This is a genomic window from Gordonia sp. 34D, assembly GCF_056682775.1.
This window is the reverse complement of record NZ_CM155293.1, coordinates 2,930,017-2,987,379: the sequence shown is the minus strand read 5'-3', so window position 1 is coordinate 2,987,379 and position 57,363 is coordinate 2,930,017. Positions and strand designations below refer to the sequence as shown.

54 protein-coding genes (2 of these 54 cut by a window edge) are annotated in these 57,363 nt (G+C 63.6%); 32 read left to right on the top strand and 22 right to left on the bottom strand.

What is annotated here, in order from left to right; translation table 11 throughout:
- Window positions 1–163, top strand: the end of a protein-coding gene (locus tag AC1L34_RS13890) for a DUF222 domain-containing protein (protein WP_480034843.1). The gene continues 1,031 nt to the left of window position 1, outside the view; only the last 163 of its 1,194 coding nucleotides appear in the window; its start codon lies off the left edge, out of view; its stop codon occupies window positions 161–163.
- Window positions 60–602, top strand: coding sequence for an HNH endonuclease signature motif containing protein (locus AC1L34_RS13885; protein WP_480035349.1), 543 nt, complete (start codon window positions 60–62; stop codon window positions 600–602). Before AC1L34_RS13890 ends, AC1L34_RS13885 begins: the two co-directional genes overlap by 104 nt.
- A gap of 164 nt (window positions 603–766) precedes the next feature.
- Here AC1L34_RS13885 and AC1L34_RS13880 read toward each other — a convergent pair whose 3' ends face one another.
- The gene (locus tag AC1L34_RS13880) at window positions 767–1,516 is read right to left on the bottom strand and encodes a metallophosphoesterase family protein (RefSeq protein WP_424296711.1); all 750 of its coding nucleotides are present in this window, start codon (window positions 1,514–1,516) and stop codon (window positions 767–769) included.
- Window positions 1,517–1,647: 131 nt separating this feature from the next.
- Window positions 1,648–2,865, bottom strand: coding sequence for a helix-turn-helix domain-containing protein (locus AC1L34_RS13875; protein ID WP_424322765.1), 1,218 nt, complete (start codon window positions 2,863–2,865; stop codon window positions 1,648–1,650).
- A gap of 165 nt (window positions 2,866–3,030) precedes the next feature.
- Here AC1L34_RS13875 and AC1L34_RS13870 point away from each other — a divergent pair, with 165 nt between their 5' ends.
- Complete coding sequence (locus AC1L34_RS13870) at window positions 3,031–4,869, top strand: NAD(P)/FAD-dependent oxidoreductase (protein WP_424296715.1); 1,839 nt, start codon at window positions 3,031–3,033, stop codon at window positions 4,867–4,869.
- Window positions 4,870–4,895: 26 nt separating this feature from the next.
- Here AC1L34_RS13870 and AC1L34_RS13865 read toward each other — a convergent pair whose 3' ends face one another.
- Window positions 4,896–5,492: a CHAP domain-containing protein gene (locus AC1L34_RS13865; RefSeq protein ID WP_424322412.1), complete on the bottom strand. Its 597-nt coding sequence runs from the start codon at window positions 5,490–5,492 to the stop codon at window positions 4,896–4,898.
- Window positions 5,493–5,566: 74 nt separating this feature from the next.
- Between AC1L34_RS13865 and AC1L34_RS13860 the strand changes: the two genes are divergently transcribed.
- A complete protein-coding gene (locus tag AC1L34_RS13860; RefSeq protein WP_424293865.1) occupies window positions 5,567–5,989 on the top strand; it encodes a nitroreductase family deazaflavin-dependent oxidoreductase in 423 nt (140 codons plus the stop codon).
- Between the two features lie 12 nt (window positions 5,990–6,001).
- On the opposite strand, the gene ligD is transcribed toward AC1L34_RS13860, so the two are convergent.
- Window positions 6,002–8,017: a non-homologous end-joining DNA ligase gene (gene ligD, locus AC1L34_RS13855; RefSeq protein WP_424322413.1), complete on the bottom strand. Its 2,016-nt coding sequence runs from the start codon at window positions 8,015–8,017 to the stop codon at window positions 6,002–6,004.
- A 39-nt stretch (window positions 8,018–8,056) separates the two neighbouring features.
- On the opposite strand from ligD, the gene ku reads away from it, so the two are divergent.
- From ku to AC1L34_RS13835, 4 genes are all read left to right on the top strand, one after another.
- Entirely contained in the window at window positions 8,057–8,989 is a 933-nt protein-coding gene (ku, locus tag AC1L34_RS13850; RefSeq protein ID WP_424293863.1) for a non-homologous end joining protein Ku, read from the top strand.
- A 111-nt stretch (window positions 8,990–9,100) separates the two neighbouring features.
- Complete coding sequence (locus AC1L34_RS13845) at window positions 9,101–10,576, top strand: flavin-containing monooxygenase (protein ID WP_424293862.1); 1,476 nt, start codon at window positions 9,101–9,103, stop codon at window positions 10,574–10,576.
- The gene (locus AC1L34_RS13840; protein WP_424293861.1) at window positions 10,573–11,070 is read left to right on the top strand and encodes a DUF4334 domain-containing protein; all 498 of its coding nucleotides are present in this window, start codon (window positions 10,573–10,575) and stop codon (window positions 11,068–11,070) included. Before AC1L34_RS13845 ends, AC1L34_RS13840 begins: the two co-directional genes overlap by 4 nt.
- 34 nt (window positions 11,071–11,104) lie before the next feature.
- Window positions 11,105–12,412, top strand: a complete 1,308-nt coding sequence (locus tag AC1L34_RS13835; RefSeq protein WP_424293860.1) for an alpha-hydroxy-acid oxidizing protein — start codon at window positions 11,105–11,107, stop codon at window positions 12,410–12,412.
- Here the strand turns inward: AC1L34_RS13835 and AC1L34_RS13830 are convergent.
- Window positions 12,409–13,272, bottom strand: coding sequence for an oxygenase MpaB family protein (locus tag AC1L34_RS13830; protein WP_424293859.1), 864 nt, complete (start codon window positions 13,270–13,272; stop codon window positions 12,409–12,411). The genes AC1L34_RS13835 and AC1L34_RS13830 overlap by 4 nt on opposite strands.
- 78 nt (window positions 13,273–13,350) lie before the next feature.
- Between AC1L34_RS13830 and AC1L34_RS13825 the strand changes: the two genes are divergently transcribed.
- The 4 genes from AC1L34_RS13825 to AC1L34_RS13810 all read left to right on the top strand — a co-directional run bounded on the left by AC1L34_RS13825 (window position 13,351) and on the right by AC1L34_RS13810 (window position 16,932).
- Window positions 13,351–14,016 carry a TetR/AcrR family transcriptional regulator gene (locus tag AC1L34_RS13825; protein ID WP_424293858.1) on the top strand — a complete coding sequence of 222 codons (666 nt, stop codon included), beginning with the start codon at window positions 13,351–13,353 and terminating at the stop codon, window positions 14,014–14,016.
- A gap of 4 nt (window positions 14,017–14,020) precedes the next feature.
- Window positions 14,021–14,620, top strand: coding sequence for a TetR/AcrR family transcriptional regulator (locus AC1L34_RS13820; protein ID WP_424293857.1), 600 nt, complete (start codon window positions 14,021–14,023; stop codon window positions 14,618–14,620).
- A gap of 93 nt (window positions 14,621–14,713) precedes the next feature.
- A complete protein-coding gene (locus tag AC1L34_RS13815; RefSeq protein ID WP_424293856.1) occupies window positions 14,714–15,916 on the top strand; it encodes an acyl-CoA dehydrogenase family protein in 1,203 nt (400 codons plus the stop codon).
- Window positions 15,916–16,932, top strand: coding sequence for a phosphotransferase family protein (locus AC1L34_RS13810; protein WP_424293855.1), 1,017 nt, complete (start codon window positions 15,916–15,918; stop codon window positions 16,930–16,932). The genes AC1L34_RS13815 and AC1L34_RS13810 overlap by 1 nt, the downstream gene beginning before the upstream one ends.
- A 4-nt stretch (window positions 16,933–16,936) precedes the next feature.
- Here the strand turns inward: AC1L34_RS13810 and AC1L34_RS13805 are convergent, their stop codons facing one another.
- Complete coding sequence (locus AC1L34_RS13805) at window positions 16,937–17,602, bottom strand: histidine phosphatase family protein (RefSeq protein ID WP_424293854.1); 666 nt, start codon at window positions 17,600–17,602, stop codon at window positions 16,937–16,939.
- A 259-nt stretch (window positions 17,603–17,861) separates the two neighbouring features.
- Between AC1L34_RS13805 and AC1L34_RS13800 the strand changes: the two genes are divergently transcribed.
- Entirely contained in the window at window positions 17,862–19,130 is a 1,269-nt protein-coding gene (locus tag AC1L34_RS13800; RefSeq protein ID WP_424293853.1) for an ROK family protein, read from the top strand.
- Between the two features lie 47 nt (window positions 19,131–19,177).
- Here AC1L34_RS13800 and AC1L34_RS13795 read toward each other — a convergent pair whose 3' ends face one another.
- The 3 genes from AC1L34_RS13795 to AC1L34_RS13785 are packed head-to-tail and all read right to left on the bottom strand — an operon-like array spanning window position 19,178 to window position 21,994.
- Window positions 19,178–19,900 (bottom strand): molybdate ABC transporter substrate-binding protein, encoded by a 723-nt coding sequence (locus AC1L34_RS13795; protein ID WP_424293852.1) that lies wholly within the window; start codon window positions 19,898–19,900, stop codon window positions 19,178–19,180.
- A complete protein-coding gene (locus AC1L34_RS13790) occupies window positions 19,897–20,796 on the bottom strand; it encodes an adenylate/guanylate cyclase domain-containing protein (protein WP_424293851.1) in 900 nt (299 codons plus the stop codon). Before AC1L34_RS13790 ends, AC1L34_RS13795 begins: the two co-directional genes overlap by 4 nt.
- Window positions 20,789–21,994 (bottom strand): TetR/AcrR family transcriptional regulator, encoded by a 1,206-nt coding sequence (locus AC1L34_RS13785; protein WP_424293850.1) that lies wholly within the window; start codon window positions 21,992–21,994, stop codon window positions 20,789–20,791. The genes AC1L34_RS13790 and AC1L34_RS13785 overlap by 8 nt, the downstream gene beginning before the upstream one ends.
- 124 nt (window positions 21,995–22,118) lie before the next feature.
- Here AC1L34_RS13785 and AC1L34_RS13780 point away from each other — a divergent pair, with 124 nt between their 5' ends.
- Both AC1L34_RS13780 and AC1L34_RS13775 read left to right on the top strand, forming a co-directional pair.
- Window positions 22,119–23,330, top strand: coding sequence for an acetyl-CoA C-acetyltransferase (locus AC1L34_RS13780; RefSeq protein WP_424293849.1), 1,212 nt, complete (start codon window positions 22,119–22,121; stop codon window positions 23,328–23,330).
- Window positions 23,331–23,364: 34 nt separating this feature from the next.
- Window positions 23,365–25,563 carry a 3-hydroxyacyl-CoA dehydrogenase NAD-binding domain-containing protein gene (locus tag AC1L34_RS13775; RefSeq protein WP_424322414.1) on the top strand — a complete coding sequence of 733 codons (2,199 nt, stop codon included), beginning with the start codon at window positions 23,365–23,367 and terminating at the stop codon, window positions 25,561–25,563.
- A gap of 120 nt (window positions 25,564–25,683) precedes the next feature.
- Here AC1L34_RS13775 and AC1L34_RS13770 read toward each other — a convergent pair whose 3' ends face one another.
- Window positions 25,684–26,478, bottom strand: coding sequence for an SGNH/GDSL hydrolase family protein (locus tag AC1L34_RS13770; RefSeq protein WP_424293847.1), 795 nt, complete (start codon window positions 26,476–26,478; stop codon window positions 25,684–25,686).
- Between the two features lie 138 nt (window positions 26,479–26,616).
- Between AC1L34_RS13770 and AC1L34_RS13765 the strand changes: the two genes are divergently transcribed.
- From AC1L34_RS13765 to AC1L34_RS13745, 5 genes are read left to right on the top strand one after another with little or no spacing between them, the layout of a single operon-like run.
- The gene (locus AC1L34_RS13765; RefSeq protein WP_424295822.1) at window positions 26,617–27,858 is read left to right on the top strand and encodes an alkane 1-monooxygenase; all 1,242 of its coding nucleotides are present in this window, start codon (window positions 26,617–26,619) and stop codon (window positions 27,856–27,858) included.
- A gap of 1 nt (window position 27,859) precedes the next feature.
- A complete protein-coding gene (locus AC1L34_RS13760; RefSeq protein WP_424295824.1) occupies window positions 27,860–28,027 on the top strand; it encodes a rubredoxin in 168 nt (55 codons plus the stop codon).
- A 1-nt stretch (window position 28,028) separates the two neighbouring features.
- On the top strand, window positions 28,029–28,223 hold the full coding sequence (locus tag AC1L34_RS13755) for a rubredoxin (protein WP_424295825.1): 195 nt from the start codon (window positions 28,029–28,031) through the stop codon (window positions 28,221–28,223).
- Entirely contained in the window at window positions 28,220–29,410 is a 1,191-nt protein-coding gene (locus AC1L34_RS13750) for an NAD(P)/FAD-dependent oxidoreductase (RefSeq protein WP_424295827.1), read from the top strand. Before AC1L34_RS13755 ends, AC1L34_RS13750 begins: the two co-directional genes overlap by 4 nt.
- The gene (locus AC1L34_RS13745) at window positions 29,407–30,030 is read left to right on the top strand and encodes a TetR/AcrR family transcriptional regulator (protein WP_424295829.1); all 624 of its coding nucleotides are present in this window, start codon (window positions 29,407–29,409) and stop codon (window positions 30,028–30,030) included. The genes AC1L34_RS13750 and AC1L34_RS13745 overlap by 4 nt, the downstream gene beginning before the upstream one ends.
- Before the next feature lie 107 nt (window positions 30,031–30,137).
- Here the strand turns inward: AC1L34_RS13745 and AC1L34_RS13740 are convergent, their stop codons facing one another.
- A complete protein-coding gene (locus tag AC1L34_RS13740; RefSeq protein WP_424322699.1) occupies window positions 30,138–30,995 on the bottom strand; it encodes an alpha/beta fold hydrolase in 858 nt (285 codons plus the stop codon).
- Window positions 30,996–31,046: 51 nt separating this feature from the next.
- On the opposite strand from AC1L34_RS13740, the gene AC1L34_RS13735 reads away from it, so the two are divergent.
- Window positions 31,047–31,355, top strand: a complete 309-nt coding sequence (locus AC1L34_RS13735) for a hypothetical protein (protein WP_424293935.1) — start codon at window positions 31,047–31,049, stop codon at window positions 31,353–31,355.
- Window positions 31,356–31,506: 151 nt separating this feature from the next.
- Window positions 31,507–32,610, top strand: coding sequence for a L,D-transpeptidase (locus AC1L34_RS13730; protein WP_424293937.1), 1,104 nt, complete (start codon window positions 31,507–31,509; stop codon window positions 32,608–32,610).
- Window positions 32,611–32,660: 50 nt separating this feature from the next.
- Here the strand turns inward: AC1L34_RS13730 and AC1L34_RS13725 are convergent, their stop codons facing one another.
- The 4 genes from AC1L34_RS13725 to AC1L34_RS13710 all read right to left on the bottom strand — a co-directional run bounded on the left by AC1L34_RS13725 (window position 32,661) and on the right by AC1L34_RS13710 (window position 37,925).
- Window positions 32,661–33,629, bottom strand: a complete 969-nt coding sequence (locus AC1L34_RS13725; RefSeq protein WP_424293934.1) for a R2-like ligand-binding oxidase — start codon at window positions 33,627–33,629, stop codon at window positions 32,661–32,663.
- A gap of 104 nt (window positions 33,630–33,733) precedes the next feature.
- Window positions 33,734–35,062, bottom strand: a complete 1,329-nt coding sequence (locus tag AC1L34_RS13720; RefSeq protein ID WP_424293933.1) for an FAD-binding oxidoreductase — start codon at window positions 35,060–35,062, stop codon at window positions 33,734–33,736.
- Between the two features lie 135 nt (window positions 35,063–35,197).
- The gene (locus AC1L34_RS13715) at window positions 35,198–37,180 is read right to left on the bottom strand and encodes a M13 family metallopeptidase (RefSeq protein ID WP_424322700.1); all 1,983 of its coding nucleotides are present in this window, start codon (window positions 37,178–37,180) and stop codon (window positions 35,198–35,200) included.
- 19 nt (window positions 37,181–37,199) lie between these two features.
- Window positions 37,200–37,925, bottom strand: coding sequence for a pirin family protein (locus tag AC1L34_RS13710; RefSeq protein ID WP_424293931.1), 726 nt, complete (start codon window positions 37,923–37,925; stop codon window positions 37,200–37,202).
- 257 nt (window positions 37,926–38,182) lie between these two features.
- Between AC1L34_RS13710 and AC1L34_RS13705 the strand changes: the two genes are divergently transcribed.
- Window positions 38,183–39,679, top strand: a complete 1,497-nt coding sequence (locus AC1L34_RS13705) for an NTF2-like N-terminal transpeptidase domain-containing protein (protein WP_480034842.1) — start codon at window positions 38,183–38,185, stop codon at window positions 39,677–39,679.
- 7 nt (window positions 39,680–39,686) lie between these two features.
- Here AC1L34_RS13705 and AC1L34_RS13700 read toward each other — a convergent pair whose 3' ends face one another.
- From AC1L34_RS13700 to trmB, 5 genes are all read right to left on the bottom strand, one after another.
- On the bottom strand, window positions 39,687–40,082 hold the full coding sequence (locus tag AC1L34_RS13700; RefSeq protein WP_424293929.1) for a DUF3054 domain-containing protein: 396 nt from the start codon (window positions 40,080–40,082) through the stop codon (window positions 39,687–39,689).
- Between the two features lie 29 nt (window positions 40,083–40,111).
- The gene (locus tag AC1L34_RS13695; RefSeq protein ID WP_424293928.1) at window positions 40,112–41,272 is read right to left on the bottom strand and encodes a lysylphosphatidylglycerol synthase transmembrane domain-containing protein; all 1,161 of its coding nucleotides are present in this window, start codon (window positions 41,270–41,272) and stop codon (window positions 40,112–40,114) included.
- 33 nt (window positions 41,273–41,305) lie between these two features.
- Entirely contained in the window at window positions 41,306–44,350 is a 3,045-nt protein-coding gene (locus AC1L34_RS13690; protein ID WP_424322701.1) for an MMPL family transporter, read from the bottom strand.
- A gap of 93 nt (window positions 44,351–44,443) precedes the next feature.
- Window positions 44,444–45,097: an NYN domain-containing protein gene (locus AC1L34_RS13685; protein ID WP_424293778.1), complete on the bottom strand. Its 654-nt coding sequence runs from the start codon at window positions 45,095–45,097 to the stop codon at window positions 44,444–44,446.
- Window positions 45,094–45,861, bottom strand: a complete 768-nt coding sequence (trmB, locus tag AC1L34_RS13680; RefSeq protein WP_424293779.1) for a tRNA (guanosine(46)-N7)-methyltransferase TrmB — start codon at window positions 45,859–45,861, stop codon at window positions 45,094–45,096. Before trmB ends, AC1L34_RS13685 begins: the two co-directional genes overlap by 4 nt.
- A gap of 193 nt (window positions 45,862–46,054) precedes the next feature.
- Here trmB and AC1L34_RS13675 point away from each other — a divergent pair, with 193 nt between their 5' ends.
- The 8 genes from AC1L34_RS13675 (at window position 46,055) to AC1L34_RS13640 (ending at window position 54,728) form a co-directional block, all read left to right on the top strand.
- Window positions 46,055–46,462 carry a hydrogenase gene (locus AC1L34_RS13675; RefSeq protein WP_424322702.1) on the top strand — a complete coding sequence of 136 codons (408 nt, stop codon included), beginning with the start codon at window positions 46,055–46,057 and terminating at the stop codon, window positions 46,460–46,462.
- Window positions 46,463–46,571: 109 nt separating this feature from the next.
- Window positions 46,572–47,246: a hypothetical protein gene (locus tag AC1L34_RS13670; RefSeq protein ID WP_424293781.1), complete on the top strand. Its 675-nt coding sequence runs from the start codon at window positions 46,572–46,574 to the stop codon at window positions 47,244–47,246.
- The gene (locus tag AC1L34_RS13665) at window positions 47,243–48,346 is read left to right on the top strand and encodes a GTPase domain-containing protein (RefSeq protein ID WP_424293782.1); all 1,104 of its coding nucleotides are present in this window, start codon (window positions 47,243–47,245) and stop codon (window positions 48,344–48,346) included. Before AC1L34_RS13670 ends, AC1L34_RS13665 begins: the two co-directional genes overlap by 4 nt.
- A 9-nt stretch (window positions 48,347–48,355) precedes the next feature.
- Window positions 48,356–48,754: a DUF6802 family protein gene (locus tag AC1L34_RS13660; RefSeq protein ID WP_424293783.1), complete on the top strand. Its 399-nt coding sequence runs from the start codon at window positions 48,356–48,358 to the stop codon at window positions 48,752–48,754.
- Between the two features lie 117 nt (window positions 48,755–48,871).
- Entirely contained in the window at window positions 48,872–50,704 is a 1,833-nt protein-coding gene (locus tag AC1L34_RS13655) for a phosphoenolpyruvate carboxykinase (GTP) (RefSeq protein ID WP_424293784.1), read from the top strand.
- A gap of 119 nt (window positions 50,705–50,823) precedes the next feature.
- A complete protein-coding gene (locus AC1L34_RS13650) occupies window positions 50,824–51,621 on the top strand; it encodes an ABC transporter ATP-binding protein (RefSeq protein ID WP_424293785.1) in 798 nt (265 codons plus the stop codon).
- Window positions 51,622–51,625: 4 nt separating this feature from the next.
- Window positions 51,626–54,226, top strand: a complete 2,601-nt coding sequence (locus AC1L34_RS13645) for an ABC transporter permease (protein ID WP_424321786.1) — start codon at window positions 51,626–51,628, stop codon at window positions 54,224–54,226.
- A 46-nt stretch (window positions 54,227–54,272) separates the two neighbouring features.
- Window positions 54,273–54,728: a hypothetical protein gene (locus tag AC1L34_RS13640; RefSeq protein WP_424293787.1), complete on the top strand. Its 456-nt coding sequence runs from the start codon at window positions 54,273–54,275 to the stop codon at window positions 54,726–54,728.
- A gap of 452 nt (window positions 54,729–55,180) precedes the next feature.
- Here the strand turns inward: AC1L34_RS13640 and AC1L34_RS13635 are convergent, their stop codons facing one another.
- Window positions 55,181–55,939: a class I SAM-dependent methyltransferase gene (locus AC1L34_RS13635; protein ID WP_424293788.1), complete on the bottom strand. Its 759-nt coding sequence runs from the start codon at window positions 55,937–55,939 to the stop codon at window positions 55,181–55,183.
- A gap of 28 nt (window positions 55,940–55,967) precedes the next feature.
- On the opposite strand from AC1L34_RS13635, the gene AC1L34_RS13630 reads away from it, so the two are divergent.
- On the top strand, window positions 55,968–57,089 hold the full coding sequence (locus AC1L34_RS13630) for a glycosyltransferase family 4 protein (RefSeq protein WP_424321787.1): 1,122 nt from the start codon (window positions 55,968–55,970) through the stop codon (window positions 57,087–57,089).
- A gap of 3 nt (window positions 57,090–57,092) precedes the next feature.
- Here the strand turns inward: AC1L34_RS13630 and AC1L34_RS13625 are convergent, their stop codons facing one another.
- On the bottom strand, window positions 57,093–57,363 hold the final stretch of the coding sequence (locus AC1L34_RS13625) for a ScbR family autoregulator-binding transcription factor (protein ID WP_424293790.1). It continues 359 nt past the right edge of the window; only the last 271 of its 630 coding nucleotides appear in the window; its start codon lies beyond the right edge, outside the window; it ends in the stop codon at window positions 57,093–57,095.

The following is a 57,363-nucleotide window of genomic DNA, read 5'->3' as shown; positions in this document are numbered from 1 at the left end:
TGTGGTGGCTCGGGATTTGGATCTGGGTGACCTGCTCGATCAGCAGGCCCAGCCGGGCAATGCTTACCGCCCCGTCGGCCACGCTCGATACGGTGGTGCGTGGCCTGTTCGGGATGTGCACCTGGCCCGGTTGCGCCGAACCGGCATTTGTTGCCGACCTTGATCATGTGTGTGAGTACAACCATCGGGATCCGGCCGCCGGTGGGCCGACGTGCTTGTGCAATCTGAACCCGAAGTGCCGTTTTCATCACGGGCTCAAGACCTGCGCCGAAGGCTGGATCGATGACCAGATCGTCGACGCCAACGGCGTCATCTGGACCGAAGTGAGCACCCCGGAAGGCTTCACCGTGCGTCAGCAAGCACTCAACACGTGGCTGCTGCCCGAAGTCGGGTTGATTCCCTGCCAGCACGCCCCGATCGGCGCCAGCATTGTTGGGGCGACACGCCCAGAATCCGGACACGCCGAGAACGGCCCTCGACGCGCGCAGTCCCGCACCGAAGCCAAGCACGCCTACCGCATGGCCCGCCGGGCAGCGAACCGCCGCATCCGCGAGCAGGAGGCAGCCCGGACGTCGGCACAGGAAGGCACTCCGCCGTTCTGACCATGCCCCGACGACACGCCGAACAAGCAGACACGCCGCGAATAGCCCTCGGCGCGCAAAGTCCCGCACCAAGCCAACAACGACTGCCGCACGGCTCGCCGAGTAACGAACCATCGAACCCGGCCGGAAGTGGCGGCTTAAGTCCTAACGCTGAGGTGGGCAGCCTAGTGCGGGACGCTCCTGAAGTGGGTGGTCAGGCGATGATCGTCGTCGATGAGGTGGAAGGCGACGTTTGGGCGCTGAACCGGGTTGACGATCTCGGTGCCTTCGAATGGGAGGCTCAAAGTTGACGCAACACCGCCAACGACCGCGTGCGGGCGGCCAGCAAACATGGTGACCGCAGGTGTGTGGGCATGACCGGTGACGCAACCGACGATGTTCGGGTGCTCACCGATGAACTCGGCGAGCAGCTCGGGATCGAGTTGCCTGCGGTCGTCAATGAACGGGATGCCGACGGCGACGGCGGGATGGTGGAACGAAATGAGAACGTCGGTGTCGAGTCCAGCTTCAGCAATTTGGGTGCGTGCCCAGTCGAGAGTCGGCCGCGACAGGTAACCATCGGAGCGGCCGGGGATCGAAGAGTCGAGCGCCAGCACCAGCAGTCCGGATAAGCGCAGTGCCGAGTTCACCGGCTCGCTGCACTCGGCCCCCTGGATTACCGAAGTGTAGGCGGATCGACTGTCGTGGTTGCCAAGCGTCACGAGGGTGGGGATCTCGGTGGACAGGGTCTCAACCGCTTCGCGGTACTCCTCGGGAAGGCCTTCGTCGGCCAAATCGCCGGTGACCAGGAGGGCATCGATATTGCGCGGCCCACCGCAGCGACCATTGAGGTAATCCATCACCGCTTCCACCCGTTTGCGGTGTTCGGTGCTGCCATCGAAATGGAGATCGCTGATCTGCGCGACGACGAACATGCGACTCCTTTTAAGATATAGGCCGTTTCCTGTTACAGGCTATCGCCGACGACTCATCTCAGCACCAAACGCCCCTCGTATCTGAGGTCAGATCGTGACGGTCGCGGCGCTGTGGCGGCGGGCACGCAATGTTACGACACTACGGTGACACTCGAACTGAAACGATACGGTCCTGTCGCGATCAGGCTGCCGAATTGTTTCCGCAGCCGCGACACTTCCGCCCGCACGGTGACCGAGCGCGCGGGGTCGCCAAAGAGGTGTGCCGACAATTGCGCCGCCGTGAGGCCATCCGGGTGGGCGGCTAGCAACTCGATGATCTGCAAATGCCGGGGTGATGGAGTTACGACCCACGAACCGCGCATCGAATCAACCTGGACGGTCGACGGCCCGTCTTGCTCACGAGAGATGCGGACCGTGACGCCGGTCGAGGAGGTACCAGCCTCGATTGGGCGGAGTAGCCACCCGCCGGGCAGCGGTTCCACATCGCAGAGTCCAATTCCGGAAATGTCTTGCTGTCCTGCACGAAGAGATCGTGGCAATGCGATCCGCGGCCGAGGGGCAAGGCGGTCGATGGCCGCAACCCAGCCGTGCGGGTCGACAGCAACGGCGGGGGCGCCGACCCGGGCCAAGATGGGTGCGGCGACGCTACGGAGAACATCAAGGTGCATGCGGTGCGCGTCGCGAAGTTGGGATTGGGCGAGCCGCGCGACAGAGTCGACGAGCGCCAGGGTAGTTGGGTGGATTGACGAGGCTGGCCCACTCACGTCAACCACACCCAGCACGTCTCCGGATTGGGGATCGCGGATCGGCGCGCCGGTACAAGTCCAAGAGTGGTGTGTGCGAACGAAGTGTTCGGCGGAAAAGATTTGAACGGCCTGTCGGGTCGCGAGCGCCGTTCCGATCGCATTGGTTCCGACGGCTTTCTCCGACCACGAAGCGCCCTCGCTGAAGCCGAGTCTGTCAGCGCGACGAAGTGCTGACGGACCGCCGGACCGCCACAGGACGTGACCGGTTGCGTCGGCAATGACCAAGAGGTTTTCTCCTCCGGAGAGGAGGATGTCGAGGCCGCCGGTGACCGATTCGAGGATGCTTTCGAGCCCCGATTCAACGCGACGCTGCTCGACGGTCGATATCTCGAGAGGAACGACGGGGCGACCATGCTCGGGGTCGACGCCAGCATCGGTCGCCCGCTCCCATGACTCACCGATGACCGAGCGCGGACGCGCAGGCAGTTGCCCGCCTGACCTTGCGGCGTCGTACATGGCATGCAGCACCGCCGCGAACTCGCGGGGATCGTCGCCGCTCGACAGCGCCGGCTCCGGGGAAGTCGGTAGCCCTGCTTGACTCATCCACGTCACCTCCAATCGTGCGCTGCATCACATCCAGTCTTAGCCTCGCGTGGATATCGCTACGGGTCAAGCGGACTGCAACCCTCTGCAACCCTTGTCGTCACAGTCAATGGCGAGTGTGCTGTGAGTCACATGAATAAGACGCGGCAGTGAAAGGACACTCCCATGACGCAGACAATTGATCGTCCGGCCTCGGTGTGCGAACAGACCCCGAACGATCGGGTCGACGCCTGGCTCGAAAGGTTCAACACGGCGTTGGCCTCTGGCGACCCGAGCGCGGTCGCGGACCTGTTTGTCGCCGACTCGTACTGGCGCGACCTCGTCGCCTTCACGTGGAACCTCAAGACCGTCGAAGGGCGAGCGGAAATCATCGACATGCTCGCTGCTCGGCAGCGGGAGACGGCTGCGAATGGGTTTGCCCGCACCGGGGACGCCACCGAGGATGACGGTGTGGCCGCCGCGTTCATAGCGTTCGCGACGGCCGTCGGTCGCGGTGACGGACTGGTCCGCGTTCGCACCGACGACGATGGTGTTGACCGAGCGTGGACGCTGCTCACCACGCTGCAGGAGCTTTCCGACCACGAGGAGCCGCAGGGATTCTCGAGGCCACTCGGCGCGGTTCACGGCAGCGACCCCGACCGACGGTCGTGGGCGGAAAAGCGTGAAGCGGAAGAGGCGGAACTTGGTCGGACTGTCCAGCCCTATGTGCTGGTGATCGGCGGCGGGCAAGGTGGCATCGCCCTCGGTGCACGACTTCGGCAGCTCGGTGTTCCGTCGATCGTCGTCGACAAGCACGACCGCCCCGGTGACCAGTGGCGCGGTCGGTACAAGACCCTCTGCCTGCACGATCCCGTCTGGTACGACCATCTGCCGTACCTGCCGTTCCCGTCGAACTGGCCGGTTTTTGCTCCGAAAGACAAGGTCGGTGACTGGCTGGAGTTCTATACCAAGGTGATGGAGGTGCCCTATTGGAGTCGCACCGAATGCCAGTCCGCCACCTACGACGAAGCGGCTGGACGGTGGACGGTCGAGGTAGTCCGAGACGGCGAGCCCATGACGCTGTACCCAACACAGCTGGTGCTGGCCACCGGCATGTCGGGCAAGGCCAATGTTCCCGAGTTCACCGGGCAAGACGTGTTCGCCGGTGAACAGCACCACTCCAGTCAGCATCCGGGTCCGGACGGCTTTGTCGGTAAGAAGGTCGTGGTCATCGGTGCCAACAACTCCGCGCACGACATTTGCAAGGCGCTCGTCGAATCGGGCATCGACACCACCATGGTGCAGCGGTCCTCGACGCACATTGTGCGGTCGCAGTCGCTGATGGAGATCGGTCTGGGCGCGCTGTACAGCGAGCAGGCGGTGGCCGACGGGATGACCACGAAGAAGGCCGATATGACCTTCGCGTCGTTGCCGTACAAGATCATGCACCAGTTCCAGATTCCCCTGTACGACGAGATCCGTGCTCGCGACAAGGAGTACTACCAGCGCCTTGAGGACGCCGGATTTGACCTCGACTTTGGTGACGACGAGTCGGGCCTGTTCATGAAGTACCTGCGCCGAGGCTCGGGCTATTACATTGACGTCGGCGCATGTGAGCTGGTCGCGAACGGAACCATCAAGTTGGCGAAGGGGGGAGTGGACCATCTGACGGAGACGTCGGTGGTGCTCGACGACGGCACCGAACTGCCAGCTGACGTCGTCGTGTACGCCACGGGCTATGGCTCAATGAACGGCTGGGCAGCGGACCTGATGGGTCAAGAAGTGGCTGACCGGGTCGGCAAAGTATGGGGCTTGGGTTCGGACACCACCAAAGATCCGGGTCCGTGGGAGGGCGAGCAGCGCAATATGTGGAAGCCAACCCAACAGCCGGGGCTTTGGTTCCACGGTGGCAACCTCCACCAGTCGCGTCACTACTCGCTATACCTGGCGCTGCAGCTTAAGGCGCGTTGTGAAGGTATCGAGACGCCGGTTTACGGGCTGCAAGAAGTCCATCACCTGAGCTGACCTGGCAGGTGCATGTCGCTCGTCGGCTACGGCAGTACGCCGTAGCCGACGAGGCCGACGTACCCGCCAACTTTGAATTGATTGACGCGGACGTGTCCACCCCATTCGTTGCCGCCGACGGTTGTTACTACGTTGTCGTCGTAGGCGAGGACGATGTTGGTGTGCTGCCGGAAGAAACTGTCCGATGAGTACAGCATGACATCGCCGAGTTTCGGCTGGTAGCCGGAATCGGCGGCGCGGAAGCGGCCGTGATCCTGGTAGTACTCGGTCAGCGTGTAGACACCGGGGATGCGCCAGCTCCCGGAGTTCGGGTTCTCGAGCGGGGCACCCGCCTCGTTCATCACCCAGGTGACGAAGTTGGCGCACCAGGCTTCGTCGACACCCTCGGAGAATTTGAGACCGTCGGGCTGCGCCTCGAACTCGGCACGGGTGATCTCGACAATCCGTTTCTGCGTCGGGTTCAGTGTCGCGGTGTCGAGGTCCGGGTAGGCGCGGTCGCGGTTCTTCCACCAGGTGGTCACGAAGCCAACGGCACCGAGTTGGACGGCAACCACGGATGCTCCACCGAGGAGGACCAGGACGGTGGCCAGCGAGATGAGCACGGTGCGGCGCCTGCGAATCATGGTGCACAGGCTACCGATGGTGGCTGTGAGCGTAGTTCAGGCAGCTGACGACTTCGCGTTCTACCATCGACCGCATGAGCGAAACTCCAGAACTGAGTCCCACCGACTGGGTCCGCGACCAGACCGAGCAGATCCTGGAAGCAGGCACCACCGATGCTGTTCGACTGATGGGTATGCGGGTGGTGCTGTTTAACACCACCGGCGCGAAATCGGGCAAGAAGCGGTACGTGCCGTTGATGCGGGTCGAGGAGGACGGCAAGTACGCGATGGTCGCTTCGCGCGGTGGCGCACCGAAGCATCCGCTCTGGTACTTCAACGTGAAAGCGAACCCGGAGATCGAGGTGCTCGACGGTGACACCTGGAAGACGATGACCGCCCGCGAGGTATCCGGAGATGAGCGCGCTCACTGGTGGGAGTTGGCGGTCGCCGCATACCCGCCCTATGCCGAGTACCAGACCAAGACCGATCGGCTGATCCCGATTTTCGTCCTGGAGTGACCTGGCACGCGACTACAGATCGCCGGGAAGTTTGTCGCGGCGAATGCCGCGCCAACTCGGGTGACGCAGGTGCCCTGTCGATGTCCAGTTCATGAACTGAACGTCGGCCACGAGTTTGGGGAGAACCCAGGTGGCGCTTGTTGCGACAGGCTTGTCGATGTCGTCGATGAAGGGGCACCGACTGATCTGCAGCGGCTTCAACTCGGTGAGCAGATCGTCGAGTTCGGCCTGAGTGAAGCCGGTACCGACCCGGCCGATGTACCGCAGACCCCGCTCGGCAGGCAGACCAACCAGCAGGGAACCGATCGTCGAGGACGATCCGCGCCCAGGGCGATACCCGCCGATGACAACCTCAAGGTCGTTCCAGTTCTTGTGCTTTCGCCAGTCCGGGGTGCGACGCCCCGCCGGATACGGTGCTGCCCGGCGCTTGGCGACCACACCCTCCCACCCGTTCTCCCGGGCAATCCCTGCCGCGACATCGATCGGTCCGGGAAGTAGTTCCGGAATGTCGACCGCGGGCAGGTCGTCGAAGTACCGCAACGACTCCAATACCTCGCGGCGGATCTGCCACGGCTCCGCCCACAAGCGCACCCCATCGAGGTAGAGCACGTCGAACAGGTGCAACCGCAATTCGTGCGGCTCGGTGGTACGACGACGCGAGGCGAGCAACGAAAAGTCCGTAACTCCGGCGGCATTCAACGCGACGATTTCGCCGTCAAGCACCATGTCGACCGGCGTTCCGTCCGGCCGCACCGCATGCTTCGCCATCTCTGCGAACTCGGGAAAGTCGGCGTCGAAGCTATTTCCCGATCGCGAAATGAGATGGGCGCGACCATCGATGATCCGGATCAGCGTTCGGAAACCGTCCCATTTACCCTCGAATGCCCACTCGTCGTCCGGCAGGCCGTCGACTGGGTCGTCCGAGGCCAAGGCGGGCCGCAGGGCCGTCAGATCGGAGTCCACGAGCGAAGGGGATGCCAGGACTGGGATGGCCGGGGAAGGGGACGTCGCAGGTGCCGCTGGTGCAGGGGGCGAAGTTCGGCTTCGGCTCTGCGCGCGAGCCCTCGATGCGTGCTTCTTGCGGTACTCGCCCAGATCAACAACCCGGCTGTCCGCAAACTTGCCGCCGGATTCCGGTGCGTCGCTGCTACCGGACAACCCGGCAAGCAAGTCGCCGACCTCATCGAGGCGGTTCAACACTTCGTCGAAGGTAAGTTGTCTCAGACCCGTCTCGGTCAATTCGTCCCACGCTCGCGGAGCTGCCACCCACGGCTGTTCGCGCCCGCGCAGCGAGTACGGCGCCAGCGTCGTTTTGGCACCCGAATTCTGACTCCAGTCGATGAACACACGCCCCTCACGCTCGGCCTTCGCCATGCTCGCAGTGATTGTGCGCGGGTGCTCGTGTGCCAGTGCGGTGGCGACCTGTTTGGCGACGGCACGCGCCGACTCCGACTTCACCGGCGCCGCAAATTTCGCGTAGAGGTGGATCCCCTTGCTGCCACTTGTCACCGGGTATGCGGTGAGCCCAGCATTGGCGAGTAGATCGCGGATATCGACGGCGACCCGCGCGCACTGATCGAGGCTGACGCGGGGGCCCGGATCCAAGTCGAGGACCAACCGGTCAGCGCGCCGGATCTGTTGCTCGCCAATCTCTTCAATCAGATCGATTCGCCATTGCGGCACATGCAACTCCAGGGCGGCGACCTGAGCCAGCCACACCAGATCAGCCGCCGACCGGATCACCGGATACTCGGCTCGACGCTGTGAATGCTCAATTGTGAAGCGAGCTATCCACTCGGGAGCACCCGCAGGTAGCGCCTTCTCAAAGAATGGGGCCGACTCCACCCCGGCGGGCCAACGCTTTCGGGTGACGGGTCGGGCCGCCAAATGCGGAAGCATTGCATCGGCCGCCCGAATGTAATAGTCGACGACCTCGAATTTGCGGGTTCCGCTCAGCGGATAGAGAACGCGGTCGAGGTTTGTCAGGGCAATGGTTCGCCCATCGACCTGCAACTCAGTTCTCGCCATAGAATGAATTGTTCCAGGACTACTGGCACAATCGCTTGTATGCGCTCGATCTGGACAGGCGATCTGAGCTTTGGCCTCGTGAATGTACCGGTCAAGGTGTACTCCGCGACAGAAAATCACGACCGGGAGTCACACCAAGTCGACTCATCCGACGGCGCGCGGATCCGCTATCGTCGCGTTCGAGAAGGTACTGATCAAGAGGTGGAATTCGCGAAGATCGCTAACGCCTACGAATCAGATAATGGCGAGCGCGTCATCTTGACCAAGGAAGACATCGCGACACTTCCGGTGAGCAAGAGCCCCGAAATTGAGATTCTGGAGTTTGTCCCGATCGACCAGATTGACCCGATCTACTTCGACAAACCGTACTATCTCGAACCGGCGTCGAAGTCGCCGAAAGCCTACGTGCTGCTGGCGAAGGCTTTGGAGAGAACCGAACGTCTCGCCATCGCGAACTTCACTTTGCGGACTAAGACGCGTTTGGCGGCATTGCGAGTTATCGACGGCGTGATGACCTTGCAGACTCTGCTGTGGCCCGACGAAGTGCGCGTACCCGACTTTGATTTCCTCGGTAGTGACATTGAAATTCGCGACCAGGAACTCGAGATGGCGTCGTCGTTGATCGACACGATGGCCTCCGATTTTGATCCCAGCCAATATGAAGACACCTACCAGGTGGAGCTCGGCAAGTTGATTGAGGCCCGCGCCGGTGGTGAGCAAGCCTTTGTCGCGGACGAGAAACCGGCGGCCGACGACGACTCGGAAGTTGCCGACCTGCTGGCGGCTCTGCGTGCTTCGGTGAAGGACCGCGGCAAGGAAGCCCCAGCGGAAGCTACTGGGTCGGCAGACGAGACTGGGTCATCAGAAGAGACGAGCGCGCCCAAAAAGACGGCAGCCAAAAAGGTCCCGGCAAAGAAGGCCGCTGCAAAGAAAACCCCAGCTAAAAAGGCTGCCGCCAAGAAGACCGCATAGCGGCATCGTGGCACGGACTCCGTGGGTCCGACGCCTGCAGCCGATCGCAGCACCGCGACTCTGTAGAGTGATCCAGACCATAGTTACGGGGTCTAGAGAGGTGCGACGGACGTGGAACAGCACGAAGAGTCAGGCCAGAATTCGACGGCGGGCCAGCCACTCGATGTCCTCATCGTCGGGGCCGGCCTGTCCGGGATTGATGCGGCGTACCGGTTGCGCGAACGCAATCCCGGCCTGAATTACCAAATTGTGGAGCGCCGCAGCCAAATCGGTGGGACCTGGGATCTCTTCCGCTACCCCGGCGTGCGGTCTGACTCAGATATTTTCACCCTGAGCTTCCCGTGGAGCCCGTGGCGTGGTGACCGCATGATCGCCGAAGGCGACGAGATCCGCCACTACCTGGAACAGACCGCGCACGAGTTCGGCATCTACAGTCACATCCAATTCGAAGTGGATGTAACTGGCGCCGACTTCGATACGTCGACGGACTTGTGGACAGTCGATGTGCTCGTTGACGGCGTGCCGCGGGCGATCGTCACCCGCTTCCTTTACATGTGCACCGGCTACTACAAGTACGAGTCCGGATATCGCCCCGAGTTCCCCGGCGAGAAGGACTTTGCGGGAACTATCGTGCACCCGCAGTTTTGGCCGGAAGACCTGGACTACACCGACAAGAATGTGGTGGTCATCGGATCGGGGGCTACGGCGGTCACGCTGATCCCGTCGATGGCACCAGCGGCTCGCAACGTCACGATGCTGCAGCGCTCACCGTCGTATCTGTTTCCCTACCCGTGGGAAGACCCACTCACGAAGGTGATGATGCGTGTTTTGCCCAAACAAGTCGCCCACGACGTGATTCGTTGGCGCAATGCCATCGGGACCATGTTGATGTTCCTCTACTGCCGAACCTTCCCGAAGATGTCGAGAAGGACTCTGCGACGTATCGCAATCGCCATGTTGCCCAAGGGTTTTGACGTTGATACGCACTTCAAGCCGAGGTATGAGCCGTGGGACCAGCGACTATGCATCATTCCCGACGGTGACTTCTACAAGGCCGTCAAGTCTGGGACTGCCGATGTTGCGACCGACACGATCAAAAAATTCACCGCCACCGGCATCGACCTGGATTCCGGCGGGCACCTCGATGCCGACATCATCGTTACCGCAACCGGACTCGATCTGGTGACCTTCGGCGGTGCGAGTTTGTCCGTCGACGGGGAGAAATTCGAAGCTGGCGACAAGTTTGCCTACCGCGGCTACATGCTCAACGACGTGCCAAACCTCGCGTGGTCGGTCGGCTACACGAACGCTTCGTGGACGTTGCGGGTTGACCTGACGAGCCAGGCGGTCGGAGATCTGCTGGCGCACATGAGAACCAACGGTTACACCCGTGCCGTGCCGTCGATGAGGGGACCGAAGCCTAAGACGCATCCGCTACTGGAATTGGATTCCGGATATGTGCAGCGGTCGGGCAGCAAACTGCCGAAGGCTGGCGATCGGGCACCGTGGCTGGTCCGCCACAACCTAATTTTGGATGCTATTGACGCTCGCAAGTACGACGTCGAAGAGGAGATGATTTTCGCGTGACCGAAGTTTCCGTGAGTGCCCGTGAAGAAGCTGTGGCGCAATTTCGTCGCCGGGCCGACTCTCAGGAAAATAGCGACCCCGCTGACCTCGACGCCATCTGGGCGGCCTTGCCGGTAGTGCAGGTTGAGGAACTGATCGGGTCGTGGGTGGGCGGCGAACTCCCGACCGGCCACCCGATGGACGGGCAGTTGCCCGTCGTGAAATGGCATGGGAAGACCTTCAATTCGTGGTTCGACGTGAAGCCGATGGTCTGCCGGAACGACGACGGCGAGCTGTACTCCAACACGGAGATCGGCAAAGGTGAGGCCAGCGCATGGATGGTGGGATTCCGTGGCGAGACAACCGCATCCATGATCTATGACGGCCAGCCGGTGATTGACCACTTTAAGCGCGTCGACGATAAAACGCTGATGGGCATCATGAACGGCAAGACGTCGCTGGTCCGCGACCACCACTTCTACTTCTTCCTGGTGCGGGAAGACTCACCCGAGTAACCGCATCCGGGGTGGCGTGCGCCACAATGGGCGCATGGTCTCGCAAGGTTTCGGCAGGGAACGGCAGAACGTCATTTACACGGCGGGTGTCCACGGACGCACGCCCAAGGTGCCCGCAGACTTCGCGGAGTTGGAGCGTCGTGCGAAGCGGGCGTTGAGTAAGCGGGCTTGGGCCTACATTGCTGGCGGCGCAGGCGAAGGCCGGACCATGACGGCCAACCGGGACGCCTTGAATCGTTGGGCCATCGTGCCGCGCATGCTGCGCGATGTGTCCGAACGAAACCTCGGTATCGAACTGTTCGGCCAGCACTTGCCCGCGCCGATCTTGTTCTCGCCCGTCGGTGCCGGCGCACTCGCCATGCCCAACGCGGACATTCACATTGGCGAGGCCGCCGCCCAACTCGGTGTTCCCTACATCTTCTCGAATCAGGGTAGCGCCCCGATGGAAGACGTCGCGGCGGCGATGGAGGCCGTGAATCCCGAAGCGCCGCACTGGTTTCAGCTGTATTGGTCGACCGACGATCGCCTGGTAACGAGCCTGATCGAGCGGGCCGAAGCATCCGGTGCTGCGGCACTCGTCGTCACCCTCGACACCACGATGCTGGGTTGGCGACCGCAAGACTTGAACCTGGGGTCCCTGCCGTTCAGTCGCGCCGAAGGCATCAGTCAGTACACGTCAGACCCGTCGTTCTGGGAGATCGTCGCCGAACGCATTAAGGCGGCGTCGCTGGGAGTGAACCCTGACGAGCGCCCCGACGTGTCGCTCGGTGCCGTCAAGACACTGTTCAATATCGCCCGCAATGTGCCGGGCAAACTCCTGACCAATATGACTAAGCCGGAAGCACGCACCGCCGTGCAGACTTTCCTTGAGATCTACTCGCGTACGTCGTTGAACTGGGACGACATCGAAAGCCTCCGTAAGCGGACGTCGTTGCCGATTGTCCTTAAGGGGATTCTGCATCCCGACGATGCCCGCAAGGCCGTGGAGATGGGGGTCGATGGTGTCTTGGTCTCGAACCACGGCGGACGTCAGGTCGACGGCTCCATTTCGAGCACCGATGCGCTGGTCGACATCGTCGACGCGGTCGGCGGCCAAATCAAGGTCCTCGTCGACTCTGGTTTCTATACGGGATCGGACGTGTTCAAGGCCTTGGCGCTGGGTGCCGACGCCGTCTGCATCGGCCGCCCGCACATGTACGGGTTGGCGATCGACGGCACCGACGGTGCCCGCGACGTTGTTGCCAACATCATCGGCGAACTCGACCTCACGCTCGGTCTCTCGGGCCACCGCGACGTCGCGGACCTTGACCGAAGCGCGCTGAAAGAACTCCGCGCTACCTAAACCAACGAGCGGCCGGTCTTGGTCCGCCAGCGGACATCGGCAAGCAATACGTTGAAGGGGAAGTGCTTCAGCGGCCCCGGCAGGATCTTGACGACCTTGCGGACGATGGCGTTGTGGACCTTAAAGAATCGCTCCTGACCGGGCGACATCGTGAGCCCCATCTTGTTGCGGAACTCGACGGGCAGGAAGCCGATCGTCATCGTTTCGGAGAACTTTCCAAAGGCCAAGGTGATCGGTTTGGGCATGAACTCCATGCGGACGATGGCCATCAGGTAGTTGCGGATCGTGTCGTCGACCTCGATGCCGTCGATGGTGTCGTTCCAGTACTTCTCGAAGTCGGCTCGGGTGGCAGGCCACATTTCGCGAGGCATCTGCAAGGTGGTGCCCATGACTGAACCCTGCTGGTACGCGGCTTCGGTGATATTCGAGGGATCGCCGTAGAGGCGTTCCATGTCTTCCCAACCGCGATAGAGGCACGCGGCCACCCACAGTTGCAGCTTCGGATCGAAAGCGTTGTATTTGACGGGACTGTCGTCGGACGACCGAACCTGGACGTGGGCCTTGTTGATTGCCTGGCGATACAGTCGGCGGTCGTCGGCGCTGCCGGTGGCCGCCACCGCGAGGTAGGAGAGTGTGGTCCGGGTCCGCTTGATCGGGACTTTGAAGAGATTGCCGGAGTCGACCTTGCTTTCAAAGACGCCGTATCCGACGGCCGGGACGGCGAGCTGCATGATGACATTTGCGGGGCCGGCGAGGAGGGCGATACCGAGCATGCCGAGCTTATCGACCTCCTGTGCATCGAGATCTTCTCGGCGCGAATGCCGTTCGGCGGCAGCAGGATCGATTGCGTCGGTGGTCATGTGGATTCTCCCCGGGCCGAATAACTGATAACGACTGTTTCCTAATTGATTCAACGCTGGGCGACGCTAGGTGTCAAGATGTTGGATGTGACTAGTTCGGCGAATAGTGATGCGGGCAAACTCCGGGCCTATGGCGGCGAATCAGGGGATGCCCGGGTGGCGCGTCGTCGGGCGGCCCTGATCGACGCGGCACTCGACATGCTCGCCGAGCCCGAGCCGGGTGCCGTGACAGTCCGTGGCATCTGCACCCGAGCCGAATTGACCCCGCGATACTTTTACGAGAGCTTCGAGAACGCGGACGCGCTGGTCGGAGCCGCGTACGACCTCATAATCGAGCAGATTGCCGAACGTGCCCTCGAGGGCTTCAACGCCGGATCCGGACCGCGCGGCAAAGTGGCCGGCGCAGTCGAAGCGATCGTCGACATCATCGCCGGCGATCCTCGCAAAGGGCGCGTCTTCTTCTCCGATACCTTGCGAAGCCCCGTGGTGGCTGCCAAGCGCGTTGAAATGCTGGCACTTTTCACGCAGTTGACGTTCCAGAGTGCGCCGGAAGTAGCGGATGTGACCGGTGGTCAAGAGACCCTGGCGGCCGCGCACTTCCAAGTCGGTGGACTCGGACGACTATTGGCATCCTGGACCGAGGGCCTCGTCGATCTGGATCGAGCCGCCCTGGTCGACATCTGTGTCAGGATGCTGCTTCCCGAGAGTCGAACGGTGGATTCTCCGGCGGCACAGCTAAGTTGAACCCATGACGAATTGGCGCGACTACGGCGCAGCGGACCTGCCGACGCCGTTGGCCGCAGCGCTCGATGCCTTCGTCGAACACGGCTACCACGGCACATCGGTTCGCGACATCGCCGCGCGGGCGGGCCTATCAGTTCCCGGCCTCTATCACCACTACCCGTCCAAGCAATCGCTTCTCCAGGGGTTGTTGGAGTTAACAATGTCGGATCTACTGCGACGGTCGGAGGAGGCGCTCGACGCGGCCGGTCCCGATCCCGTCGACCGGTTCGACGCGGTGGTCGAATCGCTGTTGCGCTTCCACATGTATCGCCGCGAACAGGCCTTTGTGGGTTCGACGGAGATCCGGAGTCTGGATCCGGAGTATCACCGCGTCTACATCGGGCATCGCATACGGCAGCAACGGATGGTTGACGATGTGGTCGGAGCGGGCGTGGCAGACGGAGCGTTTACCACGACGGCGCCGAAGGGTGCGGCGCGCGCCGTGGCGACGATGTGCGTTGGAGTGTCGACCTGGTATCGCGTCGATGGGCCGATGAGCGCCGACGAATTGATCGCGCAGAATTTGCAATTTGCCCGCGCGATCGTCGGATATGTCCCACGGTGAGGGAGTCGCGGGAACTGGTTGACGCGGCATGGCCTTCATGACAATCTGAGAGCTGACCGAGCGCTCGCTCGGTCGGAGATTTTTGGAGGGCCCATGGCTGTCGACCTTTCCTACAGTGCCGAGGTACAGGACCTCGTTGCGCGGACCACGGCGTTCATCGCCGATGAGGTACTGCCCGTTGAAATGCAGTTCGCCGGTGACATCACCGCCGCGGGCGGCGACGATCTGCGCCGCGAACTGAACGCCAAGGCACGTGCTGCAGGGATTTTCGCCCCCCACGCGCCCGTTGAGTTCGGTGGTCTGGGCCTCAACATGTCCGACCGCGCGCCCGTCTTTGAAGCTGCGGGTGCCTCCACTTTCGGTCCGATTGCCCTCCATGTCGGCGCACCCGACGAGGGAAATATTCACATGCTCGCGCACATTGCGACCGTCGAGCAGAAGGAAAAGTATCTCGCGCCCCTCGCCTCCGGTGAGGTTCGCAGCGCCTTCGCGATGACCGAACCTGCACCGGGTGCTGGCGCGGACCCGAATGGCCTGTCAACCACGGCCGAAAAGGTCGACGGCGGCTGGAAGATCAACGGACTCAAGCGATTCATTACCGGTGCCGAAGGTGCCGCGTTCTTCATCATCATGGCTCGCACGGTTGGCCAGCGCGGCGATCGCGGAGGCGCCACGATGTTCCTGGCCCCCGCCCAGACACCGGGAATTAGCGTTGACCGGCATATCCACACCACGGACAAGGCGATGATCGGGGGGCACTGCGAGGTCAGCTTCACCGATGTCTTCGTCCCCGACAACGACGTCCTCGGCGCCCCTCACGAGGGCTATCGCTACGCGCAGGTGCGACTCGGACCGGCCCGCATGACGCACGTGATGCGTTGGATGGGCAGCGCAGTGCGAGCCCACCGGATCGCTGTTGACTACGTGGAACAGCGCGAAGGCTTCGGTGGCCGCCTCGCCGACCTCGGCATGATCCAGCAGATGATCGCCGACAATGAGATTGACCTCGCTGCTTCCCGTGCACTGCTGGTCCGGGCTTGCTACGAACTGGATCAGGGCGAGCACGCCTCCGACTCCACGTCGATCGCCAAGACGTTTGGCGCGGAAGCGTTCTCGCGTGTGGCCGATCGTGCGATGCAGATGTGTGGCGGCCTCGGTGTCTCCGAAGACCTGCCTCTCGCCCGACTCGCCAACGAGTTGCGGCCGTTCCGCATCTACGACGGTCCCAGCGAAGTGCACCGTTGGGCGATCGCCAAGCGCGCCGTCGGGCGCGTACGCAAGGCGCGTGAAGCCTAATGGCCGAACATCCGGGTTTGCAGGCGGAGAATCTGCAGCGGTTGCTCGCCGCTAACAACATCGAGCCGGTCGGCGACCTTCGCATCGAGCTAATCAGCGGTGGTCGGTCGAATCTGACCTTCGACGTGCGCGACGACCGCAACCACTGGGTCGTGCGACGGCCCCCGATGGGGGGACTAACCCCCTCTGCGCACGATATGAACCGGGAATGGGATGTCACCTCGGCCCTCGGGTCGACAGCCGTGCCGGTGCCGCAGACCGTTGCGATTGACCGCGATGGGGAGTTCATCGGAGCGCCGTGCACGGTCGTCGAGTTCGTTGACGGTCGCGTGATTCGATCGGTCGAGGACTTGTCGGCACTGACCGACGATGAGGTCACCGCCAGTGCCGACGCGCTCGTGAAAACGCTCGCTGACCTGCACGCCGTCGATTACGCCGAGGTGGGCCTCGCTGACTTTGGTCGACCCGAGGGATTCGCGGGGCGGCAGGTGAAGTTGTGGGCTCGGCAGTGGGACATTGTGCAGACCCGCCAACTCGACGACGTCGAGAAATTGGCCGCAGCGCTGTCGGAGCGTGTGCCCGCGCAGGCGCGAAGCACCATCGTCCACGGCGACTTCCGCATCGACAACACCATCCTCGACCCCACCGATGCCGGCCGGGTGGCGGCCGTCGTCGATTGGGAGATGGCGGCGCTAGGCGATCCACTCACCGACCTCGCCCTGATGTGCGTGTACCGGACGCCGGTGTTCTCATCGGTCCTCGGGTTCGATGCGGCCTGGACCAGCGACCGGTACCCGGATGACGACGGTTTCGTGGAACGCTATGTTGCGGCAACGGGCGCTGATCTCGGTGACTGGGCCTTCTATCTGGGGCTGGCCAACCTGAAACTCGGCGTCATCGCCGAGGGGATCACGCACCGTGCCCTCGCGGGTGGATCCTCCGGAGCTGACGGTGCCGAACGTGCCGCTCAAGCCACCGGCGAATTCATCGCTGCCGGTCTCCGCGCGCTCGGGTAAGGCTCTACCGGTACGTCAGCAGGCCTGAAGTCGTGTCAGCGACGTGGGCGTGGTCGTTGAACGAGACCAGGGTCAGCCCTCGCTTGCCCGACAGGACCTTGCTGATCGCCGTGTTCACAAACGTCCGTGACATGGCGGGCCATGATTCGGACGGAACGTTCCACAGTTGTGCAACTAGCTGGGTGATGGTGCCAGCTGACGACACCACCAGGACGTTCTTGCCCGAGCCTGCGGCTTCCGCTGCGCGGGCCGCGGCAGTGCGCGTACGACCGACGAAATCCTCGAATGTTTCCGGCCCGACTGCCGCACCGTTGACCCAGGCACCCAACGCATGTGTGAGTGCGTCCTGGAAGGGCTGCCCGCCGCCCGCGTAGATGTCGTCGCCTTCGGGGACCGTCGGTGTGACGTATTCGTTCCAGTCCGCATCGACGGTCGCGTCCGGGAGCGAATCGAAGGCCTCGGCAATGCTGGCAGCTGTTGCGCGCTGACGAGGGAGGTCGCCGCAGAAGACAGCGTCGAAGGTCTTTACTTGCCTGGCCAGAGCGACACCAGCCGCGCGAGCCTGGGCAAAGCCGAGATCTGTGAGGCCCGGTCCGCCGACCGAATCCGGGTCCGTGGAATAGGCGTGCGCTGGGGCTTGGCCGTGTCGAACGATGTAAAGGACTCCCACATTGATCAACGTACTTGTCGCGGTTACTTGCACGGATGGTGGGGGCTTGCTAACTTCGGTCGCATGACCAGTCAGCCCTTCGCCATCCCGGAGGTCACCTATGTGACCACCGCTCTGGGATGCCGTCTGCCGCTGGCGCGGGTCCTCTGTCGTTGCCGAATGCGCTGAACCCAGCTCCGACTCGCGCTGTTCCGCGCGGGAATTCTTTGTGGTGACCGCTTCTGCCGGTCCCCTCCCAGGCACCAGGACCCAAAATCTCATGACCACCGCACTTGATCGCCCAATTCTGTCTCACACCACTCCGGTTGGTGTCGTCGTTCGCCCCGCTGGCGTCCCGGCGCCGGTAGCCGCCAAACGCAGCGCCCCGCACGTGACTACCGCGAAGCTGCAACTGTCGACGAAGGCCGCTGCACTCGTCCTGCGTAGTGCGCGTACCTCGGGGCCAGTGTTCCGCGACGATGCAGCAGCGCTGACCGGCCTGTCGATCTCGACAGTGAACCGACAGGTGAGCGCGCTCCTCAAGGCCGGCCTCATTCGTGAGCGCGCCGACCTGACCCCGCCCGGGGCCGTTGGCCGCCCGCGGGTGCCGTTCGAGATCAACACCGACGGCTTCCTGACCATTGGAATCCATATCGGTTACAAGGTCACTTCCATCACCACCCACGACCTCGCGCACCGGGTTGCGGGCGCTATCGCCATCCCGACCCCGCAGGCGGAGACGCCGGAAGAAGTTGTGGCACAGATCGGTGCCAGCGCGCGCCGTTTCGCTGACCGCTGGGTCGGCAAGCGCCTGCTGTGGGCGGGCGTCGCCCTCGGTGGCCGCGTCTCCGATGGCGGCTTTGTCGACCATCCGCGACTGGACTGGAAAGGCGTGCCCGTCGGGTCCGTCATTGCCGAAGCGCTCGGTCTGCCGGTCTCGGTGGCTTCGCACGTGGAGGCCATGGCTGCCGCCGAACAAGTGGTGAGCCCGGCCGATCAGAGTCAGAACTTCCTCTACTTCTACGCCCGTGAAATGGTCGGCATTGCCTTCAGCGTCGACGGTGCCGTCCACACCCCGGCAGCGGGTCCGCCCACCATCGGACACTTCCCGAGCGGTGCAACCACCCTCCTCGACCCCGACAACACGGGCCGACTCGAGCCGACGGTGAGCGATTCCGGCGTGCTGTACGCCGCGCAAAAGGCCGGATTGGACGTCGAATCGCTGGACGATCTGCGGACCGCGGCCCGCACCGGCAATACCATCGCCAACGACATCCTGACCGAACGTGCCGAAGTCCTCGGCCGCACGGTGGCGCTGATGTCAGACATCTTTAACCCCGATCACGTGATCCTCGGTGGTCAGGCATTTACTGACTACCCGGAGGCGCTGCCTGCGGTCAGCAAGTCCCTGCGGGCAACCACGGTGCTGACGCAGCGTGACGTGCGCGTGGCACGCTCGGCAATCACCGTGCAGCAGAAGGCCGCCGGTGCCGTCGCCCTCGACGAGATCTACGCGGATCCGCTCGACGCGCTGTCGTACACCGCGTAGGTAATCGCGATCGCGTCCACCGGTGGCGACGCCCAACCCGGCTGGGATTAGCCCGAAGGTGGCCCGAAGCCAGCTGTCGCGAGTGCGCGTCCGCCTTCGGGACCGAGCACAGTGGCAATGAAGTCCGCCGCGGTGGAATCGTTCTTGCTCCCGCGGACAACAGCGATGGGGTACCGGTTGATCGCTTGGTCAAACACGGGGTCGTCGACGGTCATGAAGCTGACGCCGTTCCCGGACCGTGCCTGTGTCCGGTAGGCGAGGGCGGCATCGGCCCGCCCCGCCGCGACGTAGGCCACAGCTGTCGCACCGGAATCGACGTGCAGGGGTGTGCCCAGCTGTGTGCCGGTGACGTGCTCGGTGCGCACCACACTGGCCCCGCACGGCAGTCGTTCCGAACAGGTGGCCACGCGGAGGTCGGGGTTACCCAACGAAGCAAAGCCGGTGATGTGCTTGGGGTTTCCCAGCGGCGCAATGATAATTAGGGAGTTCGAGGCGAATCGCCGAGGACTGATGACCTGCTTGCCAAGCCGATCCATTGCGCTTTCGGTGTCGGTCGCGATCACGTCGACATTGCGGGCATTCGACTCTGCGATTCGGACCGTGGTGCCGGGATGCTCCTGCTCAAACTGGGTGGCGATCGTTGCCATGACCGCCTGCAACGACGACGATGCCGCGACAGTAATTGACCGATCGGCGGAACTGGTCGAGCAAGCGGTGAGGGTTCCCGCCGCAATCAGGGCGGCAGTGACGAGTGCGGCAACCCGGCTCACGACGGCCAGTTCCGATTACGGACAAGGCGGAAGGCGCGCAGTTTTCGGTACCCGCGGACCGACAACGAGGAGATGGAACTGACGTGTGTCGGTTCGTTGTCGTGCAGAGCGGCGGCAAGATCCTCGTCGACCAAGGTGCTGCCCGAACGCGCGGCACTGGCCAGGCGCGCGGCAATATTGACCGGCTCACCGAAGGCATCGCCCATACGCATCAGGACGTGACCGCGCGCCATGCCGATCCGCAGTTCGGGGAGTTCGCCGTCGGACGTCAACGAGTGCAGTTCGATGGCGATTTCGGCGGCCGCGGCGGGATCGAGCACGGTGAACATGACGGCGTCGCCGATAGTCTTGATGACCTGACCGCCCCGGCTGGTGATGATGCCGTAGGCCGCCGACTCGAAAGTTTCGAGGAGATTCTCCAATTCGGTCATTCCGAGCCGTCGAGACATCGACGTATAGCCGACGATATCGGCGAATCCGACGACCACCTCCGCGTGCTCGGACTCGCGAGCTTCGTCGGCCAAGCCCGCCTCCAAGTGCCGACGCCACACCAAATTTTGGAGACGGGAGAGCGCGGCAACCATCTCATCGGGCGTCGCCGTAACTTTGGGGTCGGCGGCCAGCCGGTTGATGGCTTCTGCCTGCCACTGAGCCAACCGGGCGGTTGCCTGGCCGATCGCGCGGGCGGCAGCACGTTGCGCCGTCGGATCCATCAACTCATCCTCACCGGCGAACACCGCCAATGCCGCCAGATCCTTCGGACTGAACTGCTGCACCTCATCGCCTGCGACCTGGGCGAAACCGAACGCATTCCACAGTCGCCTGGCTTCATCCGGATCTAGGTGCAGGGCATCGGCGAGCTTGTCGCGCGAGTACTCAAGTGGTCCGTCAGACACCCATTACGCCTTTCATGAGATACGCCATCCGGGCGGCGAACTCGGGGCGCGGAGTGCTCCGGGGGAGCCGAACCGCGTCGTTGACGATCGCCAGCGCTGCGTGCACCGCCAGCACCGCAGATTCGCGAGAGCCGGTGTTGGTGGCTCCGGCAGCACTGGCTGCCGTGTTGACTTCGGTGAGCAGTGTTATCCAGCGTGCCACGTAGCGGCGTTGGGCCGCCAGCAATTCCGCTGCTTGTGGCTCCGCGACGAGAGCAAAGGCGCTGTTGAATCCAACCAGCAAGTCGGGCGAGGACGTCACGGTGTCGACATAGTGGTCAACCAGGGCGTCGAGTCGTCGGCTGGGGTCTGCGGTCGCCGCGTAGGCGGCCAACGCCCCCGCTTCCAGTCGCAGCGCGCTCCGTTGGCTGATGCCGATAAGAATCGCGATCTTTGAAGCGAAGTGCTTGTAGACACTGGGGCCGGTGATGCCGACGGCCGCGCCAATCTCATCCATTCCGGTGCCTGCGAACCCATGGTCGGCGAACAATCGTGCCGCGGCATCGAGAATCTCATCGCGGCGCGTGGGTTCCTCGTCGTCGAGGTGATGAATGGGGCTCGGAACGGTTGCTTGGTCGGGGGACAGGGTGATGCTGCGCCGCACCAATTCCACCAGGGTCGCCTCCGCGTTGCGTGGGTTCTGCCGGACAACCCGGCCTGCGCCGCTGCCGACCACACTGAGCGCGGCCCCGGCGAGATACATCGATTCGCGTTCGGTGAGGTCGGTTCGGTTGGCGCGGATCGCGCTGGCCCACTGGCGCAACACTGACCGGGTTCGGCGCACCACCTCGGCATTGTCGTCCGCTGAGAGGTGCTGGCCCGACCACCGCCACAGGGATGTGGCGTGGGGACTAGAGATGCTCAATCGGGTAATGCTGACAGCCAGTGCTTCGGCGGGGTTGGCGCTGCTTTCCAAGGCGGCGGCATCGGTGCTGGCTTCCAAGTCGTCGACCGTTTTCTGTACGGCAGCGAGCAGTAGGGACCCCTTGTCGGCGAAGTGGCGGTACAGCGTCGGCGTGCTGACTCCGGCCTTGCGAGCGATATCAGCGACCGACACATACGGGTAGCCGCGCTCGGCAAAAAGCACGGTAGCTGCGTCGATGAGTTGGAGTCGGCGGTCCGTTCCGCGCTGGGGCCGAGTCCGCTTGCTGGTCGTCATGATGAATTGACCATAGCCGATTACTTTCGGATTTTGAACGTCTTGACCTTGAGGTATAGCAAAATACGTTAATGCGGGTTAGCCTACGTGGTAACCACTATCGGTTCATGTGAAAGGAACACCCGTGTCCGACGAAGCATTTATCTACGAGGCGGTCCGTACGCCCCGTGGCAAGCAGCGCGGCGGCTCGCTGCACAGCGTCAAGCCGATCGACCTCGTTTCCGGTCTGATCGACGGACTCCTGGCACGTCACGAAAACCTCGACCCGAAGGACATCGACGACGTTGTCCTCGGCGTCGTTTCGCCAGTCGGCGAGCAGGGTGCCGTGATCGCGCGTACCGCAGCCCTTACTTCGGGTCTGGGCGAGACTGTTCCCGGCACCCAGATCAACCGCTTCTGCGCCTCTGGTCTGGAAGCGGTGAACCTCGCCGGTGCCAAGGTTCGCTCGGGCTTCGACGACCTGGTCCTCGCGGGCGGTGTCGAGTCGATGTCGCGCGTGCCGATGGGTAGCGACGGCGGCGCACTCTTCATGGACCCCGCCACCGCCTTCGACAGCTACATCGTTCCGCAGGGCATCGGCGCCGACCTGATCGCCACCATTGAAGGCTTCTCGCGCGAGGACATCGACGGCTACGCCGCCGAGTCGCAGCGTCGTGCCGCGCAGGCCTGGGACGAAGGTCGCTTTGCGAAGTCGATTATTCCGGTCACCGACATCAACGGCGTGACTCTCCTCGACAACGATGAGCACCGTCGCCCCGGCACCACCGTCGAGAGCCTCGGCAAGCTGAAGCCGGCGTTCGCCGGACTCGCTGCCATGGCAGGCTTCGACGACGTCATCCTGCAGAAGTACCCCAACGTGGAGCGCGTCAATCACGTCCACACCGGCGGCAACAGCTCGGGCATCGTTGACGGCTCCGGCCTGGTGCTCGTCGGCTCCGAGGCAGCGGGCAAGCGCAATGGTTTGACCCCTCGCGCCCGCATCGTCTCCTACGGCGAGATCGGTTCCGAACCGTCGATCATGCTGACCGGCCCCACCCCGGCCACCGAGCTCGCCCTCAAGCGCGCTGGCCTGACCATCGACGACATCGATGTCTTCGAGCTCAACGAAGCCTTCGCGTCGGTCGTCATGAAGTGGATGAAGGACCTCAAGGTTCCGCACGAGAAGGTCAACATCAACGGTGGCGCCATTGCACTCGGCCACCCCCTCGGTGCCACCGGCGCCATGATCATGGGCAGCACCCTCGACGAGCTCGAGCGCGTCGGCGGCCGCTACGGCCTGGTCACCCTTTGCATCGGCGGCGGCATGGGCGTCGCGACCATCATCGAGCGTCTCTGATCGCCCCGGAACTCCAAGGAAAAGACTTAACACCATGACTCAGAACATGATCTCGTGGGAGAAGGACGCCGACGGCGTCGTCATCCTGACGATGGACGACCCCAACCAGGGCGCCAACACCATGAACAACCTCTACCGGGATTCGATGGCCGAGACCGTCGACCGCCTGGAAGCGGAGAAGGACGACATCACCGGTGTCATCCTGACCTCGGCGAAGAAGACCTTCTTCGCCGGTGGTGACCTCAAGGACATGAGCAACCCGCCGAAGGACCAGACCAAGGCCGAGATCGCGACCTCGATCACCGAGCGCGCCAACGGCATGAAGAAGGTCCTTCGTCGCCTGGAGACGCTCGGCAAGCCCGTCGTCGCCGCGATCAACGGTGCCGCCCTCGGCGGTGGCCTCGAAATCGCGCTGCACTGCCACTACCGCATTGCTGCCGACGTCAAGGGCAACCAGCTTGGTCTGCCCGAGGTAACCCTCGGCCTGCTCCCCGGTGGCGGCGGCGTTGTCCGTACCGTCCGTCTCCTCGGTTTCCAGCAGGCACTCATGGGTGTCCTGCTTCAGGGCACCCGCTTCAAGCCCGCTCAGGCTAAGGAAACGGGCCTGATCAATGAGGTCGTCGGCACCATCGACGAGCTCATCCCCGCAGCCAAGGCGTGGATCAAGGCAAACCCGGAAGCGCAGCAGCCGTTCGACGTCAAGGGCTACAAGATGCCCGGAGGCGCACCGACCAACCCGTCGGTTGCCGCCAACCTGCCCGCCGTCCCCTCACTGCTGCGCAAGCAGCTCAAGGGCACCAACATGCCTGCACCGCGCGCCATCATGGCCGCCGCTATCGAAGGTGCCTACGTTGACGTCGACACCGCCGACGAGGTTGAGACCCGCTACTTCGTGTCGCTGGTGACCGGTCAGGTCGCGCAGAACATGATCAAGGCGTTCTTCTTCGACCTGCAGCACATCAACGGTGGCGGCTCGCGCCCCGAGGGCATCGAGAAGTTCGCAGCCAAGAAGGTCGGCGTTATCGGCGCAGGCATGATGGGCGCGGCTATCGCCTACGTGTCGGCGAAGGCTGGCATCGAGGTGGTCCTCAAGGACATCGACCTCGACGCAGCAAAGCGCGGCAAGGCGTACTCGGAGAAGCTCGAGGCCAAGGCTGTGGGTCGCGGCAAGCAGACGCAGGAGAAGGCCGATGCCCTCCTCGCCCGCATCACCCCGACTGTGGATCCGGCCGACTTTGCTGGCGTCGACTTGGTGATCGAGGCCGCATTCGAGTCGGTCGAGGTCAAGAACAAGGTCTTCCAGGAGATCGAGGACATCGTCGAACCCGACGCCGTTCTGGGCTCCAACACCTCGACCCTGCCGATCACCATCCTCGCCGAGGGTGTCAAGCGCTCCGAGGACTTCATCGGCATCCACTTCTTCAGCCCCGTCGACAAGATGCCTCTCGTCGAGATCATCAAGGGCGAGAAGACGTCGGACACAGTGCTCGCCAAGGTGATCGACTACACCCTGCAGATCCGCAAGACGCCGATCGTCGTCAACGACAGCCGCGGCTTCTTTACCAGCCGCGTAATCGGCACCTTCATCAACGAGGCCGTCGCTGCCGTCGGTGAGGGCGTCGAGCCAGCATTCATTGAGCAGGCTGGCAGCCAGGCCGGTTACCCGGCCCCGCCGCTGCAGCTCATGGATGAGCTGACGCTGACGCTGCCGCAGAAGATCCGCAAGGAAACCGAGGCCGCGATCATTGCTGCCGGTGGTACCCCCGCTCCTCACGGCTCGTACCCGGTCATCGACTGGATGGTCGAGAACGGTCGTACCGGCCGCAAGGACGGCAAGGGCTTCTACGACTACGACGAAGAGGGCAAGCGTGGCCTGCTGTGGCCGGGCCAGCGCGAGCACTTCAAGTCGGGCACCACGGAGATCCCGCTCGAGGACATGAAGGAGCGCATGCTCTTTGCTGAGGCTCTCGAGACCGTGAAGTGCTTCGACGAAGGTGTCCTCACCTCCGTCGAGGATGCCAACATCGGTTCGATCTTCGGCATCGGCTTCCCGGCCTGGACCGGTGGCGTCGTGCAGTACATCAACGGCTACGAAGGTGGCGTTGCCGGCTTCGTCGCTCGTGCCAAGGAACTGGCCGCAGCTTACGGCGACAACTTCCTGCCCCCGGCCTCGCTGGTGGAGAAGGCTGAAGCTGGCGTCGAAGCACTGACGAACGAGAACCTCGTCAAGTAGTTCTTTACGCAGCACGGCCCCGACTGGACATGTCCGGTCGGGGCCGTTTTGCATGCTGGGGTGCCTGATCCTCGCATCGGGCGTAACCCAATCGCGCTAGGGGGCAATAGCGACCGACCCCTAGCGCGAGTTATCGACATCCACCGCCAAATCGATGGCGACCTCTATCAACTCCGGGAGCTTCGGGGCACGACCGTCGCCCAACGACCGTCCCCGAAGTTTGCGGATGATCCAGGGGGTGAAGAATTCGACGACCCAGCGGGCGTCGTCGACGGTGCGGAGAAGGGGGTTCGGGTCGGGCAAGGAGGGGAGCGGTCGACCCCAATCGGGTGAACTCCCCGGCAGTCGTAGGGCGTAGGCGGCACCGGCGGCGAAACGGTCGTGACCGGATGCTGAGGCATGCAACCGGTCCGACGACCACGATCGTCGATCGGTGAGGACCGGAGCGGAAAACAGGTCGACGAGCGTCAGGTCGTAGGTGTGCGCGAACTCGCGCGTCATGGCGTTGAGGTCGTCGAGTCGGTTTCGGATTCGTCCGCCGAACGGGATGAGTCTGGCGATGTCCGGAAACGTGGAAACCAGTACCGTCGCCCCAGAGTCGACGAGGCGACCAAAGATTTGGTCGAGATCGTGGTGGACGTCGGCGAGGTTGCTGCCGCCGATGACGTCGTTCATGCCGAGCGGCGCCGCGACGAGGTCGGGTTGCAGTGCCAGTGCCGGCTCCAACTGCTCGATGAGGGCATCGTGGGTGGTCTTGCCACGGACCGCGAGGTTGGCGTACCGCACCCCCGGATTGGTGGCCGCGAGTGATTCCGCGAGCCGATCCGCCCAGCCCCGATAGCCGGACTTGGGGTCGCCATCGTTCATGCCTTCGGTCTGCGAATCGCCAATCGCGACGAACCGTGAGTACCGCATGAAGTCGATTTTATGCCCGAGCTTGGACAAAAGTGTGAAGACGCGCACTTTACAAATAATTACTGAATGTCTAGACAGGGGACGTATCAACGTCTAATGTCAAGGAACGAGAGAGCCTCGCCGGACCAGGAGGAAGACATGGCGAATCCGACGATCGACCACACACCAGACGTCACGCAGTGGCGCGACAAGAAGCGGCACCTTTGGATGCTGGGCCTGATCCCGCCGACCGCCGTCTTCATCGCCGCTGGACTGGTGGCGCTGATGAACTGGGCGGCGGGCGCGCTCGATTGGGCGTGGCTCGGAACCGTGTCCCCGATCTGGTGGTGGATTGGCCCCATCCTGATCTACGGACTGCTCCCGATCCTCGACATCTTCTTCGGGCCAGACGGGCAAAACCCGCCCGAGGAGTTGATGGAACAACTCGAGAACGACAAGTACTACCGCTACTGCACGTACGCGTACATCCCGTTCCAGATGCTCAGCGTCGTTTTCGCCTGCTACCTCTGGACCGCAAACGATCTCAGTTGGCTCGGCATCGACGGCGGCCTCGGCTTAGCCTCAAAGATCGGCCTCGCCTTCTCCATCGGCGCCATGGGCGGCATCGGTATCAACACTGCCCACGAGTTGGGCCACAAGAAGGTCAGCCTCGAACGCTGGCTGTCGAAGATCACGCTCGCCCAAACTTTCTACGGACACTTCTACATTGAGCACAATCGTGGGCACCACGTTCGGGTTGCCACTCCTGAAGATCCGGCAAGCTCGCGATTCGGTGAAAACTTTTGGACATTCTTGCCGCGCAGCGTCTTTGGCAGCCTGAAGTCGGCGTGGGAACTGGAAGCCGCCCGGATGAAGCGCCTCGATCGTTCGGTGTTCCACCCGAGCAACGACGTCCTCAACGCGTGGGCCATGTCGATCGTCCTGTGGGGCGCTATGGCAGCCATCTTTGGTTGGCAGATTCTGCCCTTCGTCGCCATCCAGGCCATCTACGGCTTTTCACTGTTGGAGACCGTCAATTACCTGGAGCACTACGGGTTGCTGCGGCAGAAGAACGATCGGGGCCGCTACGTTCGCTGCACCCCGCAGCACAGTTGGAACTCCGATCACATCTGCACCAACATCTTCCTCTACCACCTGCAGCGACACAGTGACCATCACGCCAATCCCACGCGCCGGTATCAAACGCTGCGGAGCTTCGACGAAGCGCCGAACCTGCCGAGCGGCTACGCCAGCATGATCACCCTCGCGTACTTCCCGCCGATCTGGCGTGCAGTCATGGACAAGCGCGTTCTCGCCCACTACGACGGCGACATCACCCAGGTGAATGTGCAGCCCAGCAAGCGGGCAAAGATCGTCGCCCAGTACGGGCAGGCGAACTGAAATGAGCAAGTATCGCTGCGAAGTCTGTGACTACACCTACGACGAAGCCGCCGGCGCCCCGCGTGAAGGATTTCCGGCGGGCACGCCCTGGGCCAACGTGCCCGACGACTGGACCTGCCCCGACTGCGGGGTCCGCGAAAAGCTCGACTTTGACCTGATCGGAGAATGACATGACCGCCTCAACGACCGCCTACAAACTGTTCCGCTGCATGCAGTGCGGCTTCGAATACGACGAAGCCGAAGGATGGCCCGAAGACGGCATCGAAGCTGGCACTCGCTGGGACGACATTCCCGATGACTGGAGCTGCCCGGACTGCGGCGCGGCGAAAGCGGACTTCGAAATGGCCGAGGTCGCACGCGCATGAGTGCCGAGACCGGGGTGGACGGGCCCGGGATTGTTATCGTCGGGTCGGGGACCGCTGGGGCGACGGCCGCGACGACGCTGCGTGCCCGGGGATTCGACGGTCCCGTTACCGTGATCGGTGCCGAACCCGGCCTCCCGTACCGTCGGACGGCACTGACGAAAGACTTGTTGGCGGCGGACCTATCGGAAGCGCGAATTGCGCTGGCCAAGCCGGAGTCGTGGGCCGAGAAGAAGATCGACGTCCGCGGCGGGGTCCGCGTCACCGCCATTGATCCGCAGGCGAGGACCGTGACGCTCGATGACGGCAGCGCGCTTGGTTACCGCGCGCTTATCCTCGCGACCGGCGGCCAGCCCGTGCGGCCTGCGTGGCTTAACGATGTTGCGACCCTGCGGACCCGCGACGATGCGCTCGCAATTCGTGATCGTCTACGGGAATCGGAAAGGCTCGTCGTTATCGGGGGTGGGCTCATCGGGCTGGAATTGGCAGCCTCGGCTGCGGCCCACGGGATGCAGGTGAGCGTAGTGGAGGCGAGTAATCGGGTGGTCGGCCGAGTTGTGCCGCCCGTCGTCTCCGACTATTTCGCGAGCTTGCATGCCAGTCACGGGGTACGGCTTCGCACCGGTACTGCGGCATCGTCGGTGGATGCCGCGCGCGTGCAACTGGAAGACGGCACCATGCTGGTCGGCACGGTTGTCGCGGCAATCGGGGCGCTGCCGGATGTGGCCTTGGCCGACTCGGCGGGGGTGAGCGTGGGGCCCACCGGTATCGAGGTGAATGCGTCCCTCGCCACCGATGTGCCAGGCATCTACGCGGCGGGCGACGCGGCGGCGCTTCCGGACTTGAGAACTGGGCAGCCCGCCCGAGGCGAACATTGGTTCGGGGCGACGGATCAGGGGAAGGCCGTCGCATTGTCGGTCCTCGCCGATCTGGCTGGTGAGCCCGCGCCGTCGTTCGTCGACGTGCCGCGAGCCTGGACTATCCAGTACGGCGTCAACGTCCAGATGGTCGGCTGGCCTGCCGAAGACGGCGAAATCAGCATCGACGGATCGGTAGCAGACGGCGATGCCACGGTGTTCACCCACGTCGACGGAGCTTTGGTTGGGGCCGTCACTATCGGCCGCGCCGCCGCCGCTCGGGCTGCGCGCGCGGAGATCACCGAGGCACTGGCACTAGGCTCGACTGTGTGAGCGCACCTGTAGCACCGTCCGAGGCGGGCAATTTCGCTGAAGCCAGCAAGCAGTTGTTGCGTCGCACGCTGCTCGACGGTCTGCGCACTTTGCTCCGTCAGAAGGACTGGGCCAAGGTCACGATGGCCGACGTCGCACGGCAGGCGGGAGTGAGTCGGCAGACCGTTTACAACGAGTTCGCCTCTCGCGCCGGCCTGTCTCAGGCTTATGCGCTGCGGCTGGCCGACGAGTTCACCGGCGCCATCGGCACGGCCTTCGAAGCGCACGCCGGAGACATCGACGGTGCCTTGCGCGCGGGTCTCACCGAGTTCTTTGCCAGGGCAGCCGACGATCCGCTGATCCAGTCATTGCTGAGCGGCGAGGCGAAGCCGGACCTGCTGAAGCTCATCACGACCGACTCGGCACCGATCATTGAACGCGGCAGCGCCCGGATTGAGCGGATCCTCGTCGAATCGTGGGTGGCGATTGATGCGATTCCGGCGGGTCGGATTGCTCGGATGATTACTCGGATGGCACTGAGCTACGTGTCGATGCCACCGGATCCGGACGCCGACGGTGACGCCGCCGACGATCTCGCTTCGGTCCTGGCCCCGGCAATCAGTGCGGCGCAATCTGCCTGACTTTCGACCAAACCGCGCCGCCGCCGTCGTTCCCGCATGATGCGTCGATTCCCGCTCCATGTCTGACATGGAGCGGGAATCGACGCATCATGCGGGAACGGGCGGGGTTAGCGCTGCAGGAAGGCCCGGACGGACGACTCGAAGGCGTCCTTGGCTTCGATCATCACCCAGTGACCACAGTTCGGGAAGATGTGGAGTTCGGCGTTGGGAATCAAGCGCATCGGCGCAAGCGACATATCGGGCGGGCTCACGCGATCGTCGCGACCCCAGGTCAGCAGCGTCGGGCACTTCACCTTGTGCATCATGGCCCAGTAGGGCGGGGTATCAGCATTGGCCTGGTACTGCTGCATCATCGCGAAGGCCTTTGAGCCGTACATCATCGCGGCGGTCTTCTGGGCGTCCGGATCGTTGGCAGCTTCCCAGCGTTCCTCGATCAGCTCGTCGGTGACGACATTGCGGTCCCAGACCATCGAGTTGAGCCAGCGGAGGAGCTTGTCGCGGTCGGGGGTGTCGGTGAACTCCTGCAGCAGGCGAATGCCCTCGGACGGGCTCGAGCTAAAGATGTTGGGGCCGACGCCGCCAATGGTCACAAGCTTCTCGACGCGCTCGGGGTACTTGATGGCCAGATTGATGCCGACCACGCCGCCCATCGAGTTGCCGACCATGGCAGCTGACGGGATGTTGAGCGCATCCATGAACCGGATCACCGAAGCACCAGCGGTCATCACCGGATGGCCTTCGACCGGGTCGGAGACACCGAATCCCGGGAATTCGACGATGAAGGTGTGATGGGTCTCGGCGAAGAATCCCAGGTTGCCGCGGTAGTTACGCCAGCCGTTTACGCCCGGACCCGAGCCGTGCAGCAAGATCAACACGTCAGAGTTCTGCTCGCCAGCCTCGTGGTAGCGGATCACGCCCTGGTCGGTGCTGATCTCACGCTTGGTTCCCTCATAAGTCACGTCCATGCATCCACAATAGAACGCGTTCTAGTTCGGTGGTAGTCGTACTCTGGACACATGCAAATAGATGCCTCCGTCCCACTTGTTGCCGCCGGTCTGATTGGTGGCTTCGCCGCCGCTCGATACTCCGGAAAACGGCCACTCGGCGGGGTCGTCCTCGCCGCAGCCGGTGCGGCCGCCGGACGTCGATGGTTGCCGCGTGGCGCGGCGGTTACGGGCGCTTTGTCGGCAACGTACCTCGGCGCGTTCGGAATCTCACATCCCCTCGCCAAAAAGCTCGGCGCGTGGCCGTCGGTGCTGGTCATGGCAGGTGCGGCAGCGTCCATCACCGGCGTAACCCTCGCCGCAGTCGACGCCGGGAAATAAAGTTCTGGCCGCCGACGGTAAAAATTCACAGATTTTCGGAGGACAATTGGTGGTCGGTGCCACAGCGCCGTGAAAACACGTTTTCGAGGGGACCACGTTGAACCGACGGAAGTCATTGGCAGCCGCCGCAGGCCTGATCGGCGCGGCACTATTGGTCGGCGCGTGCAGCAGCGCGCCGCCGCCCCCGCCGCCACTGGCTCAAGTCACCGTTCCAGTTGCGACGGGCAAAGCCATCAACCCGACGACGCCGATCGTCGTCGACGCCGTCGGCGGCAAACTGACGACCGTTACCGTCACCAACGCGCAGGGCAAGCACGTCGCGGGCGGCCTCGATGGACCCGCAACGCATTGGACGACCAGCGAAGACCTCGGTTACGGCGGCACCTACACGGTTAACGCCACCGCCGTAAACGCCGACAAGAAGCCCACCGCCAAATCGTTTACTGTCACCACCATCGACCCCGCAACCACCGCTTACGCGAATGTCATCCCGTCGCCGGACGTGGTCGACGGCGTCGGCATCGGCGTCGGTCAACCGCTCGTCTTCCAGTTCACCCAGCCGGTGAAAAACAAGGCGGCCGTCCAGAAGTTGCTGACCGTCACCACCACGCCAGCTCAGCCCGGATCCTGGTACTGGATCGACGACCAGAATGTTCACTACCGCGGCCCCAACTACTGGCAGGCCGGCACCAAGATCCACATGGAAGCCAAGATCTACGGCGTCGACCTCGGCGACGGGGTTTACGGCGCGGAAGACACGTCCGTCGACTACACCGTCCACGACTCCTGGGTCGCCAAGGCCGACGGTTCCACTGAGCTGCTCACCGTGTTCCACAACGGCCAACAGGTCAAGCAGATGCCGATGAGTCTCGGCGAACCCAACAACCCATCACACAACGGCCCGCACGTGATTTCCGAGAAGGCCGCCCAGACAGTCATGGACTCCTGCACGTACGGCGTTTGCCAGGGTGATCCCGGCTACTACCGCGAAACCGTCTACAACGACCTCCGCATCTCCAACGACGGCGAATTTGTCCATTCGGCACCGTGGTCCGTGGGTCAACAGGGCAGTGCCAACGTCTCGCACGGATGCGTTAATCTCAGCCCGGCCGACTCGCAGTGGATGTTCGACCACTTCGGCCTCGGCGACGTTGTTGAGGTCACCAACTCGGGCGGCCCGCCCCTGCCGGTGTGGGACACCTACGGCGACTGGGAACTGTCCTGGAAGCAGTGGCAAGAAGGCAGCGCGATCTAAGAGTAAGAGCAGGGCGATCTAAGAGCAGGACAGTCTAAGAGCAGGGCCGTCTAGCTGGTCGCTGCCTGGGCTAACGTTTCGGCGTCCTCGGCGTTGAACTTTTCTTCCAAGGTCACCGGGCTGTAGTCGACGTCGATCTCTTCGACGGGACGCCCGCGAGCCGATTCAATGGCGTGCAGTCGGCGCTGCGCGCGGTCGGCGGCGTAGGCGAGGAAGACCTCGTTGTCGATGCCGAAGGGCTGCTCGTCGAACTGGGTGTTGACCCACTTGATCATTTCCATGGCGGTCGGCACCAATTCGCCGAAGCGATCCATCGCAACCTGCCAAAGGGAATCGTCGGCGGCGATATGTCGGCGGCAGGTAAACGTGCCCCACGCCATATGGCGAGTCTCATCCTCGGCGATGCTGCCGATCAGTTGCTGCATACCCGGCAAGATCCCAGACTCGACACAGATGCGACGCCACGCGTAGTAGCCGGTCAAAGCGAGGCTGCCTTCGATGACATGGTTGTAGGTGACGCTGGCGCGAATCTGATTGACCGGCGACGGGTCCGTCCGCAAAATCCGGAGGGACTGGGGGAGCTGTTCGTAAAAGAGTTCACGGTAGTACGGGTTTTCCGAGACGTACGGGTGCAGGTCTTCGGTGAGACCGACGGCATCCATCCAGAGTCGGAAGCCTTGCGCATGCTTGGCCTCGTCGAGGCAGAACTGCGATAGGTACATCTCGTCGCCGAAGCGGCCCTCGGCAGACATCGCCGACATGAACGGTTGGATGTCCTGGGTGACGGCCTCCTCGCCTGCCACAAACTGGGCAACCAGGTAGGTGGCACTGCGGCGCTGCTCGTCGTTGAGTTCGGCCCAATCCTTGGCGTCTTGCGTGAAGTCGATTGCTGCCGGATTCCAGGTCTTCGCGTTGCCCTTGGTGAACAGTCTCAGCGGGAACGACTCCCAGTTCATGCCACCCGCACGGAGCGAAGTAAACCCTTGGCGCACATCAGATTCTGGAGAAATAGCAGTCACGGTAGATCACTCCCGGCAACGTTGTTTGGCTTGCCTCGACGCTATTCCCTTGCGGGCACCAACGATGCCGGATTGGTCCGACTGGCCGATACTGCGGTCAATCGTCACCACGATGCGCCGAATCGCCCTTCCGGATCGGTGGCGGCAGCCACTGAGCGGAGGCGGTCCAATACGTCGGGAGACCACACGCGGGTGTGGTCGCCGGGCGCGACCACCCGGTCGGGGAAGTTCGCTTGAGCCCCGATCGACCACGGATGTAACGCGGTCATCAGGGCACCGCCGACGGCGTCGACCGCTTCGCGCAATGGCGGCGGATACGGCCCGATCGCACACGCAAGGAAAGGCGCACCGCGCCCGGAGACAGCGTTATCGACGGCGGGTGCGTCACCGAGGGCCCCACCGAGAAGCCGGAACTCGGCGATGATCAGCGGCGCATTGGAGTCCGGTCCAGCAACCTGGAGCATGGCATCAATGGTCGCGGGCGCTAGTTCGCCGAGAAGGCAGCTGCTGTCCCAAGCGGGCATTGGTTCAGTCGGGTCCTGATGGACAGAGCCGATCTGCGTGTAGGGCATCCGCCCCACCATGTCGGCAATCGGTGGCGTGACGGCCCGCATGGGCGCTAGGAGCCGGGCACCGTCCACGTCGGTGCCGACGTGGACGTAGCGCAGGTGCACGCTGAGTCGGCCGCGCAAGGGCGGTGGTACATCGTCGGCGTCGGGCAGTCGTAGGAGCGCAATGGACGCGGTGGTGCTCGACGGCAATGACGGTGCCCACTCGCCGAAGGCGTGCATCACTTGGGGCGCGAGGTCGCCGGGGAAAAAGATCGCGCCGCCGTACACATCTTTAATCGGCATCAGGCCGAATGTGATCTCGGTGATGATGCCGACTGGTAGTTTGCCTCCGCGCATGGCCCAAAACAGGTCGGCGTCGTGCTCCTCGTCAACCTGGCGGAGATCGCCCCCGGCGTCAACCATCTGGAACGACCGCACGTGATCGGCGGCAAAGCCGAAGGTGCGTGCCATTGGCCCCATCCCGCCGCCGAGGGTGTAGCCGACGACGCCGACGTCAGGGGACGACCCATTGAGGGGGGCGAGTCCAAATGGTGCGGCGGCATCGATGACGTGCTGCCAACGCGCGCCCGCGCCAACGGTGGCGGTGTCCCGGTCGGCGTCGATGTTGACCGAATTGAGTGCCGCCGTATTGATTAACATGCCCGCTGTCACCGGTTGCGCGGCTCCGTGCCCGGTAGCGTGCGGGAACACCGGGATGTCCAGTTCGGCGGCATGCCGGACGGCGGACTGGACCTCGCTGGCGTGTCGTGGAGTCACGGCAATGTCCGGTGAGGGAATGGCTGCCGCGTTGAACGCCAGGCATGCGGCCTCCCACTCGGCTGTTCCGCGAAAGAGAATCGGGAGTTGAGGGTTCGCAGCCATTCTGGCACCTTGCTCAGCGGTGTGCGGTCTGTTGGCCGAACGGGTGACTAAAATTCAACAGGGCACGACGGCGCCTGTCTGTAGTCTGTTCGGCCGAATGTGTGACCTATCTGAGGTGCGAATCAGCGTAGCCGATTACCAAATCCGAACCCGCTCGTCCTCCGGCAGATACAGCGCGTCCCCCTCACTGACGTCGAAGGCGTCGTAGAAGGCATCTACGTTCCGGATCACTCCGTTGCAGCGGAACTCAGGCGGTGAGTGCGGGTCGATCGAGAGGCGACGAATCGCTTCCTCATCGCGGGTCTTGGTTCGCCAGATTTGCGCCCAACTGAAGAAGACGCGCTGCTCGCCGGTAAGGCCGTCGATCACTCGCGGTTGTTCGCCCGACCGCTCCTGTGCGATTTGGTAGGCCACCAGTGCGATCGACAATCCGCCGAGGTCGCCGATGTTCTCGCCGAGCGTGAATTCGCCGTTGACCTTGTACTTTTCGTCCAATCCCTCGGGCGTGAACTCGCTGTACTGGGCGGCCAGGGCGGTGGTGCGTTTGCCGAATTCGGCACGATCGTCGTCGGTCCACCAGTCCACGAGGTTGCCGTCACCGTCGTACTTGGCGCCCTGATCGTCGAAGCCGTGACCGATCTCGTGGCCAATCACCGCACCGATACCGCCGTAATTGGCGGCATCGTCGGCATTCGGGTCGAAGAACGGCGGCTGCAGGATGGCGGCCGGGAAGACGATTTCGTTCATGCCGGGGTTGTAGTAGGCATTGACCGTCTGCGGCGTCATGAACCACTCGTCACGGTCGACTGGCTGACCGATCTTGGCGAGTTCGCGTGCCGTCTCGAATGCTGCGGCACGACGCGAGTTCCCGATCAGGTCCGTCGGATCCACCTCGAGGGTCGAGTAGTCGATCCACTTGGCGGGGTAGCCGATCTTCGGCGTGAACTTCTCCAGCTTCGCGAGGGCCTTCTCTCGCGTTGTGGGCGTCATCCACGGCAGATCGACGATGTTACGGCGGTACGCCGCGACCAGATTTGCGATCAACTCGTCCATCCGGGCCTTGGCCTCCGGCGGGAAGTGCCGCTGCACGTACACCTCGCCGACCGCAAAACCGGCCGCATCTTCGACGAACTGCACGCCGCGCTTCCAGCGATCACGGATCACTTCGGCGCCGGTCAGCGTGCGGCCGTAAAACGCAAAGTTCTCGTCGACGAAAGCGCTCGACAGGTACGGCGCGACCGTCCGCAAGAGCCGCCACGACAGCCAGCTCTTCCACGACTCCAGCGGCTGCGAAGCCAGCAGCGCGGCAGCCCCCTCGATAAACGACGGCTGCCCGATGATCACTTCGTCGAAGGTGGCACCGGCGTCGAGGCCGGTGAGCCAGGCCCCGAGGTCGAATCCGCTGGCCAATTCGGTGAACTCGGTGAGGGTCCGCAAGTTGTAGGTCGCTTCGGCATCGCGACGGCGCACCACATCCCAGTGGTTGGCGGCGATTGCCGTTTCCAACTCGAAGATGGCGTCAGCCTGTGCCTGCGGGTCGGGGAGTTCGGCGAGCGCCAACATGGCGGCGATGTGCGCGCGGTAGGCCTCGCGCGTCTGCGCGTGGTTTTCTTCGCGGTAGTACGACTCGTCGGGCAGTCCGAGCCCGCTCTGCGACACGTGGACCAGGTACCTGTCCGACTGCCGCGAGTCGGTGTCGACGTACATGCCGAAGAGCCCGCCAACACCGTCGCGCTGCATTTGGCCCAGCAGGCGGGTGAGTTCGGAGGCGTCGGCAATGGCGGCAATGGCAGCCAGCTGATCGGCGATCGGCGCGATGCCGACTTCCTCGATGCGGTCGGTATCCATAAACGAGGTGTAGAGGTCGCCGATCTTGGCGGCCGGAGTCCCGGCCTCGGGATTACTGTCGGCGCATTCTTCGACGATGGTCCGGACATCAGCTTCGGCGTTGTCGCGCAGCACGTGGAAGGCACCATCGATACTGCGGTCGTCGGGAATCTGGTGCTCGCGCAACCATTTTCCGTTGACGTGGGTGAAGAGGTCATCTGCTGCTCGGACGGAGTTGTCGACCCACTCGAGGTCGAGCCCGGAGGTCTGCTCGATAGTCACGCTCTCCATAGTGTCATCTGGCGGCGATCTATTCCCCGAGGCGCTTATCCATGCTCCAAATCAATACCTCGGCGTCGGTGATAGCGCGAAGGCTCGACCCGCCAAAATCCTCGGCGCGTAGGGCATCTGAGGTATTCAATGTCTCGCCGTCGACCTCGATGCTGCCGCGTGTGAGGAACAGATGCGTAAAGCGGGAAGTCGGGACGACAATTCGGTCACCGGCGGACAATCGGGCTGCCGACAGGGTGGCGCCGGCGTTGCCGATGCGGATTGCGGCGTCGACGGTCGGTGCACCGGAGGCGACGGGGACCAGTCGGCCCGGTTGGAGTTCGCCTGCGAGGTCGAACTGCTCGTAGCTGGGATCGCGGCCGTACTCGTCGGGCATCACCCACATCTGGACGAAGTGAACGTCGTCCTCGCCGGTCTCGGCGTAATCATTGCGTTCGGAGTGCAGGATGCCGGTGCCTGCGCTCATACGTTGAGCGAGGCCCGGGTAGACGACGCCGGAATTGCCTTCGGAATCTTGGTGGACGAGAGATCCGGATAACACCCACGTGATGATTTCGGTGTCGGCGTGCAGATGCATATCGAAACCTTCACCGTGGGTAACAATGTCCTCGTTTTGCACCAGTAAGACCCCGTGGTGGGTGTTGGCTGGGTTGTAGTGGTCACCAAATGAGAACGAATGTGAAGATCGCAACCATGGCGTTTCGGTGTGGGCGCGTTCCGCGGAACGGGTGATTGACCAGGTCATAATTCCAGTATCCGCGACATTGGGGAACACGGGAAAACCGTGGGTGTTGTCGGATTGTGACCACATAGTTTCTAGAAAGCTAGCGTGGGGCCAGTGAAACGGGTGGGAATAGAGTGATAATTGGGACTATGGGTTTCAGGCGTCGACGCGCAGTGATAGCAGCGGTCTCGTCCTTCGCCGTCGTGTTGTCGATGGCCGGGTGCTCTTCGGACAACGCAACCGATGCTTCACGCGCAGTCGGTGCGTTCGCTGACGCGATGGGCAGACAGGACACGCAGGGCGCTGCGGAAATGACGACGTCACCGAGCCAGGCCTCGGAGTCGCTCGGCGTGACCTTCGCCGGCATGCACGCCCGCGATGTCTCGGTTTCTCCGTCGCGGCTCGTCGAGTACAGCGACGGCAGCGCCTCCTTTACCCTCAACACCAAATGGAACTGGGCCGACCACAGCTTCGAAACGAAGACCGCCGGTTCGGCGCGCCGATTGTCGTCCGGGTGGAAAGTGCAGTGGGACCCAGGCCTGCTGTACACCGGCTTGACCGCAGACGGTCGCCTTCGGGAGATCCGCACCGACGCCAAGCCCGCCCCCACCGTCCGCAGCGCGAGCGGCAAGCCATTCATGCAGATGGAACCGGTAGCGCAGATCACCGTCGACCCGGCGAATACCAAGAACCTCGACAAGACCGTTCGGGCCCTGGCCGCGGCGATTGCACCAGCCGCGCCCCTGGTCACCGTCAACGTGATTAACGGGAAGCTCGCTGCCTCGCCCGGTCAAGAAGTCACCGTCGTGACCCTGCGGGATGAAGATCTGAAGGTCTTGAGTTCGGACCCGTCGCGCATCGCCGGTGTCAGTGTCAATAAGACCGGCATGCTCGTGATGTCCGACCGCCGCCTCACCACCCCGCTGGCCGACGGCCTGACGAACTACTGGAACGCCATCCGCGATGCGACGGCCGGTTGGCAGGTCCAGATGGTGGTACCGGGCACCCCGCCGCAGAAACTCGCAGGTCACCAGGGTGGTGCCGGGCCCGATGTGCTCACCACGATTAACCAGAACGAACAGCTGACCCTGGGGGATGCGGCCGTCGAAGTGGCTCAGCCAGCGACCATCATGACGTTGAACGGACAGACCGGTGCCATCTTGGCGATGGCCCAGAACGACGCCGCAGCCAAGGCCAAGACCGAAGCAGGCATCGCCTATCCGGTGGGCACCACCTTGGATCCGGTCTTCGCCGCCATCGACAAAGCGGGCAAGGGCGGCGACGACAAAACTGCCACCGGAGTCTTGCATTCGCTGGGCCTGGGTGTGCAGTTCACGGCACCCGGTGTGAGCCTGCCTGCGAGCGCCCAACCCCGAGTGGCTGCGGCCGCCTATCACCCGGCCGACTTCACGGCGTCGATGATGAGCATGGCGGCTTTGGGGGTCGCGGTCGAACGATCAACCGCTGGGAAAGACGGAGCAGCGCCGACCCTCATTAAGGGCGTCGAAACCAAGGTGTCCGCGGAGATGGGCAAGCTCGATGATGGCGTGATGGCCGCGATCCGGGCGGCGATGACCCAGACTGCCAAGACCGGCGACGCCAGCGATCTGACGAAGGCTCCCGGGCTGAAGGCGCTCGTCGGCACCAACGGGCCGCAGGGACCCGGGTGGTTCGTCGGCACGCAGGGCGGCAAAGTGATCGTGGTCTACTGCGAGGGTGCCAAGTCCGGTACGGCCGCCCTTCAAGTGGCCCAAAAGTACTTCAACCTGAGCTAGCGGTACCTCACACCGAGCTCGCGGTGCGGCGCGACACCGCTAACGCCACCGCGCGCCAGCCGAGGAGGAGTAGGCCGGTTGCGAGGGTGGCGACAATGACGAACGGCAGCGCCGTGCCCTGCCCGGAGACGGCGCGCAAGACCATGCCGAAGACGACCGTCGAAATCCACACCACCACACCCGCTGGCCAGAGGGCAGCGGGGGCAAAGCTACGGCCACCTGGCACTGCCGCGGTGATCACCCAACCAATCGCGGCACCGACCAGGAACGGCCAAAACGTCGTCAAAAACCCGGTGACCGACAGGGCTTCCTCATGGCTGGCGCGGCCGATGATGGTGAAAACCGCAATGGCGACGACATCGGCGACCAGCGGGGTCGCGAAACGCGAAGTGGTGGCACTCATGCCCTCCACCGTAGCGACCGCGGTGACAGCTACGCGGTACCCGGTGCGTCATCGGGATTAATCGAGTCGGGATTAATCACGGGATTGGCCTGGGTGGTGTCCTCGGCCATCTCATCCTCGAGGCTGCGGCCAGTCTGGAATCGTCCGCGGTACCGGATGGCGATGATGACCCAGCCGATCACCGAGATGATGACGTAGCTGACGATGCGGTAAATGAGCACGGCGGTCACCGCGTCGGTGAGTGACATCCCCGCAGAAGTCAGCGCCGCGACCAGGACTCCGTCGACCACGCCGATGCCCGCGGGCAGCAGCGGAACGGCGGTCCCGACGGCCTTGCCCGCCGCATACGCGACCATTAAGCCGGGAATTGATGGATGTGCGTTGACCGCGTAGCAAGCTGCGGCCAGGCAGGCCACGTCGGCGATCCAGTTGAACAGACTCCAACTGAAGGCACTCAGCGCGTGGCGGCGATCGAGTTTAACCGCCTGCAACTGGTTGATGACCTGGTGAAGCTTGTCGGCACCGTAGTCGGAAGGCTTATCGCGCAGGTCGTTGAACCACGACAGTAGTCGGGCCGCGATCGTTTCGAGGACCTGCGGGTGACTGGCCATGTACTGGACAATCGCGATGAACACGATTAGCGCGGACGCACTGAAAATCACCGAAAAGGGGCTGGTCTTTGCACCAGCGAGGAGGGCGCCACCGAGGCCGAGCATCGCCAAGCCCGCACCGGCGAGCAACCCGGACATCACCAACTGCCACGACGCGACGACAGGGGTGGCACCCCACCGGCGTGACTCGCGGTAAATAAACGCCGGTGCCAACACCTGACCGCCGGGCATAGTCTGCGATACCGCGTTCGAGGCGAGGATCACCGCCAGCGACTCGCGCTGTCGTACCCGGACGCCAGCCGATCGCATCAGAACCCGTTGGACGTGCCCAAAGCTGTCCATTGACAGCAGTGCGGCGATGATCGACAGGACTACGAACTCCCACCGGATCTGATCGACCTGAGCCCAGGACTCGGCGAGTCGGGGCCAAATGATAATGCCTTCGGCGATCAAGATCCCCAGGACAACGACGATGAGTGTCCATTTAAGCCACCGGCGCCAGGGGCGCGAAGACTTGGCTTTCGATGGATTGTCCCCAGCGACTTCTCCGGTGCCGTCTGGGGCGTCGTCGTCAGGCATGGTCATCAGCTTAACTGCCGAGTAAGAACGGTCCTACTTGTCGTCTGACTGTTCTGACCGACTCCGGCGCAGCAGATCCTGCACGCTGATCTGTGTGCCAGTGTCGCCGCGGTCCGGACGGAGTTCGCGGGCAGGCGGCGGTGTCGGTGCCGGTATCGGTGCTGGTGCCGGTCGAGGAGGCGGCGTCGGTGCCGACTTTGGTGCGGCCTTGGACGCGGGGGACGGCTTAGGGGCCTGGGCAGGCTGCGGGACAGAAGCAGTCTGCGGGGCAGAAGCAGTCTGGGGGGCAGGGGCTGGCTTCGGGGCCGAGGGTGTCGGCCGGGGAGTTGGTGGGACCGGGGCCGCCGCCTGAGGCTGCGCCTGCGTGACTACCGGACGTGGCGGAACCCGCCGCTGCGGTGTCGGGGCACCCACTGGCCGACGGGCCGGTCGCGGTGCCGTGGCGGGTGCGGGTGCTGGCTTCGGTTGCGGTTGCGGTCGCGGACGTGCTGGCTGCTCGGGGGCGGCCTGGCGGACGCCGCCCTGGCCCAACTTCCAGGAACCGGTATCCGGACCAGACTCACTGCGTTTGGGCCGTCGGGGAGCCGCCGGCGCCACGGCGTCGTCGACAAGCTCATCGAGGGTGCTGTCCGCGGTGGGCTGGGGCACCGGGCCGCGGCGAGCGCCGCGCGGTTCGGCCTGACCGGCCACACTGCGCGGTGAGACCGCGGCGGGCATCCGCATGGCGGTGGTTGGCGCTTCGGCAGCCGCGACCACTCCGCCCGAGGTACCGCCCGGCAGCGACTCGAAGTAGTCCGGCCGCTTGTCGTTGGGTTCGTCGGTCAGGATCGTCTCGCCGAGACCGATCTTTTGCTGCAAGCGCTGCATCCATCGAGGCGACCACCAGCAGTCATCGCCCAGCATCTTCATGATCGACGGCACCAGCAGCATGCGGATCACGGTCGCATCGAGGATGAGGGCGGCGATCATGCCGTACGCGATGTACTTCATCATCACGATGTCCGACAGTCCGAACGCGCCCGTCACCACCACCAGGATCGCGGCCGCAGCCGTGATGATGCGGCCGGTGTGGGCAGTACCGACGCGGATCGCCTCCGTCGTCGACGCGCCCTGCTGTCTGGCTTCGACCATGCGGGACAGCAGGAATATCTCATAGTCCGTCGAAAGGCCGTAAATAATCGCGATGATCAGCACCAGAACCGCGGCAAAGAGCGGTCCCGGGGTGAAGTTGGCGATCGACGAGCCGTGGCCATCAATGAAGATCCAGGTCAGGATGCCGAGTGTGGATCCCAGCCCCAAGGCGGTCATCAGAGCGGCCTTGATCGGCAGGATTACCGAACCGAATGCCAGGAACATCAGCAGCCCGGTCACCAGAACCAGGAGGATGGCCATTATCGGCAACCGGGTGATGAGGGAGTCGATGGAATCCTGGGTCAGCGCTGGCATACCGGTGATGTAGACCGTCATGCCCTGGGGATCGATGGCGCGGAGTTCCTTGATCGCCTCGGGCGCGGTTTCGCGTTCGAGCAGGCCAGCCGACATTTGGGTGACGCCGAGCCCATTTTCTTCGTCGCCCCAAATCCCTTCGAGGGCGCCTTCGTCGGCGGACGGGGAAAACGACTTGGTGAATCCCGGGATTTTGTTCGCTTCGTCAGCGATCGTCTGGATCTTGCCTGCCGCGTCGTCGGTGTTCTGGTCGTAAACGACGACGATCTTAAGGTCTTCGGTGCGTTCGGTGGGGAAGTACTTGTCGAACGATTCTTGCGCCTGCCTGTTCGCATTGTCCGGAGGCAGGTAGGCCTCGGTCATGCCGCCGAACGCGATGTTGCCGAACGGGATGATGAGCGCGAGGAGCAGCAGAACGGTGGGGACGGCGGTCTTCATCGGGTGCTTCATGACCCAGCCCGCCAGGCGACCCCAGAAACCGTTCTCCACTTCTTCCCGCGTCTTGGTGCGGTTCAGGAACGGCAAGCTCAGGGCGTCAATGCGGGTCCCGAGGACAGCGAGAATGGCAGGCAGAACCGTGATCGAGAGCAGCGCGGCGAGGCCGACCGAGGCGATCGCGCCGTAGGCGACTGACTTGAGGAACGACTGCGGCATCATCAGCAGGCAGGCGAGGGCAGCGACGATGATGGTCGCCGAGAAAACAACCGTCTGACCGGCGGTCATCACAGTTCTTCGAACCGCAGCCTTGACCGTATAACCCTCGGCTAACTCTTCTCGGAATCTGCTCACGATGAAGAGGCCGTAGTCGATCGCGATACCCAGGCCGATCAGGGTGACGACCGACTGGGCAAAAATATTGAGCTCGGTGAGCTGTGCGAGGACCTTCATGATGCCGAGCGACCCGGCAATGGTGAGGCCACCGATAAACACCGGCAGAATTGCCGCTACGACGCCGCCGAAAACAAAGAACAGCATGATCGCGACCAGCGGTAGTGCAATCAGTTCGGCACGTTGGATGTCCTCGTCCATGCCTTTGCTCATGGACCCGGCGATCGGCTGCAGACCAGCTAGTTCAAAGGTGGTACCGGGGAGGTCGTACTTGCCAGCCAGGTTGTCGAAGAAGGGCTCAATGGTTTTGTAGTTATTGAGAATTGAGGTGTCGTCGTCGCCAGCCACACCGATGGAGACGAAGCCGTGTTTTCGATCGGCGGTCCACATTCGGTCTTGCTTCATCTTGGCGGCCGTGGCGCCCGCACCGCCGCCCGATGTATCGAACGGATCGATGATTCCCGCGTGCCCGTCGCCGGTCTCGCGGCTGACGATCTCCGGGTATTGGCTGGTCAGGTCGTTGATGATGTTTTCGATCTTGGCGCCGAACGCCGGATCGTCGACGGTGGTCCCCTGCGGTGGGGTGATCAGCAGAATGACATCGGACTTGTGATCACGGCCGAGAGCCTGGTCGGCAATCTGCGCGCCCACCACCGACTGCGACGTCGGGTCGAACCAGCCGCTCTGCGACAGATACTGGGGCAGGTTGATGCCGTAGAGGCCCAAGCCGCCCATGAGGGCAACGAGGACGGCGATAACCGTGTAACGCATTCGGTAGACGAATGAGCCGATGGATCCGAACACGCCGGTGTCCTTCCTCTTGCGGGGACCGAAAGCCCAATTGTTTCAGTGTTAACTGAGAAAACGTCGCTGACGATTCAGGTTTGGGGGCGCGGCCTACTTCAACAGCGCACTCAACGGGCGGAACGGGGTCAGCCAGGCACCCTCGTCTGGCAGGGAATCCAGCCCGATTCGCGGCAGCGCTTCGCGGAACACGCCGGGGATCTCTTCGAGGTCAATGAACTCGATATCATCGCAGGTCACGGCCCAACTGGCGTGTTCACGGAAGCCGATCACGGTGACCGGAATGCCCTCGGCGGCAATCTCCAGAAGCGGCTCGCGGAAGGCCTGTCCATCCGCTGAGGCGACGATCACTCCGGCGAGGCCAGGTGTATACCGTCGCACTTGGATGTGATCGAGCATATCGGTGTCGACATCGCTGTCTTCGGTGAGTTTTGGCTTCGCGAAGACGGCGTAACCCACGTTGCGGAGCGCCTCGACCCAGGGCCGCACCACGTCGGCACTGCCCGGAACGATATTGGTGAAGACCGTTGCTTCGGGTTCCACCTCGGTGCGCAGGGTGGCGGCGAGCGCCGCGTTGCGCTTCAGGATCCAGCGGCCGAGTGCGTCGAATCGCGGTCGGTGCGCCGCGGTCGGACGGCCGCCGAGAATCCCACCGAGACCCATGTCCATGTTGGGGGCATCCCACACCAACAGCAATCGGGGAACGGTGCTGGCGCCGGAAACTGCCTCGGCGAAGTCGGTGGTCATGATTTCTCCTCGGCGCGCATGGGCTTCACGTAGACGAACTCATTGACCTCGCGGCCCTCCACCTGGGCACGACCTTCGAACTTGGTGGTCGGACGTTCCAGGAGAATCGGGGAGTCAAAGGTGAGGGGGACCACGTGGGGGCGGTCAGCGCGTTGCGTCGCCAGCAGTTCGGCGATCCACAGTGCGTAGTCCGCGTGGTCGGTGGCGATGTGAAGGACGCCGCCGGGCTTGAGTCGATCGGCGATCAGTTCGATGGTCCCGGACTGCAGGAAACGCCGCTTGTGATGCCGCGATTTGGGCCAAGGATCAGGGAAAAATACGCGGACGCCGGTCAGCGAATCGGATTCGACGAGTTCGCTGAAGACAACCGTCGCGTCGCCACGGATCATGCGGACGTTCGTCAATCCCGCGCGGTCGACGAGACCGACCAGCTGAGCCAGTCCCGGCTGGTAGACCTCGACGGCGACCACATCGGCGTCGGGTTCGGCTTCCGCCATCGCTGCGGTCGAGATACCGGTGCCGCTGCCGACCTCGATGATGAGGGGCGCGGTGCGACCAAACCAGGCGGGCGCGTCGAGTTCTGGTTCGTCGACGCGCTCGGGGCCCGTGAGCAGGTCCCGGCCCAACTGGGGCCACAGGGTCTCCCAATTGCGCTTCTGCCCATCGGAGAGCGAGCCGCGTCGGAAGCGGAAACTCGTGACCCTCGGATAGAGGCGCGATCGGTCAGTATCGGGCGCCGATCCCTCGGCGGCGTCGGTGTTCACCTATCCATCGTGACCTATTTGTGCTGCTCGATCACAATAGACACCCCGATCGGATGGCATTACGGGTGCTGAACCGGGTGTAAGCCACCAAATTGTCCGAGATGAGAGAAGTGGGACTCACCAGGCATTTTGATGGGTCTTGTCCCCAGGAAAATGTCTATCCCACGCGGGAAAAGCGCATTACCGTAGATAGATGCAGGAGTTACTGGTCGTCCTCGGCTTGGTTCTGTTTCTTCTCGGGCTCATCACCGGTTTGGCGGTCCCGGCGTCGAAGAACCCGCGCATGGGTGTGGCGAGCCATCTCCAAGGCATGACCAACGGACCGTTCCTCATGCTTGTAGGTCTGCTGTGGCCCCTAATGAACATGCCTCACGTGTGGGGCGTCGTGACGGTCGTGCTTCTGGCCTACGGGACTTACGCCAATTGGCTGGCAACCCAGTTGGGGGCACTCTGGGGTGCGGGACGCCGCTTCGCTCCGGCCGCGACCGGCGATCATCGTGCGTCGGCAGGCAAAGAGCGCGTCGTGGACTTTCTGCTCGCTTCGCTTGCGCCGGCCATGATCGGCGCGACAGTGCTCCTCATTATTGGGGTCGTTCGCTGAGTACGACGCGACGCGAACCGAGTGTGGGGAAATTGTCTGACTTGACCAATTGTGTCGGACTCAAGCGGTAGGTTCATTCCACGCAAACACCTTGGGGGAGGTGGACGGGGTGAATCAACCGCTAGTCGTCGAAGTCAATGGGCTACCCGGAGCTGGGAGCACAACCCTGGCGCGGGCACTAACCAAGTGTTTTGGGGTTGTCGCGCTAACTGATGCGCCAGCAGGCGACGCTCCGCCCGATCTGCTGGTTCGAGTCGTCGGTGCGCAGGTTCGGTCGGCCGATACCGCGGCGATCGCCATGACGGAGGCACCGATCCTGGTAGTCGCCTCCAAATGCGATACGCGTCGGGCGGATCAGCGGCCCAGCGCGCCCGGGCGACAGGTTTATCCGGTGTCCGGGCTGCTCGCTGGGCTCACAGTTACCCAGGAGGACGTCGAGCTGCTCTCGGAATGGCAAGGCGGTGGCCTCGTGGTCCCCGTCGTTGCCGCAGCGTTCGCGGAGCACCCGGAACAAGCACGGTTACTCGCCGCATACGGTCGCTGGGGCCTCGCGCGGGCGATGGCCGCAGTCGCCGAACAACCGGGCATCGATGCCCAGGCGCTCACCGGGCACCTGCGAGCGGCAAGCGGAATCGATGCGCTCGCCCCGCCGATCCGGGCCCTTTCGGGTCAGATTGCGGCACGTCGTCGAGCTCACCGATTGTCGGGACTGCGGCTGCTGGCGGCCCGGGGATTCGACCGCACCGCAGCCGAATATCGGCTCGCGGCGGAGAGCTTGCGATGACACTTTTCATTGCCGGGACGGCTGGCGCAGACATGGACGGCCTCGCGGATGCGTTGATTGCCCGCGGGTTTTCCGACCCGGTAGCGGTCGTCTTCGAGCCCATGCAGCTTCAAGCACACATCGCCAAGTGCGAACCGACGCGAGCGGTGGCGGTCCTGGCCCTCGACTCGTCGATGCCATCCGCAGAGGAAGAGACGCGACTGCTGGCGGAGTTCACGGCAGCAAAGATTCCGACGGTCCTCGTCGCCTGCCGGGTCGATGCCTACCCCTCGTGGCCAAAAACCATCGCCGACTCGCGACAACGCCTCGACCCTGGCAAGCGTCTCCCTGTTTTCGCCACGTCCGTCGAACTGGCGGCGGTCCCGGGTGCGGCCTCCGGGATCGACGAACTCCTCGACTGGTGCCGCAACCCGGATCGACCCGGTACCGATACGACCGCCGCACCCGTAGCGCGGGCGTCGTCATCGGCGGTGCTGCGCGCCGATCGTCTCGCCGGGTTGCGGGCTGGAATCGTCGCCGCCCGCTCCGAATCGGTGACCTCGGTGCGGTCGGCCGTCGCCGAACTGGCCGGGCGCGTCCCCGAAGCATGCACGAGCGACGGATTCGTCGACTGGCTACCGCAGACACTGACGGCCCTCGATCGACGGGCGGTCGGATCGCTTACGCAACGCTTGCACCAGGTGCACGCCGCGGCCACCCGGGGGCTCGGCGGCGTGCCACCCGGGGCCATGGCAGCTCCGCCGGCCGCGCTGCCACCGGCCATCGGCGTGCCGGATCGCCTTCGGCCGCGGTCGGAAGAGGTCGTGATGATGTTGGTGGGAGCGTCAATGGGATTCGGTGTCGGACGAATGATGCTGGCACCTGCGCTCGAATGGGCAGGGCTCGGTGTCGCGGGCATCGTCTTGGCATTGTTGGCCGGGCTGGCGCTGGCTGCATGGCTGGTGTCGGTGCGCCGCTCGACCGCCAATCGGGCGCGAATGCAACGCTGGGCCACCGAACTCATTACGACCCGACGGGCAGAGTTAGAGAATCGAATCGGGGCGCAACTCGGTGCCGCCGAAGCGCAGTTCAGTCGCGAAATATGGAACAGGACCGGCTAGATGGATGCGATGGGCAGTTGGGGTGAGGACCCCGAGCTAAATTCGGGTGATCCGGATAGTGAAGATGGTCTCATTCAGCCGTTCGATGGGGTGGCCCACTGCACAGCGGATGCTGTGTCGGCCGACACGATTGGCAGCCTCGAGTCGGACCCTCACAGCAATCTGTGGTGGTACTCCGACGGATCACTGTGGGACCTCGGTCCCGCCGACCTCGACTCCACCGGTGACGGTGTTGCCGACTCGCTGACCAGCGATGTCGGCGGTTCTATGGCAGTCCTCACCGACTCCACCGGCGATGGTCGGATCGATCAACTTACCGTCCTGCACGATGACGGTCGCGTCGTCAGGACCACCTTCGACGGTTCCGGGGACGGATGGAGTCCCACGACGCTCGGCCGATTGGACTGATAGGCAGGTATAAGACGTGGCTTAGAAAGCTGAGGGCATTCCGCGTATCCTGGGGCAAGTATGCGTTTGCACAGCCGCTGCACGCAGGCACCCGTGAGTTTCGATGAGGAGATCCGCATGACCGCTGCGACTATTCCGGGCATCGAGCCCGGGAGTGCCCCAACTAACCACCCCGGGCTGATCGCCTGGGTGGCCGAGGTTGCCGAATTGATGCAGCCCGACCGCGTGGTTTGGTCGGATGGCAGCGATGAAGAGTGGGACCGCCTGACGGCTGAACTCGTCGAGGCTGGCACCATCACCAAGCTCAACGAAGAGAAGAAGTCGAACTCCTTCCTGGCGCTGTCGGATCCCGCCGACGTCGCTCGCGTCGAGTCGCGCACCTTCATCTGCAGCGCCACCGAAGAGGCTGCGGGCCCCACGAACAATTGGGTTGACCCGGCCGAGATGCGCGCCACCATGACCGACCTGTACCGCGGTGCCATGCGCGGCCGCACCATGTACGTCATTCCGTTCTGCATGGGTCCGCTCGGCTCCGACGATCCCAAGCTCGGCATCGAAATCACCGACTCGGCATACGTCGTCTTGTCGATGCGCGTCATGACTCGGGTCGGCCCCAAGGTCCTCGAGGCACTCGGCGACGACGGCTTCTTCGTTCAGGGTCTGCACTCGGTTGGTGCGCCCCTGGAAGACGGCCAGGCCGATGTTCCGTGGCCGTGCAACACCGAGAAGTACATCGTTCACTTCCCCGAAGACCGTGTGATCTGGTCGTACGGTTCGGGCTACGGCGGCAACGCCCTGCTCGGCAAGAAGTGCTACGCGCTGCGTATCGCTTCGGCCATGGCGCACGACGAAGGCTGGCTGGCCGAGCACATGCTCATCCTCAAGCTCACCAGCCCGGAGAACAAGGTTTACTTCGTCGCCGCGGCCTTCCCGTCGGCTTGCGGTAAGACCAACCTCGCCATGATCGACCCGACGCTGGACGGCTGGAAGGCCGAAACCGTTGGTGACGACATCGCGTGGATGCGCTTCGGCCCAGACGGCCAGCTGTACGCGGTGAACCCGGAGTTCGGTTTCTTCGGCGTCGCACCGGGCACCAGCTACGACTCGAACCCGACCGCGATGAAGACCATCGACGCTGGCAACACCATCTACACCAACGTCGCGCGCACCGACGACGGTGACGTCTGGTGGGAAGGCATCGACGGCGATGCTCCGGACCACCTGATCGACTGGCACGGGAACGACTGGACTCCAGAGTCGGAGACCAAGGCCGCGCACCCGAACTCGCGTTACTGCACCCCGATGTCGCAGTGCCCGACCCTCGCCGCCGAGTGGGACGACCCGCAGGGTGTGCCGATCTCGGCGATCCTGTTCGGCGGACGTCGCAAGACCACCGTTCCGCTCGTTACCCAGGCCCGCGACTGGGAGCACGCCGTGTTCATGGGTGCCACCGTCGGCTCCGAGCAGACCGCCGCCGCCGAGGGCAAGGTCGGCACCGTCCGCCGCGACCCGATGGCAATGCTGCCGTTCCTCGGCTACCACGTTGGTGACTACTTCCAGCACTGGCTGAACATCGGCCGCAAGGAAGGCGCACAGCTTCCGGCAGTGTTCTACGTCAACTGGTTCCGCCGTGGCGAAGACGGCCGCTTCCTGTGGCCCGGATTCGGCGAGAACAGCCGCGTCCTGAAGTGGATGGTCGACCGCATCGAGGGCAACGTCGAGGGCGTCGAGACGCCGATCGGTACCGTCGCTGCTCCGGGCGAGCTCGACCTCACCGGACTGGACGTGGCAGAGGCAGATCTCGCTGAGGCACTCGCCGTGAACAACGACGAATGGCGCAACGAACTCCCGACGATCGACGAGTGGTTCGACTTCGTCGACGACGGCAAGGGCAAGTTGCCAGCCGAACTGAAGGCACAGCTTGAGGTGCTCCGCGAGCGTCTCGGCTAGCAGCCGCAGAGTTTTGGCCACTGGGCCCGACCGGAAACGGTCGGGCCCAGTGTTTCTATTTCTACTTTTGGGGGCCCTCCCTGATGCGCCTGCGGCCAACATCTGGGACCGTTGATCCCATGACTGAGACAGCAGCAGCAGGCAAGCACGGGTTGGTGGCGGCCCGCGCCGACAATGTGGTGAAGACTTACGGCAGCGGTGACACCACGGTTCAGGCACTCCGGGGAGTGTCGATTGGGTTCCGTGCCGGTGAGTTCACCGCCATCATGGGACCGTCGGGCTCGGGCAAGTCGACGCTAATGCATTGCTTGGCTGGCCTCGACACGGTGACGAGCGGCAACGTGCAGATCGGCGACGTGCAGCTCATCGGGCTGTCGGACAAGAATATGACCAAGCTGCGTCGCGACCGCATCGGTTTCGTGTTTCAGGCGTTTAACCTGGTGCCGACGCTCACCGCCGAGGAGAACATCACGCTGCCCCAGGGCATCGCTGGCCGCGAGGTGGATCGCGAATGGTTCGACGTCGTCGTCGACCGCCTCGGCATCCGCAATCGGCTGGGCCACCGTCCAAGCGAGCTGTCAGGCGGCCAGCAGCAGCGCGTGGCCTGCGCGCGTGCCCTCGTGGGACGACCTGACATTATTTTCGGGGACGAGCCGACCGGCAACCTAGATTCCCGGTCGTCAGGCGAAGTGCTCGAGATCCTTCGCGCGGCAACCGACGAGTTCAATCAGACCGTCGTCATCGTCACCCACGACCCCCGCGCGGCATCGTACGCCGACCGAGTGGTGTTCCTGGCCGACGGCCAAATCGTGCGGGAACTGCACAATCGACCGTCGGCCGACGATGTCTTCGAAGTGATGAAAAACCTCGACAACACCGCAGCTGCGCAGGAGCTGCCTGCTGGCGAGGAGAACTGACGAGATGGCGTCCAACGTTATGCGCAAGGTTTCCTTGAGAAGCCTCGCCGCACACAAACTCCGCCTGGTACTGACGGTCTTTTCCGTCGTCCTGGGTACCAGCTTCGTCGCCGGTGCGGTCATCTTTACCTCGACCGTATCGAGCGCATTCAACTCCATCTTCGACAACGTCGCCAAGGGCGTCTCGGTGGAAGTCAGCGCCGTCGAAGAGAACTCGCCGGGCATTCCGATCGCCCTCGTGAACGACCTCCGCGCCAACGAGGCCAAGCTGGGGATCGAACGACTGGCCGTCGTTAATCAGGGGTCGGTGACGATCGCCGACGCGTCTGGTCGCGCCCTTCAGTCCGGCGGTGCGCCCAGCGTCGGCATGAGCTACTTGCCGCCGGACCAGGCGGTCGGCGAACAGATGAGCATCGTGGAGGGTCGGGCCCCGACGAAGGCCGGCGAGATCGCGCTCAATGCCAGCGCGGCCGAAAAGGGCAATCTGAAAATCGGCAGCAAGACGAAGGTTGTCGTCGGTGCCGGACTGGCAGCACCATTGGACGTGACGATCGTCGGTATCGCCGACATGCCGACCTCAACGGGCGGCTACGTCGGTGTGATCTTCGACGAAGCCACCGCGACGAAACTGTTCTCCGACGGTCAGTACGTATCCGCCGTCGACCTCGCCGCACGCAACGGCGTCACCGATACACAGTTGCGCGACGCGGTCAACGCCCACTTGAAGGCCACCGTTGCGAAGCAGGGCAAGGCCGCCGAGTACGACAAGCTGTACCAGGTGCGGACCGGGCAGGAAGTCCGTGACGACCAGAAGCAGACCATAGATCAGTTCCTGACGATCTTCCAGTATGTGCTGCTTGCCTTTGCCGCGATCGGCCTGCTGGTCGGCACATTCATCATTTACAACACCTTCTCGATGATCGTGGCACAGCGGAACCGTGAGCTCGCGCTACTGCGGGCCATCGGTGCAAGTCGCCAGAACGTCTCGCGCGCAGTGCTTTTGGAAGCGCTCGTCGTCGGCATTATCGGTGGGCTGCTCGGTCTGGCACTCGGTATCGGTATCGCCGCCGCCCTGCTGGCCTTCACCAAATCGCAGGGTGTGCCGTCGAACGGAATCGAGGTCGGACTGGGGGCCATCCTTGCCGCCATCTTTGTCGGCGTCATCGTCACCATGCTCAGCGCATGGATTCCGGCGCGTCGTGCTTCGCGGATTCCGCCGGTCGAAGCAATGCGCGACAACACCGTCGAAGCCGGTTCCGGTTCACTGCGCGTCCGCACCCTGATTGGTGCCGTGCTCGGGGTACTCGGCGCCTTGGCACTTGGGATCGGTGCCGCGGGCGAGGGCGGCGGTGCCGCCGCGCTGGTGGCCATTGGTGCGCTCCTGGCGGTGATCGCCGTGGTCTTCGCGGCCCCCGCCATTTCCCAGCCGGTGGTCGGACTGTTCGGGGCCATTTTCCAGAAGCCGTTCGGCACCGTCGGACGACTGGCCCGCACCAACGCGGTCCGCAACCCACGACGATCGGCCGCGACGGCTTTCGCCCTCACCCTCGGACTGATGCTGGTGGTCGTGATTGGCACCCTCGGGTGGTCGTTCAAGGGGACCATCGACTCGTCGGTGGACAACGGCCTGCGGTCGGACTTTGTGGTCACCGGCAATAACAACATGCCGCTGCCGCTGTCGGTGGTCGACGCCGTTAAAGCGGTACCGGGTGCCAAGACAGTGGTTGCACAGGCCTACGGTGTCGCCAAGTACACGCCGCCGAACGGCACTGAACGCGACGAGTTCATTTCCGCTCCGTACGGCGGACAGATCGACCAGGTTGCCAACATCGACATGGTCGAAGGCACCGCCAACCTGACCGGTGACGGCATGCTCATCAGTGATGCGATGGTGCGCGACAACGGTTGGAAGCTTGGGCAACAAGTCACCTTCACCAGCACCGCTGGCGACGATGTCACCACCACTGTGACCGGTGTGTTTACCGCAAACCAGGCGATCTCGTCGCTGATGGTGGGATGGCCAGCCTACGAGAAGCTGATGCCCGTCGCGATGAAACGTATTAGCGGCCCGGTACTGGTGGTAGCGAAACCCGGGGTGAGCTCCGGGGAACTGCGCACCCAATTGGAAGATGCGACGGCGGAGTACCTCACCGCCCAGGTGCAGGATCGGGAACAGTTCAAGAACTCGATCTCGTCGACCATCGATCAGATGATGGTGACCCTGTACGCGTTGCTGGGGTTGTCGTTGGTGATCGCCGTCCTCGGCATTATCAACACCCTCGCGCTATCGGTGGTGGAGCGTAAACAGGAGATCGGCATGCTCCGGGCCGTCGGCATGAGCCGAGCCCAAGTACGACGAACCATCTACCTGGAATCGACGTACATTGCGGTCTTCGGAGCGTTGCTCGGCACCATCCTTGGCCTGGCCATCGGTGTGCCGCTGGTGCGGACGCTGGCCTACTGGGGCCTGGAAGGCGTCGTCATTCCGTGGTCGCTGATCGGTATTACGCTGGTGGGCGCGGCGGTCGTGGGCGTGGTAGCGGCCCTGTGGCCCGCGATCATGGCGGCCCGGACCAAACCTTTGGAGGCGATTACCTCTGAGTAGGCAAGCCCGCGGGGATTCCGGCCCGACCGGTCGCACTCGCACCATAATGCTGTCGATTGTCGTGATTCTGGCGGTGATCGTCTTGGGACTGATTGGGTACCTCGTGTTCGGGGCGAGTTCAGCTCCCAAACCCGACTCCGCGCCGGCATCACGGACAACCGGCACGACAACGGAGGCCACGTCAGCGTCGTCGACCACCACCTCGTCGCCGGCCTCGACGCGTCCGTCGCCGACGGTCGCGCCGGGTTCGGTTACGTATCAGCTGACAGGCAACGGCGAAGCGGTGGCGTTGGCCTATCGGGATTCGTCCGGGCGAGTGCTGGTTACCGCAACCGGTTCGCCCTGGTCGCAGCACACCAGCGTGTCGGACCGGTTCGTGGAAATGACGGCGGTCGTGGTGCGAGGTCCCTTGACCTGCACCATCCTGCACGGCGACAAGCTGATTTCGTCGAGCACCAGTCACGGCGGCCCGCTGCGCTGCTCGGGAAAACTGCCGAACTAGGTGATGGGTGCTGTCGGGCATTGCTCGGCAGCACCCACAACGTTGTCCACAGGAGTTATCCCCAGCTGTTGATGAATTACACGCATGTAATTCGACTTCATGCCGGATCCATGTGTTCCGACCAGGGATCTTCGGTCGGAAATGGGTATCGCCGGAGCATTCACAACTCTGTCCACAGGGTTATCCACATGTGTGCATGAATTACACACATGTAATTTGATCGCTCGGCAGCGTCGTCGGAGGCACCGAATTGCCCCTTTTCTGTCACATTAACGGGCCAAAGTCCGACTTTTTCGACACGAATCACGGGGTTTTGTGATGGAACGTCCGAATTGTGACAGAAAAGGGGCGGACGGGCGGTGGGGAGCCGGGGGGACGCGGAAAGTTGTCCACAGGGGTTATCCCCAGGTGTGTATGAATTACACAGTTGTAATTTCGATCATCAAACCAGGTCAGCGTTTTCTTAGCACCATGACCAGGTTGGTGGCCGCGATCTCACGGACGATCGGCACGTGTACGACGGGCCACGCGAAGCTCGGAAGGTAGCGGGGGATCGCGGTCACCAGGTCGGCGTCGGGCACCTCGCGTGCCCAGCGCAGACCGGCGGCGGCGGTGATCGGGAACAGGGACACCCCGAACAGGTTTTTCGGTAGATGCCCGGTGCGGCGGGTGTATCTGCGGGCGGCGCGATGGCCACCCAAGTAGTGGGTGAGGCCCATCTCGTGCCCGCCGAACGGGCCCCACCACAGGGTGTAGCTGAGAATGATGGTGCCGCCCGGCCGAGTCACCCGCACCATTTCGTCGGCCATCTGCCACGGTGTTGGCGTGTGCTCGGCGACGTTCGACGAGTAACACACATCCACGCTGCCGGTACGGAACGGCAGATGCTCGCCTTGTGCGCGCACCGCTGTCCGCTGATCGATGCTGGCCGCGGCCATCTCACCCGCATCGGGCTCCACCGACAGGTACCGGGCACCGCGGGCGGCAAATGCATCGGCAAAAAAGCCCGGCCCGCCACCAACGTCTAGGACGACGGCACCGGCGAGTGGTTCCGGGCACAGGCCGGCGAGCATCAACGCGGTGTCGTCGGCCAAGGCGGAGTAGAAGCGGGCCGGATCGGGCTGCTCGTAGCGGAACTCCCGCAACAGGTGCACCGATCGCGCAAGCGTGGCCTCCCGGCGGAACGTGCTGGGCATCCGAAACGAAGGCATGCAGTCAGGTTCGCATACCCTGGATCGAGTGAGTGCCCCGACCGACGTGCTGCTGCTGTGCTGGCGCGACACCGGCCATCCGCAAGGCGGAGGCAGCGAGCGCTACCTGGAGCGGGTCGGTGCCGAGTTCGCCGCGCGCGGCTCCCGCGTCACCCTCCTAACCGCGCGCTACCCGGGCGCGCCCCGCACTCAAATGCTCCACGGGATGCGCGTGATCCGCGCGGGCGGCAGACTCACCGTGTACCCGCGCGCCCTCGCCACCATCGCTGCTGCCAGGTTTGGTCGCGGCAGACTCGCCGGGTACCGGCCCGACGTCGTTGTTGATACCCAGAACGGAGTTCCGTTTTTTGCCCGCCTGGTGACGTCCGCGCCGACGGTCGTGCTGGTCCACCACTGCCATCGCGAGCAGTGGCCGGTCGCTGGAAAGTTGCTGGCCAAGGTCGGATGGCGGATCGAATCGCGGTTGTCCCCGCGCGTGCACCGCGACAACCGCTATGTGACGGTGTCGGTGCCGTCGAAAGCCGAACTCGTCGACCTCGGCGTCGACGCCGAACGAATCACGGTGGTGCGCGGCGGCATCGACCCCGTCCCGGAAGGCATCGTTCCCGAACCAAACCCGGGTGGCTTCCGGCTGATCGCCGTGTCGCGGCTGGTGCCGCACAAGCAGGTCGAAGATGCCCTCGCCGTGGTTGCACGGCTTTCCGATTCCGGAGTGGACAGCACCCTTGACGTGGTTGGCGACGGTTGGTGGGCCGACCGCCTGCGCACGCGCGTGCAGGCCCTCGGCGTGGAAGATCGGGTCCGCTTTCACGGGCATGTCAGCGAACGCCGCAAGCACGAACTCCTCGCAGGTGCCGACCTGCACCTGATGCCGTCGCGGAAGGAAGGATGGGGGCTGGCGGTAATTGAGGCCGCGCAGCACGGGGTGCCAACGGTCGGTTACGCGAGTTCGGCGGGATTGACTGATTCCATCGTCGACGGTGCTACCGGGGTGTTAGTTGACGATGTCGACGAACTTGCCGAAGTGGCGGCCGACTTGGCGAAAGACGCCGAGCGGCGTCGTGAATTAGGTGCCGCGGCACGTGCGCGGTCCGTCCAGTTTTTGTGGTCGGAGACGGCCGACGGTTTCGCTCGCGTCTTTGAGTTGTAGCGACTAGGGGAGTCGGGCACCGAGAAGATCTGGGCGTGCCGCGACCTGCTCGGCGGTCATCAGTGACCAGATCAAGTTGTCAGCCAAATTATCGATCCGCTCGGCTAGATCCTCGTGCCCGGTCACCGCATACGAGAGCACGTGAGCGCCGACGAAGGCTTCGGCAATGAAGATGGCAGCCTGCTCGGGGTCGACGCCCTCCCGGACATCGCCCTGTTCGATTCCGCACGCCACCAGATACTTGAGCGCTTCGATCCATCCGAGGTAGGCGGGG

Coding starts and splice junctions, on each gene's coding strand:
- AC1L34_RS13885 (WP_480035349.1), top strand. CDS start 60: ATGCTTACCGCCCCGTCGGCCACGCTCGATACGGTGGTGCGTGGCCTG.
- AC1L34_RS13880 (WP_424296711.1), bottom strand. CDS start 1,516: ATGTTCGTCGTCGCGCAGATCAGCGATCTCCATTTCGATGGCAGCACC.
- AC1L34_RS13875 (WP_424322765.1), bottom strand. CDS start 2,865: ATGAGTCAAGCAGGGCTACCGACTTCCCCGGAGCCGGCGCTGTCGAGC.
- AC1L34_RS13870 (WP_424296715.1), top strand. CDS start 3,031: ATGACGCAGACAATTGATCGTCCGGCCTCGGTGTGCGAACAGACCCCG.
- AC1L34_RS13865 (WP_424322412.1), bottom strand. CDS start 5,492: ATGATTCGCAGGCGCCGCACCGTGCTCATCTCGCTGGCCACCGTCCTG.
- AC1L34_RS13860 (WP_424293865.1), top strand. CDS start 5,567: ATGAGCGAAACTCCAGAACTGAGTCCCACCGACTGGGTCCGCGACCAG.
- ligD (WP_424322413.1), bottom strand. CDS start 8,017: ATGGCGAGAACTGAGTTGCAGGTCGATGGGCGAACCATTGCCCTGACA.
- ku (WP_424293863.1), top strand. CDS start 8,057: ATGCGCTCGATCTGGACAGGCGATCTGAGCTTTGGCCTCGTGAATGTA.
- AC1L34_RS13835 (WP_424293860.1), top strand. CDS start 11,105: ATGGTCTCGCAAGGTTTCGGCAGGGAACGGCAGAACGTCATTTACACG.
- AC1L34_RS13830 (WP_424293859.1), bottom strand. CDS start 13,272: ATGACCACCGACGCAATCGATCCTGCTGCCGCCGAACGGCATTCGCGC.
- AC1L34_RS13825 (WP_424293858.1), top strand. CDS start 13,351: ATGTTGGATGTGACTAGTTCGGCGAATAGTGATGCGGGCAAACTCCGG.
- AC1L34_RS13820 (WP_424293857.1), top strand. CDS start 14,021: ATGACGAATTGGCGCGACTACGGCGCAGCGGACCTGCCGACGCCGTTG.
- AC1L34_RS13815 (WP_424293856.1), top strand. CDS start 14,714: ATGGCTGTCGACCTTTCCTACAGTGCCGAGGTACAGGACCTCGTTGCG.
- AC1L34_RS13810 (WP_424293855.1), top strand. CDS start 15,916: ATGGCCGAACATCCGGGTTTGCAGGCGGAGAATCTGCAGCGGTTGCTC.
- AC1L34_RS13800 (WP_424293853.1), top strand. CDS start 17,862: ATGACCACCGCACTTGATCGCCCAATTCTGTCTCACACCACTCCGGTT.
- AC1L34_RS13785 (WP_424293850.1), bottom strand. CDS start 21,994: ATGACGACCAGCAAGCGGACTCGGCCCCAGCGCGGAACGGACCGCCGA.
- AC1L34_RS13775 (WP_424322414.1), top strand. CDS start 23,365: ATGACTCAGAACATGATCTCGTGGGAGAAGGACGCCGACGGCGTCGTC.
- AC1L34_RS13770 (WP_424293847.1), bottom strand. CDS start 26,478: ATGCGGTACTCACGGTTCGTCGCGATTGGCGATTCGCAGACCGAAGGC.
- AC1L34_RS13765 (WP_424295822.1), top strand. CDS start 26,617: ATGGCGAATCCGACGATCGACCACACACCAGACGTCACGCAGTGGCGC.
- AC1L34_RS13760 (WP_424295824.1), top strand. CDS start 27,860: ATGAGCAAGTATCGCTGCGAAGTCTGTGACTACACCTACGACGAAGCC.
- AC1L34_RS13755 (WP_424295825.1), top strand. CDS start 28,029: ATGACCGCCTCAACGACCGCCTACAAACTGTTCCGCTGCATGCAGTGC.
- AC1L34_RS13750 (WP_424295827.1), top strand. CDS start 28,220: ATGAGTGCCGAGACCGGGGTGGACGGGCCCGGGATTGTTATCGTCGGG.
- AC1L34_RS13740 (WP_424322699.1), bottom strand. CDS start 30,995: ATGGACGTGACTTATGAGGGAACCAAGCGTGAGATCAGCACCGACCAG.
- AC1L34_RS13735 (WP_424293935.1), top strand. CDS start 31,047: ATGCAAATAGATGCCTCCGTCCCACTTGTTGCCGCCGGTCTGATTGGT.
- AC1L34_RS13720 (WP_424293933.1), bottom strand. CDS start 35,062: ATGGCTGCGAACCCTCAACTCCCGATTCTCTTTCGCGGAACAGCCGAG.
- AC1L34_RS13715 (WP_424322700.1), bottom strand. CDS start 37,180: ATGGAGAGCGTGACTATCGAGCAGACCTCCGGGCTCGACCTCGAGTGG.
- AC1L34_RS13710 (WP_424293931.1), bottom strand. CDS start 37,925: ATGACCTGGTCAATCACCCGTTCCGCGGAACGCGCCCACACCGAAACG.
- AC1L34_RS13705 (WP_480034842.1), top strand. CDS start 38,183: ATGGGCAGACAGGACACGCAGGGCGCTGCGGAAATGACGACGTCACCG.
- AC1L34_RS13700 (WP_424293929.1), bottom strand. CDS start 40,082: ATGAGTGCCACCACTTCGCGTTTCGCGACCCCGCTGGTCGCCGATGTC.
- AC1L34_RS13695 (WP_424293928.1), bottom strand. CDS start 41,272: ATGCCTGACGACGACGCCCCAGACGGCACCGGAGAAGTCGCTGGGGAC.
- AC1L34_RS13685 (WP_424293778.1), bottom strand. CDS start 45,097: ATGACCACCGACTTCGCCGAGGCAGTTTCCGGCGCCAGCACCGTTCCC.
- AC1L34_RS13675 (WP_424322702.1), top strand. CDS start 46,055: ATGCAGGAGTTACTGGTCGTCCTCGGCTTGGTTCTGTTTCTTCTCGGG.
- AC1L34_RS13665 (WP_424293782.1), top strand. CDS start 47,243: ATGACACTTTTCATTGCCGGGACGGCTGGCGCAGACATGGACGGCCTC.
- AC1L34_RS13660 (WP_424293783.1), top strand. CDS start 48,356: ATGGGCAGTTGGGGTGAGGACCCCGAGCTAAATTCGGGTGATCCGGAT.
- AC1L34_RS13655 (WP_424293784.1), top strand. CDS start 48,872: ATGACCGCTGCGACTATTCCGGGCATCGAGCCCGGGAGTGCCCCAACT.
- AC1L34_RS13650 (WP_424293785.1), top strand. CDS start 50,824: ATGACTGAGACAGCAGCAGCAGGCAAGCACGGGTTGGTGGCGGCCCGC.
- AC1L34_RS13645 (WP_424321786.1), top strand. CDS start 51,626: ATGGCGTCCAACGTTATGCGCAAGGTTTCCTTGAGAAGCCTCGCCGCA.
- AC1L34_RS13640 (WP_424293787.1), top strand. CDS start 54,273: ATGCTGTCGATTGTCGTGATTCTGGCGGTGATCGTCTTGGGACTGATT.
- AC1L34_RS13635 (WP_424293788.1), bottom strand. CDS start 55,939: ATGCCTTCGTTTCGGATGCCCAGCACGTTCCGCCGGGAGGCCACGCTT.